Here is a 44,689-nt window from a genome sequence, read left to right as displayed (position 1 = left end):
TCGCTTATTAAGGCGATGGGGTAAAGAGAAAAAGCCAGAGTTAACAAATAGGATACAAAAACTACAAGAACAATCACAAATTCAATTATTAATTTAAGGGAAAAAGCACTCCTCAGTTTTGAGGACTGGTCTAATAACTCGAAGGTATTTTAGATTTGAAGAAATATAATTCACCTTAAAAGCATTGATCAAAAATAAATCACTGTATATAATTACATAAATGTACATAAAAACAGGGAATATAAATATGAAAAATGGTCTTTATTTTGCAAAATTCAATAGCAACATGTCTGATTGGGGTGATGGAGTTATAACTATCCAAGAAAATAAAGTAAATGGTGGGGATTTTGCTTGTTTCTATCAAGGTGAAATTAAGGGATCTAAGATAATTCTTCATGTAACTCAACATAGCACGCAAAGAACCTCAGTATTTGGTGATTTAAAAGAGTTTGATTTGGATTTAGATATTAAAGAGTTTAGCTCAAATTTGGAGGCGTCTGGTAATGTAGTTGGTCAGCCACACTTAACGATTCAAATTCAATTAAAATTTTTATCTGATCTACTTTGATATCAATTAGTTATTTTAAAGCCGCAAATTTAGCGGCTTTTTTTATTTTAGTTAACCACCACTGAGTTAAAACAGGAATTAAAATTATGGCGGCACCAAAAGGCAACAAATTCTGGGAGGTACGCAGTAGCCATGGGCGCAAACCAAAATTTGCCAATGCCGATGATTTATGGAATGCCTGCGTAGAATATTTCGAGTGGGTAGAAGAAAACCCATTATATGAACAAAAAGCATTTTGTGCGCAAGGTGTAATTACATATGCGAATATGTCAAAAATGCGAGCTATGACTATATCAGGTTTATGTATATTCCTAGATATATCAATGCAAACATGGCTTGATTATAAAAGGCGTAAAGATTTTATTGATATCACTACGCGTGTAGAAGATATTATTTATAACCAAAAATTCACTGGCGCGGCGGCTGATCTATTAAACGCTAATATTATTGCTCGCGATTTAGGTTTAAGGGATGAGTCGCGTGTTGATCATCAATCATCAGACGGTAGTATGTCACCTAAACCTATCAGGGTGGAGTTAGTTTCACCAGACGAGTAAATTATGACAACAGCACAAATACAATTACCAAAAAAATTGATATCTGTGTTTGTAGCCGAAAATGTCAGATATCGCGGCGCATACGGCGGTCGAGGTAGTGCTAAAACTCGTTCATTTGCATTAATGACAGCGATTAAAGGTTATCAATTTGCAGAGGCTGGAATAAGTGGCGTTATACTTTGTGCTCGTGAGTTTATGAACTCGCTGGCTGATTCAAGCATGGAAGAAGTGAAACAGGCCATTCGCTCGGTTGATTGGTTAGCTTATTACTACGATATCGGGCAAAACTATATCAGAACAAAAAACGGATTAGTTAGCTATGTGTTTTGTGGTTTACGTCATAACCTCGACAGCATTAAATCAAAAGCGCGTATATTACTATGTTGGGTTGATGAAGCGGAAAATGTTTCAGAAATCGCATGGCGAAAACTCACCCCAACAGTTCGTGAGACTAACTCCGAAATATGGGTGACGTGGAACCCAGAAACCGAGGGAAGTCCGACTGATGTAAGATTCAGGCAAAACCCACCAGAAAATGCGGTTATCGTTGAGATGAATTATAACGATAACCCGTTTTTCCCCGATGTACTAGAACAAGAACGATTAAATGACTTGGCTAGGCTTGATTACGCTTCATATGCTTGGGTATGGGAAGGCGCTTATCTCGAAAACTCAGATAAGCAAGTTTTAAGCGGTCGATATGTTGTTGAAGAGTTTGATGACAACCTGCACAAACAAGCAGACCGTTTATTATTTGGTGCTGACTTCGGCTTTGCTAATGACCCGAACACATTAATTCGCTCATTTATTCTTAACGATTGTCTGTATATCGAATATGAAGCATACGGCGTTAACATCGAACTCGACGAAATGGGTTCGTTTTATGATTCAGTACCTGAAGCGAGAAAATGGCCGATTAAAGGTGATTGCTCACGACCTGAAACTATCAGTCATATCAAGCGCAAAGGCTTTAATATTTCAGCTGCAAAAAAATGGCAGGGCAGTGTTGAGGACGGTATTGCATATCTGCGAGGGTTTAAGAAAATTATTATCCACCCTCGATGTAAACATACAGCAACCGAAGCGCGATTATATAGCTATAAAACTGACAGAATGACGGGCGAGGTACTACCGATCATTGTTGATGCAAATAATCATTGTTGGGATGCTGTTCGGTACTCATTAGACGGTTACATTAAAAACAAATTATCAATTTTGGATGTGTTATGACACAAGCAAATTATATTACTGATTCAGTAGAAAGCCTGTATACATCGCTTGGCAACAAAAACGATTCGGTGAAATATTCAAACAAAAAAATATCTGACAGGCAATTATTGAATATGTATAGCAGTTCGTGGTTAACTGGTAAATACATCGATAAAACAGCAGAGGACATGCTTAAACTACCGAGGGTTTTTAGTGGTGATTATAATGAAAACCTGCTAAAACTCGTTATCGAAAAAGAAAATCGATTAAAGTTAAACGAGATAAAAGAGAAGTTTTTAGCGTTTAGCTCACTACTCGGTGATGCGTTAATTGTCGCTATTACTGATGCTGGTGATTTATCTCAACCGCTATCCGATGTTGAGGATATCCAGCGTTTCATTGTATTAACTAAAGGTGAGTTCGATCCTGATAGTAATATCGATGATGATTTGAAATCGGCGAATTTTGGCAAACCGATTTACTACACAATTGGAAAAAATAATAAAGTTCATCACTCACGTTGTCACAGATTGAAACTTGGTAAATCAAAACTGACAGATAGAAACCAATTTGGCACATCTGATTTACAAAACAAATACAATGCTATCCGTTTGTTTGATACGACAATTACCTGTATTGGCGATATTATTCAAGATAGTAATGTTGATGTGTTGTTTATCCCCGACCTGATAGCAAAAGTTGCTCAGGGTAAGGAAGATGATATTAGGAAATTCATCAATCTAATTAATCATACTAAATCGTCAATGAATGCTATTGCGTTAGATGCCGGCAATAGCGAAGCTCAAGGTCGTTGGGAGCAAAAAACAGCAACATACGGCGGTTTGTCTGATGTTCTGACAAAACTTATTACTGTTACGGCAGGTGCGCTAGACAGACCAATTACGGTGTTATTTGGGCTATCTGCGAGCGGATTTTCAACTGGTGAAGAGGACTTAGAATCGTACCACGGCACAATCAACGCGCTACAAGAAAGCAGATTGCGACCAGCACAGGAGTTTATCGATAAATTCATTCTCGATAAAATGATGCCAAATCATGGATTAACGTTTGAATACCCGTCGATAAAAGTAGTTAACGAAGACAAAGAAGCGGCAAGATTTGGACAATTTGCTAGTGCTTTTTCTGCTTTGGTTACCGCCAATATCATTTCTGATAAAGTTGCTCAAACTGAGCTAATCGCGCGTAAACTCCTAATCAATACGACTGAGGAGGATTTGAAAGATGGAGATTTATTCCCTTCTACAGAATTCCCTACAGCGGCGTGACAGATTTTTACCGCCGACAACTCCGAGTAAACGCGCTGAGGTCTATTATCGTAAGGCTCTAGCTGATTTCATCCTCACAATGGTTAACCGTATCACTACAGCGCTGAGCAAAAAAAATCTAACTGATGCTGTAGCGATTAGTGATGATGATTATATTAATACACTCATTGAGGTTTTAGCGTCAATTGCTGGCGAGCGCATTGAGGAACGGGCTAAATTATTGGCCACTCGATTCGTGAGTAAAGTTCACTATCAGAACAAGACACAATTTACTCGAAATTTTAAAAATGCGTTTGATATTGACCTTTCAAGTATTGTTGAAAAAGAAATTTTGGGCGATACGTTAGCGCTAGCAATTGATAGAAATGTTGAGCTAATCACATCGATTAAAAATGACTTTATCAAAGACATCGGCTCAAATGTTTTCACTAACTATAAAAAGGGTTTTAGGCATGGTGAGCTGATCAATGAGATTAGAGAGCGTGGCAATGTTTCTTATTCACGAGCTAAACTCATAGCGAGAGACCAAACAGCAAAAATCAATGCCGATTTTGAAGAGGAGCGAAACAAAAAACTTGGTTTCGATATCTACAAATGGAAAGGCACAGGAGATGCGCGAGAGCGTGAATCGCATTTAGTTTTAAATAACATGTTATGTAAGTATTCAGACCCCACAGTCTACTCAGATGATGAGGGTAAAACATGGAAAAAGCGCAAGTCAATTGGTGGTTATATCGGTAAATGTGGTGAGGACTATCAGTGCCGATGTTTAGCCATTCCTTACATTAAATTCTAATCAAAATTGATAAATCTATGCTCTTAACTGAGTAGGATTATTTACGTCTAAAAGAGGGCTTTATGGCTTGGGAAATAACACCGCAGGGCTACTTAAAAACAACTGCAAAAATTACCAAAGGCGGAGTTTTACAGTATTACGGTCGTGAAATTGGATTAACTGACAGCAGGGCAAATAGGCTTGTTGATGTTAATAGAACAATTGAAGAACTCAGCAAGCCCGACACGCTTAAATCGATTGACGGCATGCCAATCACTATCACACATCCCGATAAAAAGTCAGTTGATGCGACTGACTGGAAAAATAAAACAGTTGGGCATGTTCAAAATCCGAGAGCCTTCGGTAATTACATTGTATGCGATGCATATATTCAAGATGCGTCAGCAATTGAGTTACTCAAAAACAAAGACATTCGCGAATTATCGGTTGGTTATGAGCCAGCGGATATTCAAGAAGTTAACGGTAAGTTTTATCACAAAAATATCAAAGTCAATCATGTTGCTATCGTTGCCGAAGGTCGCGCTGGCTCAGATTGTAGATTAAACGATAGTAAACCAAAAATAGGAGCAACTTTAATGCCTAAAAAAAATAAATTACTCGCATTGATCGATTCGTTTCGTAAACGTCTAAATGATGCTGAGGGGGAGTTGTCAAAAGAGGAAATCAATAAAATGATTGATGAACTCACAAAACAACTTGAAGAGGTTCAAGGTAAAGAAGATGAAGAATCAAAAGCCAAGGCTGATGAGCTTCAAAAACAAATCGATGAACTAAAAGCAAAGCTTGAAACTTTGAACGATGAAGAGCCAACTGCTGGCGAAGATGATAAAGACGCACGAATTACAGCTTTAACGGCAGAGCTTGAACAAGTTAAGAAAGAGCGTGACGAATACAAAGCGCGTGTTGAAGAACTTGAAGCTGAAAAAGACAAGGACAGCGTGATGAATGATGCTAAAGCACGATTCCCGAAAGTTAAGTTAAATGACGCTAAAAGTGGGCGTGGTGTTCGTATTAATGTGCTGGTCGATCATGGTATTTACAGCAAAGAGCAGGCGGCGAAATTAACTGATGCTGAAATTAGGGCGGCTTATGCAGGTCTTGTGGCTACAAGTGCGAAAAAGAACAGCACTATTTCAAGTCTGCTTAATGACAGTCAGAGTAAACCAACAAAATCAGCAAGCGCACGTTTAGGAGGTAAATAATGGGTTACAGTTTTACGAGTTGGGATGCCGATACCGGCACAATGTTAGCTGGTGCAATTTATCGTGTATCCAGTTCTGACAATAAAGTTTGGGGTGAAGAAAATCTGACAGGGAAAGAATTGTTAAGCGGTACGTTTGTAGCAGTTAACCCAGATGGCGGTATTAAACCTATCGAATCGGCTAATGATTTAATTCACGGCATTATTGTTCGTGATGTTTATGGTGATGTACATCCTGCCGATCGTCAAATCAATATTGGTCATTTCTCACACGGTGATGCTGTCGTTGCGTTAGCTGTCGATGATGCGGAGCTAAAACGAGGTGATCGTGTTTATGTTGTCGCTTCAGGTGATGATGCAGGAAAAATCACAAATGTATCTGAGGGTAACCTTGATTTAGGTTATTGGGTTGAGCGTGTTAGTAACGGCAATCACTGCGCCGCAATCACGTTAGGTTATGCTCAATCAGTAAAAATTTAAGTAAAAGGAGCTAAAGCATAATGGCTTATGAAAATGTAGATTATAGTGACATTATTACAGAACAATTGTTAGAGCGTGATAATCAGTTACAAGAAAAAGAATTACCAGAAATTAACATCGGTGAAGCCGTTCCTGTCACAGAAGGGTTAGAGTTTGGTGTTGAGGAATTTGAATACGGTGTAACAGAGGTTCGAGGCTCTCTTGAAAATGGTGTTATTGGCATTAAAACAACGTCATTAGAAACCATTGATAGTGAAATCATATACAAAAAAACTCCCGTTACTCAATGGGCTAAGGGTTTAATTTATACACAGCAAGAAGTGGAAAAGGCTTTACGCTTAGATATTAACTTGACACTAAAAAAACAAAATGACCTATATTCTAATGCGCTAGCTACCATTCAATATGCAGGTTATTTAGGGCATAAGCAATCTAAGGGGCAAGAAGGTTTATTAACAGGGAAAAAAATTGACATCCACTCTGTAAACAAATCATTTAAAGAGATGGCCTGTGAGGAATGCGTGGAAGTGATTTTGTTAGTATACAGAAAAGTTTGGGAGCGCTCTAATTTTACTGTACAGCCAACTCATATTGCGATGGATGCATCAGATTTTATGGATTTAATGCAAAAGTTTGATCCAAATTCAACAATTGTTGGTGTTGATTTATTACCGATCGCCGCAATGGATAGAATCATGGCGGCATTGCGTAAAGCTTCAAAAAATGACAATTTCAATATTGAGTTTGTAAAAATTCCTGCTGATTATGCTAAGAAAGCTAAGCAAGGTGTTTCTCGATTAGTAGTTTATACCTACGACGAAGATTATTTAGAAATGAAGGTACATATGCCTGAACTTCTAGAAACCCACAGAAAAGACTTGCTTACATATCAAAGCGGTTATCGCTCGGCATTTAGCGGGGTAATGTGGAAAGAGCCTAATTCAGCGCAATATTTAGACTATAAATCTGCCGCCTAAAAATGGGGGTATTTATGCAGTTTCGCAATGAATACCCTGAATTTAAAGATGTCGATGACAGCACAATCAATCATTTTTTAGAAAGCAGTGCGCTAGTTGTAAGTGAAAAAGTCTGGGGAAAACTTTACGAACTTGGACTTTTTGCCTATACGGCGCATAGATTGGCTGTCAAAGGCTTTTTAAATCAGGATTTAGACGGCAACACCATTTTTAATAATGGTGAAAATTTTAAATCAGTATCGAGCAAATCGGCTGGCGGTCTATCAATTGGTTACACATCTCAAAACACATCATCAGGCAATCCTAGTGACTACGATTTAACATCGACATCTTACGGGCAAGAGTACCTAAGGTTGCGCCGTTTGATTACGCCAATAGGAATTATCGGATGAGTGAGCTTGAAATATGTAAACGGCTAAAACAGGTGATGAAACGAGCCGAACAACTAAACCAATTGCAATTAGTTGTAGGTATTCCTAATGATGGAAAATCACGCAAGGATTCGAACGAAATAACCAACGCTGAGCTAGGTGTTATTCATGAATTTGGCGTACCTGAACGTGGCATCCCTGAGCGATCTTTCATGCGCTCTACTATGTCGGAAGAAAGCGAAAACTTAGGAAATCTAACTAAAATCGTGGTTTCCGAATGCTTATCTGGTCAAATTACACCTAGAAAGGCATTTTCACAAATTGGAGCATATCTAAAAGGGCAGGTTGTGGAAAAAATCACTGACGGTGAATTTCAACCTAATACAGCAGAAACAACCAAACGAAAGTTAGCACCAGTTAAAGATAAGAGAAAGAAACGTGCACCCGATGCAAATAAACCATTGATCGATACTGGTCAATTAAGAGGAGCAATAACTTACGAGGTTAGGGAAAAATGAAACGTGAACTAATATCCCAATTTTTAGGCGATCCCTTCTTTGCCACTAAAGTTAATTTTGATGGTTTGGGTGATATCACATGCATAATTCAGCCAGCTAGTAATGATGATTTGCAAATACTGCCCGAGGGAGACAGATACAATCCAACCGTTAGAGTATTTTCTCGTGAAAAGCTAACGAACGGTATGCTGTTTCATCATCACGGTATGAGATTTAAAGTTATTTCGGAAGCAATATGGAGTGATTATGGCTATTACGACTGTCTCGCGACTAGATATGATGGAAGTCAGACGCACGATAGCGGAGGTTTTGACGTTACCTGAATCTATTGTATTTGATGCAAATAATATGCAGGACGTTTCAAGGCTCGACCGATTTATCACTGTCTTGAATTCCTACCAATCCGATATCGGAACTGAAATAAAATTCAATGGTGTAAATGAGGAGGAAATAGCTTCAACAGCTAGAGAATTGACCATTTCAGTTAATGCTTATGGTAAAAATTCCTATGATTTGCTATGCAAACTAACCGAATCGATGCGATTAACGCCAGTTTGGCAACGATTAAAACATCTAGGTATGGGATATCTACGATGCTCACAAATTCGAAGCTTGCCAACAACTATCGCAGGCGGTAAAGAACAGCGTGCGCAGGTCGATCTTACATTTTCAATTAATCCAATCGTCAAGGCTCAGGTGAACCGTGGCGATACAGTAAAATTTAATTTAGAGAAGGGGTAATAATGAGTTTACCAATTAGTCAGATTGTAGACGTAACTCTACAGCAATCACCACGGGGCGCACAAAAACGTGATCTTAGTGTCGTTGCTATTTTCACTAGTGAAATGTGCGACGAATTTACCAACCCTGATACTCGCTATATTGTGGTGTCAGATACAAATCAAGTGGCGTCATTATTCGGAACTAATTCAGATGCATACAAAGCGGCATCGGCATTATTTTCTGCAAGACCAAAACCAAAAACAGCGCTAATTGCTAAATACATGAGGGATGGCATAACAACACAGGCTATCAGTTCAAAAATCAATGGTTCGGCATTAGCTGTAAGTTATATTCAATTCAAAAATATTACCGATGGTTATTTTTCGGTTTATTTTGGTAGTGAGAAAATTGACGTCACTGGGCTTGATTTTTATTCAGTGTCAAGCATGGATGATGTAGCCAACATTATAAACGCTAAGCTTGAAAATGTGGGTATTAAATTTATCTATGATGCGGTGGGTAGTCGTTTTATTTTGTCATCATCAACAGAAGGAAAAGGTGCTAATTTCGGCCATGTATTTAATGCTGAATTGGACGGTACTTATATCGGTAGTATGATTAATCTTATCGATGGTAAAGGCACGTTAATTAATGGCGAAGATGCTACAACTTATAATAAAGAAACACCAGCGGAGGCCTTGAGCAAATTACAAAATCAATATCAGAACTGGTACGGTGTTTATTTTGCTAACACGATTACAGATAGTGAATTGGTCGAGGCTCATGACTGGGTTGTCGCTCAAGGTGTCGAAAACGCTAAGGTTATAGCATTTACCGAAACACGAACGGCTAACATTGAATATACAGATGATAACGTACTGAAAACACTATCTAAGCGAAATAGCGGTCGTTTGATGGTTCAGTATAACAATAAGGGCAATACACATGCTGCCGCTGAATTAATGGGAATTGCACTAACAACAGTTTGGACAGGTGTTAATACTGCAAAAACAGTTAAATTTAAACAGCAAGCAAGCGTAACATCTGATGACAAAATCACGGTTAATGAGGCTAAAAAATGTGGGCGCTTAGGTATCAATTATTATACCGATTATGCGGGCGTTAATATGCTAGCAGAAGGTGTGATGATTGGTGGCACGTTCATTGATGAAACAACTGGATTAGATGCATTTATTAATGCTGTACAGGTTCAGGCGTTTAACACGTTACAAGGTCAGCCTACTAAAATTCCACAAACCGATCGAGGCCAAGAAATTTTAATCAGTTCAATTAAGATTGTCGGTGAACAGTTTAAAGATAACGGTTTTTTAGGTCTGGGTAAATGGACGTTAGGGGACTTGGGTGAACTATCATACGGCGATCAAATCAATGGCTATTATTTCTATTCTGATTCATTCGAAACGCAAGATACTGCAGATCGTGAAGCTCGAAAAATGATGCCTATTAATTGTGCGCTAAAACTAGCTGGGGCGGGTCATAGCGTTGATATCATTGTCCAATTCAATCGATAAGGAAGGTTAAATGTCTAAATCATTTTCAATGGAAGATGCCGTACTCACAATTGACGGCTACGAAATTACAGGATATGAGAATGCGCAGGATTCTATCAGTATTGCGCCTGTGGGTGATGACGGCGATATCACATACGGTATTAACGGAAAAGGCGTTTTTGTTCATTCGTGCAATCGAGGTGCAACGATAACCATCAAAACATTGCAACACTCAGAAACTAACGAAAAACTAAATCAATCACGTAATTCTCAAATTAATAACCCAACAACCGCAACAGGTAAATTAATCACATACAAAGATTTGCGGAATGGCGATGAGTTTTTATTAACTGGTTGTTGGTTTACTACTCCTCCTACGCACGCACGTGGAACAGCTCACAACGGTGTGACGTGGACATTTAAGGCAACTAAAGCAGAGTTTAATATTAAAGGCGGTTTATAATGCAAAATACAGATTTTATCTTAGATGATATAACCTACACATTTCGACAAGCGGATTTTTTCAAAGCCAACAAATACCTAAAAAAATTAACAGCCTTACTAAAAGGCTGTTTTTCTTTAGACGGAAATAATACAGGTTTTGATTTTGGTCAACTAGCATCGAATATCGGCACTGAACAGTTTGAGGAAATAGAAAAATTCATTCTCAATTATGTCACCGCTATTGATGAAAATGGTAAAACCGTTCTATTCCAAAAACCTCAGGAAGTTAGTGACTTTTTTAACACTCATCGAAGCCATTACTACCAAGTTATTGTTGAAGGCTTAAAATTTCATTTTTTGGGTTTTTTACCAAGTGGGATTGCGTCCAAGCTAAATACAGCCAACTTGGAGGAGATAGCACAGAGAGCGATGTAGATTGGTTTGTATGGGGTGTTATCGTAAATAAATATGCAACGCTCCACGAACTCAGGACGGTTTATTCTCTTGATGATGTTATTGATATGCATAACGTGATAGCTGAAATGAAATTAGCTGAAAAACGGCAAAACGAGGCGTGATATGTTATTGGAAGAATTTTTAATTAAAATTGGCGTTGACGCATCAAAAGCTGGCGAGATTGCTAAGGTGGTTAACACCCTGCAAACAGGCGCTAATCAGCTATCAAATGCAACAAATAAAATGCAAAGTGATGTAAACCGAGCTATCAAAGAAACCAACAAATCGACAAAAGAAGCAGGGAACGCCGCTAACAAAACAAAATCTAAATTATTTTCGTTAAAACTTATCCTTGTTTCACTAGCGGCGGCAGCGGTTCTTTATGGTAAAAAATTAATTGGTGCATTTAATAGCGCTATTGATAAAGCTAAAGAGTTAGCAGCTAAAAAAGGTACATTGTTTAAAGTCTCTCAAAAAGAACTACAACAAGCTAATCAATACAAGCGGGAAATGGATAAAACGGGTCTCGCTCTTGATAGCATTAAGACAAAAATCGCTTTAAATTTGGCTCCTGCGCTGACTAATCTAATCGGCGGATTTCGTAACTGGTTAACAATCAATAAAGAACTGGTTGCTAACGGAATCACTAAAATTATTAAAGCCGTTGGTTTGGCTATTCAGGTGGTTGTTAATTTTGTTAAATTCCTGGATAAGATTATTCGAGGGACGATAGGTTGGAAAAATGCAATTATCGCCTTTGGTGTAGCTTGGGCAATTCTCAATCGCGGCTTTTTATTTAGTCCACTAGGTAAAATCATCATGCTCTTAACTGGATTAATGTTGCTGATTGATGACCTAATGGTCTACATGAATGGCGGTAACAGTCTTTTTGGTGAGTATTGGCAACCATTCATTGACGGAGCCAAAGCAGCGTGGCAATTTGTCAAAGATGTCTGGGAGCTGATTAAGGCTTTATGGGGCGGTGATAGTGAAAAAGTTAAATCATTATCAAATCGACTGTTTACGTCATTAATAAATGGCATCAAATCTCTTTTTTCAAAAATCAAATCAGCATTAGCTAATTTGTTTAAAAATATTTTGATGTTTTTTGGAATGTCAGAAAAAGACGCAAAAAAAACGGTCAATAGAATTGGTAAAATTTTTGGTTTTATTTTTGATGTGATTACATTTCCATTCCGCATGGCTTATAAAGCAATATGCGCCATCATGGATTGGTTGGGTATTGATGCTGGTGATGTAGTTAATGGTATTGGTGCAATATTTAAAGGGATTTGGAATTTTATAACGTGGCCATTCAGAGCTGCATGGAAGTTTGTAAATGATTTATTTGATATCTGGGAGGATGATACAACATCAGTAACAGACAAAATCGGTGATACGTTATGGTCAATATGGGATTTTGTTACATCACCATTCAGAGCAGCTTGGAACTACGTTAAAAACTTATTTACTGGCTGGATCGATGATTCAACTTCGACAACAAATAGTATAGGTAAAGTTTTTAGCGGTATATGGAGTTACATAACATCACCATTCAAAACCGCATGGGATTTTGTTAAAAATCTGTTTACAGGCTGGATCGATGATGCTGGCGATACAACAAATAAAATTGGGAAAAAATTCACTGATATATATAAATCCATCACCAAACCGTTCAATGACGCAATCAAATGGATAAAAGATAAATTTTTGGGCTTTATTGATACAGTTGGCGCAAAGGTTAAAGGCGCTTTGTCGTGGACTGGTTTATTTGATGATGACGACAAAACAGTTTTAGTTAAACGCGAAAATCAAATAAAAATTAATCCTGCACTATCGGCTAGTGCTGGTGTGACAAATCCAAATAATTCAAATAAAAATATCAACAATAATAATGCTGTCACAATCAATAACACAATGAACGTGACAACACCACAAGAAGGTTTAGCTAATTTAAATGCGTTGGCTTCAGGAGAAATCCAAAAAATAGCCGACAATTCAACAACTGCACTAGGATCTAACTAATGTTCCAATCTATATTAAATAAATCAGCATCAAACACAGGTTTGATCATCTCCGAGGCTGGCACGTTTAGTCTTGATATTAACACTGTTGAGCAACATACTTCAAAATTACGAGTAACAGAAAATCCGATAGAGAACGGCGCTAATATTGCAGATCATGCAGTGTTAGATCCTAAAGAAGTTACTGTTAACGGATTAGTGGTTGGCTATGAAACTAACACATTTTCATTTGATAATGTTCTAGGTTTTAATCTGTCTGAATATCCCTTACCAATGGAGGTGAAAGTTGTTACTGCTCAAGCTGAGAACTTAATTAATCGTTATGCATCACACCTTAAAACGGCTGAAAAAATTGTTAATAATGTTGTTGCTGATTTTCTCCCCGATTATCAATCACCATTACTCAATAATCTATCATCAGACCGCATTAGTGATGCATATGAAAAACTGTTAGCAATACAACGTAGTGGTGAGCCAGTTACGTTACAGACAAATTCACGGCAATATAAAAATATGGTGATAACGTCAGTCGGGCTTACTCAAAAACAAAATACAGTAGGTGAGTTTATCATAACATTTCGTGAGATATTCATTGTTGAAACGCAAATCGCTAACGGCTTTAAAATGTCTAAGCCGAAAGTTAGAAATTTGGGAAAAACTCAACCGAAAGAGGTGGATAAATCAGTTTTGAGAACTGGAAAGGGAATATTTACTGGGAGGAGAACATAAAATGCACATTATACAAACAACATCAGATGACGTGTTAGAACAATCATTCTCACTATACGATATGAATCTAAAATTAACGTTGCGTTACAATGCAGTATTACGTGGCTATCAATTTGATTTATTTAATATTGATGAAGGCTGTTATATCACAAAAAATAAAGGACTATCTGTCGGTAGCCCATCATTAATTGAGTTTAATTTGCCGTTTGTATTAGTTTTAGATGACAAGTCAAGGCTTGGAATTAATGCTATATCTAAAGATGATCTTAATAATCGTATGCAATTATTAATAATGACTAAAGGTGAGTATCGTGAAGCAATTCGGCAGGGTATTAGAACTTAAAATCGGTAATCGCAAAGAAAGCATTGTTATTAATAATCTCAGAGTGGCTTTTTCAATTAAAAAAACGCTAACATCAGAGCCAAATACGGGCGAAATATCGGTCTATAATCTCAACGATTCAAACCGCAATCTTATTACTAGCAAACAGTATCATTTTTTAGAGTTATCGGTTTGCTATAAAGAAGATGTTTTACGGTTGATATTCTGCGGTGACATTCTGACGGTTGAAAATAAACTGACAGGGCAAGATATCATCACCACAATGCGTTGTGGTGATGGTCACCGAGCTTATACCGAAAAAACTATTATTAAAACAATGCAAAAAGGGCAAAAAGACAGCGACTTTTTAAACGAAGCGGTAAGCAGTTTTGGTGTTCAAAAAGGAGCTATTAATTTGCCAAATGATAGAGCTTTACCACGTGGTAAAGTACTCATGTGTGACACACGTGAAGCAATGCATAAAATCGCTATTAACAATAATGCGGACTGGTCTATACAAGATGATCACCTAGTTGTTATCCCCAAAAATAAAGCCCTTTCTAATAACGAGGGTTGGGTTATTTCTAGAAACACAGGAATGATAGGAAGCCCTAAAAAAACTAATGACGGGTTAGAAATTACAACACTATGCAATCCGCATTATAGAATCGGTTCGCTTGTTCGTGTTGAATCAAAACTCACCGAGTATAACGGCGATTATAAAGTTAAATCGATTGAACATAATGGCGATTTGTACGGCACTAACTGGCACAGTAAATTAGTTTGCACGGGCGGAAAGTTTGAAAAAGTATGATTAATTTGTTATTTTGTTTTTCATTTATCTGATGAAAGGGAATAACACATGAAAAAAATAATTGCTATCTCTCTGTTAACGTTGATCGGTTTTAATGCATATGCAAATGATAATGCAAAAAGGCTTATTGAACTCTTGATTAAAGATGATATATCAGTTTTTAAGAAAGGAGGCGGTGCAATATTAAGTGAATATATACCATCCGTTAATGCATCACAATTAATTAGTGAATACAGTAACAATCAGTATAAATATGAAAAAGCATACGATAAGCAACTAGTGAACATTAAAACAGTTGCTTCGGGCGTAAAAACTGATTTATCAGGCGATCCTTATATTGTAGCTAATGGTAAAAATCAATTTGAATATGTGTCTCTTGAACTAAAAAACAAAGACGATGCGATGAATATCAATAAAGGTAGTAAAATTGATATGATCTGCGTTGGCACGAAAAATAATGTTATGTTTCCAACATTAAAAAATTGTGTAACTACTGATAGTTATTTTCAAAAATTTCTTGAAAAAACGATGGAAGGTATAAATAAATTAGACAAGGATGATAAGCCTGATAGTGGTTTTGAAGCGTTTTATTTAGGGCTTTGGGAGTTCGACATTAAAAATCCTGGTACACTAGATAAATATAAAACCGCATCTGAATTATCAAAAAGCAAGTCAGATTTTGATAAAATTTTGGCTTTAGCTGAAAGCAAAGCGACAGACGAGGTAAAAAACTTTACAATGCCAAAATCATAAAAAAAGCCCGAAAGGGCTTTATTCAATCTTGATATCAGCAAGAAGACGACCTCTATAATAATCACAAGTGCAATTTTGATTAATTAATGCTACGTAATCGGTGTCTGCAGATATAGTTTTTTTATCCATAGAAATACACCAATCACAGTCTCTAGCATCACCCACGTTTAAAACTTTGATGTTCTTTATTTTTAACTCTTTTATTTTTTCTAATTCTTCATTCAAGCTAACTTTATTTCTAGCTGAATATACTAAATTTAGAATTATATTTTTTGGATTGCTTTCATTATCAAGCGCATCATCAGTTAAAACGCTAATAATTTTTTTATGAATCTTCATTCTTGAATTAAGGTTTAATGATTTCTTTTCTTCAAGAGTTAAAAACTCATCACCAAAATTTGGAGAAGATAATAAATTAAATTCTTTAATTAAAGTTGGTTTGCAATCTTCTTTTATTTGAGCGCAACGAGATATTTCGAGCGTAAGCATTTCTTCTAAGCTAGTTGATTGCGTTACTGGAACACTTGGCTTTTTGGTAGTCGTTGTTGATTTTTCCTTGTTTAATCCAAATAATTTTTTTAAAAACTTCATAAAAGTATTAATTATAATTGATCGTTTTTTGACTATAGCATAACTGACTTGACTGTAAACATATTTTAAGTTAAATTTGTATTCAGGTGCTCAAAACACTAACTCAAAGCGGAAACCGCGCCCGATAGTTTATGCGGTATTTTTATATCCAGATTTTATGATCGGGAGTGAGACTAATAAAATACTCGAAAGAGAAATACGTCCGCTGACTTTGAGCAGTTTTGAGCTCCTGATCGCCCACTCAAAATGGGTCTAACAATAAAACTCAAAGGATGTAGAAATGAACACACAATTAGAAACAATTCAGTTTCACAATCAATCTTTAATCGTACTCAATCACGAAAACAAACCATATATTGCCATGAAACCTGTGTGTGAAAATATAGGTTTAGATTGGCATGCCCAACTTAACAGAATCAATCGCCACAATGTTTTAAATAAAGGTGTCGTCATGATAGCGACACCCACTAAGGGAGGCATACAAAAGCTTGCTTGTCTTCCCATTTCAATGATTAACGGTTGGCTATTTGGAATCGATACTAATCGTGTAAAACTAGAAATCAAGCAAAAATTAGAACAATACCAGTTAGAGTGTTTTGACGTTCTCTATAATCATTTCATGCCAAAAGTTGCAAGCCAGTATCCTAATACTATTTCAATAGAACAACAACAAGCCATCAAGCAAGCGGTCAATGAGCGTTCATATAGAACAGGTGAACATCACCAAGCCATCTATACTAAATTCTATGAGCAATTCAAAATCCCTCGCTATCAAGATTTGCCAGCGTCTAAATTTGATGAAGCTATCCAGTGGCTAGGCGGTGTGCATAGTAGAGATTTCAGAGCTGTTAATTTAGATAATTTGAAACGACAATATAATTATCTAGCAACAATACAGGAATATTATTACCGAGTATTTGATTTGTATAATGATACGTTAGCCATGTTTTTAGAAAAAAACTGTCCACATCTGCATTACAATTTTTCAACAGCACTGAATAAAATTCAAATTAATGTGGGTTTATCGTTGAATTTTGTTCGTAGTGAATTGGACGTTTCTAATTCAAAACTGAGTAAAGTTAAATGGTAATAAACCACCGCCTTTTTTAAATATATTTGCCATAAAAAAGGTGGTAGAAATTTTCAACTAATTATTTCAATTATAAAACAATAGGTTATAATAAGAGTGTTCCCTGTGTATACAGGGATTAACTGTAAATTCACACAAACAGTCCTAGTGGCGGTTTTTATTTAACGCTATTTATGTAATGACAATTCGTTAATAGCCGCCTCAGCTAAAAAGTTACTGCGATCCTTATAAAACGAATTTGGCGCTTTAACTGCATTATCAATCCGATCGATCAGGATATCAGGAAGTGTGATATTTATTCGTTTTTGTTTTCCTGTAAAAGTTGATAAATCGACATCAATAATAACCCATGTGTCACAGTGTGCATATTCATCATTACTTTTATATGAAACGTGATCATTATGAATGTCTTTAATATCATAATCACCTGATTCAATCATATCTTGAATAGTTAACAGAATAGCTTCTGTTGCCATCGCTGGTATATCACTTTCTTTATCAGCGGCTGAGTAGCAATCATATTTATCATTACATAGAGCTGGCACAACAATACCATAAGCGGTATTGCCGTCAGTAGGCGTTTCAATACCGAGAGTGAAAAACATAATACCTCCAAAAGGTGGCGGGCTATAGAAGCCCCGCCGATTTTTTTATTGATCTTACTGTGCCGATCGGTAGTTCCGATTTCGGGTGAGGAACTGGAAACGTTTTGTTAGTTATTGGTGAGTAAAACATATGATGACTACCTTTAACTCGTTTCAGAACACACCCTGCATTAGTAAGTTTCTTTATCAGGTCAGTTGATTTCATGTATTACCTCCTAACCTGAATACAATTATACACACATATACACACGAGTCAACATTTTTAATTAGGTAATTTATGACAGATTCACTATATAACGCTATCGAAAGCCAAATTAAACGGGCGCAATCAAATGTTTATACCGCACTACCTGCAAAAGTGCTTAGTTTTAATGGGCACACGGTCAGTTGCCAAGTGATGATCAACCGAGTCAACGCCAACGGTCAGGAAATCACGATCCCCCCATTAGTTGATGTACCTGCACAATTCCCCCATGCTGGAGGATTTTGTATTACAGTTCCAATCAAAGCAGGCGACGAGGGATTAGTTGTTTTTTCAAGTCGATGTATCGATGGCTGGTATGCCAGCGGTAGCCAATCAAAACCTCTTGATAACAGAATTAATGATCTTAGTGACGGTTTTTTTATCGTCGGCTGTAATAGCGTGCCGAATAAAATACCTGATTTTTATAATGACGGTGCATCAATGCAAACTGATGACGGATCTACGTATATCAGATTAACGGAGGGAACAATCTATATAAAAGGCAACATTGAACAGGAAGGAAATTTTAATCAGTCAGGAGGGAATACAAATAGCACAGGAACAATTATGGCTGAGGATGTTAAAACTAACAGAGGTGTTGATTTGAATACGCATGTTCATACAGATGTACAAAGTGGAAGCAGCACAACAGGAGCACCAGAATGATTGTTAGAGAATTAGATAGTAGTCATGATTGGACGTTCGGGCGAGGTTTTGCAAATTACCTAAACGGATCTGACGCTATAGCACAGTGCGTGAAAACCAAATTATTAGCACTAAAACGAGACTGGTTTTTGAATCGTGACGATGGTATAGCGTGGTTTGATTATCTCACTAAAAACCCAAATACGAAACAATTAGAAATTGATGTTAGAACGGAGATTTTTAAGGTTGAGGGCGTTTTAAATATTGATGAATTTGATATTTTACTCGATTCAGAAAATCGCCAATTTCTAATTCAAATCACCTATACAGACAAATTTAATAATTCTAACGAGGCGTCAATCAATGTTAAAGATAAGTGAAAAGGGGATCGAGATAGATGATCTGTATACTATTCAAGATCGACTAGTGAATGCATTTAAATCTATTTACGGTGAGGATATTAACCTTGACAGTGATACGCCAGATGGACAGTTATTAGGTCTGTTTTCGCAGGAATTAGCTAATGTACATCAGGCTGTATCATTTATCGTGCAAATGTTAGATCCATATCAAGCCGCTGGACAGTGGTTAGAACAGCGAGCTATGTATGCAGGAATAACACGAATAACTGCATCATATTCATATATCGATGATGTTATTTTTACTGGTTCACCAAAAACAACCGTACCAATCAACTCTATTTATATTGATAAAAACAAAAATAAATGGGTAACGACCGAGCCGATAACGTTAAACGATCTAGGTAGTGCTCGAACTAAATTTAGATCATTAGAACTTGGTGACTACACAGTTAATGCGCTAGAAGAATTTACGCCCAGTACTGTTATTATTGGTATCGATAGAGTGATTGCAAATACTCACAGCTATGGTGGGGCTGATGAGGAAACCGACGAACAGCTATTAAAACGTTTTATGCTGTCTCATTCGATTAATAACTATGATGATCGGCAAGGTATGCAATCAGCATTACTAAATATAACTGGCGTTAGGAAATGTACTGTCTATGAAAATTTCACTAATAACACTGATGAAAAAGGTGTACCTGCCCACTCATTAAATGCTGTAATTCTAGGTGGTGATGATGAAAAAATAGCGGAAGTTATCACTAAAAAGAAAATAGGGGGATGCGGTTTATTTGGCCAAATGGAAACAACACACGCACAGGACGGATTATTACGAAAAGTCTATTTTGACAGGCCTACAAAAATTAACGTAAATGTTTCAATGATAATAGGGCGTTATAAATCTTTTGATGACATCAACACAGAGCAAATCAAGGAAAATTTAAAAAAATTGGATTTCGATATCGGCGAAAATGTTTATGCATCACGCATCATATCTAACATCAATTTAGTAGATGGCTTCTACATTAAATCACTCACTGTAAATGGCTCAAATATTGCTGAAATTGGATATCGTGAATACGCACAGGTAAACAATGTGGAGGTGTTGATTGAATAGAGAAAATTTTATTATTTGGCAGTATCGCACTAAACCTAAATCGCTCGGAACTATCAGGGCTATCTACAAAGAGACTGATTTAACATTTCAAAACACCATCCAAATTGCCGACATTTTAAATATTGATACAGCCACAGGTTATGCGCTTGATTTAGTCGGGCGTCATGTAGGTGTATCACGGGTTTTACCTACAGCAATTGCAAAAGAGTATTTTGGCTGGCTCGAAGATGACAGTGCTTTATCCTTTGGTATTGGTGAATTTTATAGGTATGGCGATGCATTATCAGCATCAGTTGTTTTAAATGATAACGACTACCGTTTTTTTATTAGAGCAAAAATAACCAAAAATTATCAAACGGGAACGATAGAAAACATTGTTAAATCAATTCAATTTGTTGTTGGTAATCATAGTAATGTTATCGATACTCAAAACATGACAATGAATATTATCGTTAACAGCGACAAACTAAATTCATTAACGCTATATGCAATAACCAAAATGGATATTTTGGTTAGACCGATTGGTGTTATGTATGAATACACAGTATTAGTAAATGATAAACCGTTTGGATTTGCTCACGATAACGGTAGTTATGGATTCAATATCGGTAGATTTGTTCGACTACAGGAAATAGGAATTAATTAATGAAAATTCAAGAAAAACCAGATTATTTAATATTTGCTGATTCAGCAAAAAATGGCGAATGCGTTAAATTTCCAGATGTTAGTAGAGGTTGGGGTGTCACAATAGATCAAACAGCATCCAAACCTCCAATGGAGTGGATGAATGGTGCATTTAATCGTGTTGATAAAAATATGCTTTATTTGTTGCAACAGGGTATACCTGAGTGGTGTGAATATGTCAAATACCCAGTTAATGCCATTATCAAATATAACGGCGTTTTATATACTGCTATAGTTGAAAATGACAATGCTAAGCCATCGACAAATACAACTAAATGGAAAAAAACACAGGCTGAAATACCTGACGCCAGTACGGAGAAAAAAGGGGTAGTTAAATTAAGCTCGGCTACAAATAGCTCATCAGAAACAGAGGCATCAACGTCATTAGCCGTCAAAAAAGCATATGATTTGGCAAACGAAGCGGTAAAAAAATCAGGCGACACAATGACTGGGCAACTAATTCTGTCAGAACTCGGAATAAAACACAGATATACTGATAGTGAAAATCTAATAGTATTGAGAACGCTCGGCGATAATTACTCTTGCATGTTCTATGATGCAGAAAAAAAACAATGGCTGAGTAAATTAGTATATAACTCGACAACAAATTCGTGGAATTTTCCAAGTATTGACGATGTTAAAATTAACAATAAATCAGTATTGAAAACTGGTGACTATGGAATAGGCTCATTAACTGGTGCACAACTAGATAATCCAGATGAGACATTGTTGGGCGGATGTTATGCAACTAGAACAACATCATTTCCAGAGCTAACAGAATATAAAAATCGGAGTGACTCTTCAAGCCTAACTGCCTACCCTGCGTGGTCAAAAAATTGGTACGTTGAAAAATTGGCGGTTGTTTATAGTAAAATCCCACGAATTTACTATCGCTGTGCAACACCAGAAGGTAAACAACAATTTTATGAGTCAATCACAACAGCAAACGTTAATAATTATATCCCTGTCGGTGTTCCCCTGCCATGGCCGACTAATAAACCACCGTCAGGATGGCTTGAGTGTAATGGATCGTGGTTCGATAAAAATCAATTTCCGAAACTAGCCGCCGCATATCCGTCAGGATCATTACCAGATTTGCGAGGCGTTTTTATTCGAGGTAAAGATAATGGTCGAGGTCTTGATCCCAATAGGTCGATTCTCAGTTATCAAGATGATGCTATTCGCAATATCTATGGTGAAATATCGCCGATTTCCGAGTCATTCGGGGCATCTCCAATAGCCACTGGCGCATTTAGATATTTTGAAAAACACGCTGATCATTCGCCTGCGCATATAGACGTTGGCAGTGTTGGTGGTGTCACATTCGACGCATCACGAGTTGTAGCAACAGCTAATGAAAACCGACCTCGTAACCTCGCATTTATGTATATCGTTAAAGCAGAATAAAGGAGAAAATAATGAAATATCAATTACAACCAGAAACGGCAGTATTAGATAATAATGGTTTAACAATTTCGGCAGGTTGGGCAGTTGTTTATAATGTTGATGCTAAAGGTGAATTTTTACAAGCAACCTATCAATATTTACCAGTAGGTGTTGGTTTGCCAGCTAATGCTTATTTAGACGCACCAAAAAGCGTTAAAGATAATCAAGCCATTATTCACAATGGCCAACAATGGACTTACCCTAAAGATTTGCGTGGTACAATGATTTACTCAACCGAAACGGGTGCAGAAACGACCATGCAAGAAGTGGGTGAAATCCCTGATGGCTATACAACATCAAAACCAACCAGTCAATTTGATAGCTGGGATGGTGAGAAATGGGTATTAGATACTGAAAAACAGCATCAACATGATATCGATGTAGCAACATCACAGAAAAAACAGTTATTAAGCGAAGCTAGTTCACAAATTGAATATCTACAAGATGCAATTGATACAGATATAGCGACAGATGAAGAAAAAGAGCTATTTACAGCGCTAAAAAAATATCGTGCATTACTAAATCGTATTGATGTTAATCAAGCACCAAATATCAATTATCCACAGCATCAGACAACATCACAAAATCAGCGATATCATACATAGTTTTATCATTTTGATAGAACACGTAGTTATGATCGTCGTGACTGTTGATTATGTAGCATTCGCCCGATAGTTCTAAATCGTAATCATCGGGCGTCATTCGTACATAAATCGGTATAGTGTATTTGATTGTTATCATGAGATTAAAATAGTTAGTTTTTATGTATCATAAACTAAAATATTTGGATGTTAATTATTGATGTGAAATTTTGAAAGATTGATCGAGGCATAAAGTAGGGTGTGTGACATATTTGTGCCGTAAAATCTGTAAAAATCTGTAAAAAATAGTGAACAAATATACAGCAATAAGGGTGGCTAACCTCTTTTAGTATTGATTTTTAATGATTTATTTTTTAGTTATTAAGCTGAGCGTGTCACTCTTAATCAATTGGTCGCGGGTTCGATCCCCTCACAACCCACCATCCCTTAATTCATCAAAATTCAATAACGTTCAAAAAACCTTTATCTAACAAGCTTTTTAGCTAATTTACTGTTTAACTAAGTTCAAGTAGATTTAGCGAAATTCAAACTTTTATGTTATATATTATGTTATACGCTCAAATATAACTTAAATTCGTATAACATGGCCAAGATTATAAAACCTCTAAATGATACTCAAATCAAGTCAGCCAAGCCAAGGGAATGAGTCTTTATTAGAGAGTAATGCTTTGAAAACCGTTAATGATAAGTTTTGCCATAATCACATATTTAATCCAGTCAATTAGACTGGTTTTTTATTACCTATTATTTAATAAACACTTTATATATATTTTAATAGCACTAACAACACTAATAACATAATATAATTGATTTATATATATTTTTTAAGTGTTATTAAAAGAAAGTAATAACATATATAACATTAAAACATGTCATTAGGTCGGATTTCAAATCCGTGCTGATTTCCCAATGAGATCCTTTCCTTTGGCAGGCTAAATCCAAAAATGTGGTTATTCGAATAATAGCTTTTTATACGGTAATGGTATAATGAAAAGATTACGCTTAGGCTGATCCCCGAATATCCGTAACGCTAACGGACTGGCGTAATCATTTCATAAGTGATTGTTTAGGGGAACAATGGCATTACCAGAAAGACAACATTATTCATTAGATAAAGCAGTTAAGAAAATTAATTCCTATATTCCAGATAAAGAACATATTGATCTAGATGACTAGCTTCATTATGCTTTAATCGGTGAAATTGGGCTTTTTTATCCTGTATCGCATCAAATTGATTTAGGTAAGCAAGAAGTAATTGGGTTGTTCTTTTGTTACTGAAGAATATGATTTTGATTCAACGAATTAAATAGCTGAATGGATAAAAGATAAACTCAATAAAGAAATAGCAATAACTTTACTAACTATAGTGAAATTGATATCTACAATATTAGATTCATTAAAATGGAAAATGAAAATTTTCAAAGAATTGACTTATTATTGGAATTTATCAGTAGTTATTTAAGAATATCTTATGGTGATATTGATAAGTTAAAAAATGGACAAACAGTAAAAACTAATATTTTTCTAATGCCTCAAACAATAGAATAGAAAATGATAGTTTTCCAAATAATTTTGAGAAGGTTTTACCTCGTGTTCTCTTACCTGTTCAATTTGAATTTTCTATAAATGATGTCGTTATAACTAAAGAAGAATTGGATATATTCACCCAACAAATACAAGATGATAGTTTTACTATTGAAAATTTTCAAAATATTCTTTTTTTATTAAAAGAACTTTTATGCTCTAAAGCTCGTCAATGGAAGCAAGAGACAATTAATCAAGAATTAGATAATACATTAAAAGGTATGAGTAAAAAGACGCCTAGAATCAATGTGGTCAATGTTAAACAAAAAATATAAATCATGATATAGCATTCTATTTTACTAAGGCTGAGTCTCAATAATGAGTGAATTATTGAAAATTGCCCCCCTTTCTTGATAACTTGTCTAGCATAATATATATTTATGTAGAGGATTTTTCCTCTTAAACTTTAAGGAGAACTATATGGCTCTTAAACCAGGTCCAAAACGAATTGTTCCATCAACAGGTAAACCAGATCAACGTCAACGAGATAACAAGGATACACCAGGAAATAGACCAGACGTAAAACCTAGTAAACCTAAAGGTAAATAAAAAGTTAGCTAACTAAATCAATAAAATTTGTTCCGCAAGCCAAACTATGATTCCGCGTGCGGAGCATTTCCGATAAAAATCTCAATAATTACCTCTTTAGTTAAACACAAACAAACTTATTGAGGTAAACAATGCAATTAAACACTCCAAAATACTATTTTCTTGACGAACTGGCGTTAATTTTAGGCTGTGCTAAAAACACATTACGCTATGATCCAAACTTCCCAAAAGGTTTAAAAGTAGGTAAACGTCGCGTCGTTTACGATATGGCTGAGGTTAAAACCTACTTAGAAAGCAACCGAGTACAGTAGGAGGCTTTCAATGTCATATTCAATCACACCTGAACAACACAAAGTCATTAGGGATAAATATGGTATCCAATATGATCGCCTTGTTCGTGAAAATGAGAGATACAAAATTACTAGTATCGCCCGTTCAACAGCATGGCAACTTGAGAAAGACGGTAAATATCCATTAAGAAAATCATTAGGTGCTAACTCATGCGGTTGGTCATTAGTGGAATTACTTCACTGGATCGATAATCCGCCAGTAGTTGAAAAAATTAATCAACCTACTAAACGCCGAGGATTTGCCAATGGAAGCTACTAAGATAATAGTTAAACAAGATGAATTAAGCATCATAAAATTTGATGGCATCAAAGTACGAATTATCACTTATTTGGGTGAACCTTGGTTTATAGCTATTGATATTGCAAAAGCATTGGAAATTACAAACTCAAGAAAAGCATTAATGTCATTAAATGAGCATGAACGGAATACTGTAACTTTAAGTTACGAAAATAGCGGTAATCCAATTTATGCCATAGTTTCAGAATCAGGATTTTATAAACTCATTTCACGAAGTAGAAAGGCGACTCAGCAAGGAACATTTGCCTATAGATTTAGTAATTGGGTATTTGGTGAAGTTATTCCAGCAATTCGTAAAACGGGTGCTTATGGTGTGCCTTGGTCTTTCTTAAATGATTATGCTAAACGTGAAAAAGAATATCTTGTTGAATCAAGCAGAAGAGGACGCAATTTAGAAGCTTGTAAAAAATGGAAAGCTAATTTGATAGCAGAAGAGCAAGCACTATGGAAAAAATATCAACCAGAATTGATTTAATAAAAAAGGCAACTTGCCACAGTTGCCCATATATTCAATCACTAAAATCAATTAATTAAGGTATATCAATGTCAACAGAACTAATCAAAAGCATTGAACTCGTGCCAAAGCGTAACGCGTTTAAAGCACGTTCTTATAATAACGCAGGGTTAAAAACATGGGTAGATTTGGAAGCGTTTGAACGAATTTTAGTTATGCTTTTGGAGTGATTCCTCTTGATTGCAATTCTTTTCTTAAAACCCTCTTTATCCAAGTTGCTAAATTTGTATCGCCATCTTTTGCAGCTTCTTCTTCTAGCTGTTGCCTGAATTCTTCAGTTAACCGCATTTGGTATTGTGGTGATCTTTTTTCTTTTGGTGTTGACATGGTACTTACCCTATATTATTATAATTACATGGTAACGACCATTATAATGGTAACGACCAAAAAATCAATCCCTCGAAGTGGTGGAACACTATCGAGGGATCTAACCACAATAACATTAAAAGAGGTAATGATTATGGCTAATAGTAATGATACCCTATGCCCTAAAAATGGGCAATATGACCTAACTAACCTTTTATCTGTCTTGAATTTATATCAGGCTGATATTCAACCACAAAACTTATTACACGCAAAAGCACACTTAGAGGAACTTAGACAATCAATTATATGGGGAATCGGTGCTATTGGTAATTTGTTGTTTTGGGCTTCTGAATGTGAAGAATATGAGGAACAACAATTTAAAGACGATACACGCGACATTGGTTACTTGTTAGCACAATTAAAAAATGTTGCTTGCTTTGCTTCCAATCAAATTAATTTACTCGACGATAAACTTAATGATTAAGGAAGTTAACGATAATGAATAATAATCAAAAAATAACCGCAATTCACCATATCATCGTTGATTCAACTATGGCGATAGTAGCAGGTTTGTTTTTAATTGAGCAGATTAACAAAAATGATAGTCAGGTATTTATTCATGAGGGTATCAAGATTGATATTAATAAAGATTTAATAGTCTTAGGTTTAAATATCAATCTTAAGCAATGTTTAATTGAGGATTTTGGTGAAAGTGAGGGATTAAATCGCACTTATGGAATGTTAAAAGACATGTACACAGAAAGCGCAGATAAACCTATTTCATTAACTCTATTCGGGCAAGAATTGCTTTCATCATTGTTTATTGATTTAGCCGAAGATATCAAAGCTGAATCTAACGCGACAGTCCATTAAGGGGACAGTAATGAAAATAAACGAAATTACAGCCGAAGCGATAGGCAAATGGGAATCAATCTTTAGTTAATTAGGTATTGAGGTGGGTAATGGTAAACATTACCCTAGCCCTATCTTTGGTGGTAAAGATAGATTCTGGTTTGATAATAAAAGTGGTTACGGTACTTATTCCTGCAATCTATGTGGTAGCGGTGACGGTTTAGAACTTATCAAAATTATTATCATTATTTTTGTTTAACTGAATTTTTGCTACAAGTCACCACTAAATTTAACTAAAGAACTGGTTATTCTAGTTTTTGAATTTATTTCGCCAATGAAGCTCTCTATTAAACAAATACCGTTTCAACCTACAAACTTAATCACAGAAAGTGTTTATAATTTAATTGTTTTACCATGTTCATTATCATCTAGCTCATCAGGTGTTTAGTACATTTTTAATTAATGATATGTTGCGTTACACCTCAACACCATCTTAATAGATGTAATATAAACAATAACTGCATGCTTAATAATCTGTTGCAGTGGCACTTGATAGTAAGTAATAGATTTTATCGTAGTGGAAATATTCTGATTATAATCCAATGATTCTGGGCAGATGATAGCCAGCGTATGTTAGCTAAAGCTTGTCGAAATGTCATCTGTCGCTATGTTTTCATCTAGGATAATATAAAGTTTTATATTCTGATTTGCATAACTGATTATTTTAATTAAAGATTACATGCCATATTAGATCTCGATTGAGATATTAACAGAACTATCGAGAAAAATATTTTTAATATATTCTTCTAATAAGGCGATATCTTGATCAGCAAATTCAGCGATCAGTTTTTGTTCGCCGACTAGATGTTGTTTATCCGCCTTTATTTCTACGGTTAGGGCATTTTTTTCGAGTAACAGATAGTTGATTGCATTTGCGACTTCCATGGTTGATTTGTTGGTTTGTATAGCTATTGAATCATCAATTTCACCATCATCAAAACGCGAAATAATTAAATAACGGTCGGGGGATGTCGGATGGTTACCGATACCAATAATCAAGACGTCATTTTCGGTATAACAGTTTATTGTTGTAGCAAAAAATCGTGCTTCTTGTTCCATCTTTTAATTCGGTAACTCCATAATTAAGGTGGAGAAATTTTTTTAAATAAAAGGCTATTGTAATAGTATTTAGTCATGTTGTATCTATATTTTTGATTAACGCCATGAATCTGTTTAGCCAGTATAAGATTGATGCAATTCGCCACTATCAAAATCAAGTTAAATTTTGCAAAAGCCTACTTTTAGGTCACTATATTTTTTAAATAGCGGAACATGCTATAGATTCCCTAATAATTTTTACAAAAAATAAGCTATTTTATAAAGCATCAATCAATATCGTTAACAATAATCTTTTATTGCCGTTTATTTTAAATAGTTGTTGTAATGGGGAATGCTGTTTAGGTTCGTTAATCACGATAGCATTGCATAAGCAGGTATCTGTTAATTTTGTTGGATGCAAATGTAGATATTCCAAGATAAGCCATTGCCTTCTCCAATTTAAGAAATATTAAAAATTAGAGCTATTCGGTCTAATAACAGCTATTTTAGCTAAATAGAAAATAGTTGAAAGATAAAATTAAGCAGCCAAATAACTAACCAAACAACCAATACAAAGCATAGAAGAAGCAGCTATAAAACCAAATTATTATCACAATATTATCTTAAAGTTTTCGACTTGCTGCTGCACTGTTATAAAATGAGAGTTTAAATGCTCATCCTGATCTTATTGAAATATCTTTGTCTAGGTTTAGAATGACTGGTCGGGCTATTTATTATAATGCAAAATATTTCAGCGAAAGAGTTGAGTTTATGGTAAGGCGGTGATTTATGTTGAATAAATATAGTAATATTTCCATTTTATAATAATATAGCGTATATAGTAAATTAATTGTATTTTTGTCAGCGGTATTTTTATGAAAACATTATCGAGCTATATTGAATCATCAAATACTATTAGCATTTATGTACTTGCTGAAGCGTTAGGTTGTGATAGAACTACTCTAGATAGCTGGATAAAAGATGAAACTCTTTTATTCCCTAAACCTATCCAACTAGGTAAAGACGAAATACTTTTTATCTGTCAAGAGATTCAGGGTTGGTTAAGTAAAAGACCAACATTCAACTGTTATTATGACGGAAAGACAGATAATTTTATCATAAACCATAATCAAATTGTTTCAGTAAATTCTAAGACAGATACATTGATTAATAAACAACAAGCCTTGAATAAAATACATGCAAAAGTTAAATCAGATGGAGAGAATATTTTTTTAATCAATACTGATACTGTTATACCATGTATTTCAATTGATGGTGTTGATTTATTTTTTTCTGATAGATTTCAACCATATTTTTCTCATAGTGAAAAAGTCTCTATTCAGCATGAAATTGGTGTTGAATTATCAAAAAAAGAAAAAAAGGATATAAATTCCAACTCGCCGAAGCTAAAGCGCATAACAACATTATAACTGTTCCAGTGAATTTTAAACTGAACTTACTACATCATTTTTAGCTACCGCAAAAAACAATTGCTATAAAATTAATCTGATCACTAAAAGTTTCTATTGGAATTGATGAGACGATATCTGTCATTATAGTTATTGTTGATAAATCATTTGTTGATTTTTTCATTGTTCTATTTTTACTATATCCAATTATTAAAGGCGTAACGTTAGTAATAAATGATCGAGTTACAATATCATCGGTGTTATAAATAACTACATCACCCTTGATAGACTTAACCTTTGAGGAGTGTTTTTCTAATTAATGAAATATTAAGATTTTTAAGAAATGTTATAAATTATAACCATAACTACACTAGCACTATATGAAAGATTTTATTACTTTTTTAGCAATTTATATTGTCTGATATTGAAATAGATGAACATTAAAATGAATAGAGTATTCAAGTTTAGTAAAATTTCTGTCTAAAAAATCAGCTAATTTGCTGACGTTAATCACTCTACATTAATAAAAGAGACTGCAAGTTCCTTATTTTTAGGTATAATAAACAGCAATAGCCGATGTTGGTTATATTTTATATATGGGCATTTAAGCTAATCATTTATTAGTAGGTACCTAAACCACCATTAACAGTTGTAATATTCCATAAATCATAATCTATTTAGCGCATTTTAATATCGCAATACTCTATAAAAATGTACCACAACGAGTCTATATCCTATTGATTAAAATTTTAACTTATTAAAGAGTAATCATATGAACGCATATCTACTACTTTTGGGGGCAATTATCTGTGAGGTCATTGCAACATCTTCATTAAAACTATCTAATGGTTTTACCAACTTGGTTTTTTCGATTATCACCATAATCGGTTATAGTGCCTCTTTCTATATTCTATCGCTAGCCTTGAAAACTATACCTGTGGGCATAGCTTATGCAATTTGGTCAGGAATAGGGATTATTATCATCAGTTTAATCGCCTGGATCTTCTTAAAGCAATCATTAGATCTTGCCGCATTAATTGGTATGGGGTTTATTATATTTGGCGTGGTAATTATCAATCTTTTCTCTAATATTTCTGGTCATTAATAAACAATTAATGATTAAACTTTTATTTAGATAAATTATTTTAGCGTTTATAGAAATAAAAAAACCGGAGATAAACTCCGGTTAAAGTCAGAAAGAAAGTAAGAATATTATTACTTAGTGTCAAAAAATGGTTAGATTTCTTTAGCATGTTGTTTTAAGTAGCTAGCAACACCATTTGGATTTGCTTGCATACCTTGTTTGCCTTTAGTCCATTGTGCAGGACATACTTCACCATGTTCCTCATGGAATTGGAAAGCATCCACAATACGTAGCATTTCATCAATGTTACGACCAATTGGTAAATCATTAATGGTTTCGTGACGCACCACACCGGTTTTATCGATAAAGAATGAAGCACGAAGCGCAACTCCAGCTTCAGGATGTTCAACACCGTAGTCTTGCATAATACTATGTTTAATGTCAGCTACGATTGGGAATTTTACTTCACCAATACCACCTTTATCTTGTGGCGTGTTTCGCCATGCATTATGAACATATTCAGAATCCATAGAGACACCAATTACTTCAACACCACGTTTTTTGAACTCTTCTAAACGATGATCAAATGCAATAATTTCAGAAGGGCATACAAAAGTAAAATCCATAGGCCAGAAAAATACAACAGCATATTTACCTTTGATATGCTCAGCTAAATTAAAATTATTCACAATCTCACCAGAACCCAGCACCGCTGCTGAAGTAAAATCTGGTGCTTTACGAGTTACTAATGTCATAAAATGTCTCCTTGTGTAACGAATATTTATATTTTCTATGCAGTGCATTATAGCAATCTATGACAATACGCCAAGTTGTTATCAGCGATTGATTTCATTAGTTTAACCTATGATAAGCAAATTATTATTCGGTTTTAATTATCATTTTATTGGGTTTTCCTTTATTTTTAGTATCTCGGTGACGTTGTTTTACTTTTTTCTTTTTCGTTTCTTCTTGTTTTTTAGCTGCGTTTTTTTGTTTAGTTTTTTGCGAAGGTTTCTTTTTAGTCACCGGTTTTGGGGCTTTGGTTTTTGGACGTAGTTCATCAATGGTTCTTAATTTGATTGGTTCACGAATATAACGTTCAATTTTCTGTAATAATTCATTATCGTGAGCTTCAACGAGCATAATGGCGGTACCTTTTTTTCCTGCTCTTGCGGTGCGCCCAATTCGGTGTAAATATACATCGGCTGTTTTAGGTGCATCGAAATTAATGACATGAGTAATATCATCAATATCAATTCCTCTAGCAGCAACATCAGTGGCGACCAGTACATTAACGCTGTTATTATTCATTCGTTTAATGGCTTCATTACGTTTGGCTTGCACCATTTCACCCTCTAAATAACAACTATGAATATCAGCTTGATGCAGTAATGATACTAATTCATGCACTCGTTCACGTTTACGCACAAAGACAATGGTTTTTTTAACTTCCTCTTGTTTCAACAAGTGTGTTAATAATGCCACTTTGTGAGTCAAATCATCGGCACGATAATAGAATTGTAAAATCTTTTTTCGTTCTTTTCGCGAAGGATCGGCATTAATTTCAACTGGTTCGTTAAGAATACGATTAGCAAAACTGTGTAAACCTTCACCCTCTAATGTTGCTGAAAACAGTAGGGTTTGTTTTCGCCAGCGAGTTTCAGCCGAAATAGTTTCCACATCCTGAGCAAATCCCATATCTAACATACGGTCTGCTTCGTCCAATATTAACATTTCAACTGCACGACAATCGAAGTTTTCTTCTTTAATATACTGTAATAATCGACCAGTAGTGGCTATGACAATATCTTGATTTTTACTAAATACTTCAGCATGGTTCATATAAGCAACACCACCGGTAATCGTAGCTATACTTAGGTGAGTTGACTCGGTAAGTAACTTGGCTTGTTCAGCTATTTGCATGGTTAATTCACGAGTAGGGGCTAAAATTAAAACTCTTGGTGGCCCTGGTTTTCGACGTGGAAAATCAAGTAAATGCTGAACGGCTGGAATGAGAAAGGCTAACGTTTTACCGGTACCTGTCGGCGCCGACCCCAAAACATCTTTACCGTCTAAAGCTACTGGAATGGTTTGTGCTTGAATTGCGGTGGGTTCGTGAATGTTTTGCACTTGAAGGTTTTCAATTAAAATATCATCTAACTGTAAATCAGTGAAAGTTTGCGTTGTCATAGTGCTCTTCCAATCTATCATTTTGCTCCACATTATAACGGCAATCGCTATAACTACAATCTTTATCGACGCGCAACTGATTTAGCTTTAAACAAGCATAAAACTGGTTTTGACGACAAACACGGTAGATAATAAAGCAGCTACTCGCCTATAACCTTATCATAGGTTGGGGATTATGATAGAATTAAACACTTTATAAGATAGCGAATACTATTCACACTTTATCTAAATTGATGATCGAATTAAAAATATGACAGAATCTTTTTCTAACGATAAATATAACCAACAACTAAACAAAAAAATAACCAATTTAAAAACTATACTCTCAGATTTTTCCTTGCCTGAATTAGTGACTTACTCTTCACCAATCAGTCATTATCGAATGCGTGCTGAATTTAGAATTTGGCATAATGGTGATGAGATTTATCATATTATGTATGATAAAAAAACTAAGAAAAGAGTAAGAATTGATAGTTTTCCTATTGCCGTAAAATTAATTAATAATGCAATGCAGACCATTTTACCGTTAATTCAATATAACGATATTTTACGTCATCAACTTTTTCAAATCGATTATCTCTCAACGCTTAGTGGACAGTTATTGATCACACTTTTGTATCATAAAAAATTAGATGCACAGTGGATAATTGCCGCGGAGAAATTGAAGCAACAAATAACTGAACGAGGTATTAAAGCCAATCTAGTTGGTCGAGCAAGCAATCAGAAAATTGCGGTCAATGTTGATTATGTTGATGAGACTTTACCAATATTCGATAAAACTTTTAGTTACCGACAAGTAGAAAATAGTTTTACTCAGCCTAATGCGGCTATCAATATAAAAATGCTGGAATGGGCTATTTCGGTGACTAAAGGGTCGGAAGGGGATTTACTTGAATTTTATTGTGGTAATGGTAATTTTTCGATTGCTTTGGCACAAAATTTTCGTAAGGTTTTAGCGACCGAAATTGCCAAAGCTTCAGTCTATTCAGCGCAACATAATATCAAAATCAATAATATTGATAACCTGAGTATTGTGCGATTATCTGCTGAAGAGTTTAGTAGTGCAATTAAAAAAGAGCGAGAATTTAATCGATTAAAAGGGATTAATTTGGATAATTATCATTGTCAAACGGTGTTAGTTGATCCACCTCGAGCGGGTTTGGATGGTAAAACGATTAATATTATTCAAAGTTATCAACGAATTGTCTACATCTCATGTAATCCTCAAACCCTAAAAGATAATTTGCAACAACTGACTAAAACGCACTATATCGAACATTTTGCGATGTTTGACCAGTTTCCTTATACAGATCATGTTGAAACAGGTATTGTTCTTCGTAAAAAATAATATCAATAATATCCAACTAAGGTTAATTTTGCTAAAATAAGACTAGCTTTATGCTTAATTAACCGTTTTATTCTAATTATTGCATATCAAGTAGTTTAAGACGCAAAAAAAAACCCTAGATAAACTAGGGCTGCATTAAATTGCAAGGAATGGATGAAAGGAAATAAAACAATGAAACAATACTGTCTAGCCTCATGAATCATTGTGGTGTTACTATAGCAAACTAAAACCGACTAATTAATGACCGTAAAATTACAAAATAGTCATTGAACTGTCATGATGTCATTTGACTTTCTAAGATATCCTATTACTACATTATGCAATTTCGATAACCTGATAAAACATTAAGGAATATTCAATATGAAATTGTTAGTTGTTGAAGATGAACAAAAAACAGGTGAATATCTTCGCCAAGGTTTAGTTGAATCAGGATTTATTGTAGATCTTACCGATAATGGTCTCGATGGTTATCATCGAGCAATGACGGAAGATTATGATTTAATTATTCTAGATGTAATGCTCCCTGATATTGTGGGTTGGAAGATTGTTCAGTCGTTACGTGAGGCAGGCAAAGATACTCAGATTATTCTGCTTACTGCAATGGGCAGTGTCGAAGATAAAGTGAAAGGGCTCAATTTAGGCGCTGATGATTATTTGGTTAAACCCTTTTCTTTCGCAGAATTGTTAGCAAGAATTAAGTCGTTATTAAGACGCAATGTTCCCCAAGTTAATAATTACCAATTAAGCATTGCTGATTTAGTCATGGATTTACCTAAACGAACAGTAACGCGTGGTGATAAAAGAATTGATTTAACCAATAAAGAGTTTTTATTACTCGAATATTTTTTACGTTATCCTGGTGAAGTGCTCCCTAGATCACTTATCGCTTCCCAAGTATGGGATATGAATTTTGACAGTGATACCAATGTTATTGATGTAGCAATTAGGCGATTGCGGAACAAGATTGATGCCGATTTTGAGCCGAAATTAATTCATACCGTGCGTGGAATGGGATATAAATTAGATGTATTGGATGAAGAGAACTAACATCATATCATTTCGTATACCACTTATTGTATGCCTACTGACATGTGGGCTACTTTATTGTTTTAGCTATCTTATTGAACATACTTTTGAAAAAATTTCTATTCAACAAAATGTCACAGAACTGAATTCTGTCATCACCTCAATCGAGCGTGAGCTTACCTATTATTCGCCCGATGAAAATCGTGATGAATTCTTTCAAAATCTTTTACTTATTTTAACCGGTCATCATCATTTATTTGTTTATATTATTGATGATTCAGGAAAAATTGTCTATCGCACCCGCGGCCCAAATCTATCCATTGCTTTATCTCAAGAAGATTTTGATCGTTTAATTACCGAAAATAGTACTACAATTTGGAATATTGGTAAGTCATCTTATCGTATCGGTGCATCTAGAGTTTTATTAGATGAAGGTCGTCAATATACTACGATTGTTGCAGTAGCGCGTGATTTGCAACTTGAATTTATTAATCGATTACGAAATGGATTAGGTTTACTTATTGCTATTTCTTGTGTGTTAGCCTTGATTGGATCGCTAATTTCCATCTATTACACACAAAAACCGATTAATCGTTTAATAAAAAAAATTGAACGAATCAATATGAAAAGCTTAAATTACCGTATTTCAACGGCCTCTGTGCCGGTTAAATATGTAAGCTTAGTTAAAGCTTTTAATAATATGCTTCATCGTATGGAAGATGTTTTTGAGAGACAACGTAATTTTACTGCCGATATTGCTCATGAAATGCGAACGCCGATAACCAATTTAACCACCCAAACCCAAATCGTGTTAAATAATGCACGTTCTACAGAAGAGTATCGAGAGATCCTCTATTCTAATTTAGAAGAGTATGAAAAAATGTCGCAGATGATATCAGATATGCTTTTTTTAGCTCAGGCAGACAATCATCAACTGGTACCAAATCTTATCGATATTGATTTGCACTCAATGATTAGTTTGATGTGTGAATATTTCGAACCTTTGACTGATGAGAAAAATATTACCTTTGAGCTTGAAGGTAATTGTTCCCATATTCAGGGAGATAAAATGATGTTAGGGCGTGCAATAAGCAATATAATCTCCAATGCGATTCGCTACACACCGGAAAATCAGACAATTAAAATTAAATTGAGTCAATTAAGCCAAAAACAAATTCAGATTATAATCGCCAATCCGGGTAAAAAGATTGAAAGTCGTCATTTACCTCATCTTTTTGATCGTTTTTATCGAGTTGATGAATCTCGTCACCGAAATAATAAAGACAGTTCAGGAACAGGAATTGGTTTGGCGATTGTAAAATCGATTATCAACACCCACAAAGGTAATATTTATGCTGAATCGGATGATATCTCAACTCGATTTATTATTAAACTTCCGACGGTTATTTAACATCATAATCACTGATTAATAGATTAGCTGCCACATAGGCAGCTTTTTCTCTTAAATCCTGTGGTACTTGTTGATTTTCAACTATTTCATTTAGAACTGTCATTACCGCGCCCAACGCATCATCAATATAACCTAAATCATTACTACCAATTTGCGCATATCGTTCACGTATGAGCTCATTATATTTATTCATTTTTCTATCCTATTTATTAAAACTTCGATGCTATTTTAAATAAAATCAGTTAATTGTTGGTAAACTTCATTGGCTGAGATTGATTGCATCGTTTTATCAGTTGAAATGATGCTATGCTGGTTTTTACCATATCCACCAATTAGTTTTGGATCAGTTTTTCCAAATAAAGTTATATTCGGTCGATCTAACGCGGCAGTTAAATGGCTCAATCCGGTATCTACAGAGACGACAGCCTTAGAACCAGCAATAATTGTGGCGATCTCGTTAAGAGAGAGTTTAGGTAATACTTCAACATGATTAAATCCTTGCGCTAAACGCAAAGCGCGGGCTTGTTCATGAGGTGCACCCCAAGGAAGTTTAATCTTGAGTCCTGTCGGTTCGATTAATTCAATTAACTCTCGCCATGCCGCTTCTGTCCAATGCTTTTCTTCTCGGGTGGTAGCATGAAGAAAAACTAAATATTGTTGATTATCAGTCGGTAATGCCGATAAAAAATGACGAGCAATAGCATAATCACCGATTGAATTTGGTTGGGTGTAGTCAAGGCTTTTGGCAAATAACAGACGAACACGTTCAATGGCATGCATCTGTTTAGGTACATGGTGTTTGACATCATAAAACCAACTAGCAATTGGCTCTTTAATACTTTGCCGATCTAATCCATGTTTAATGCCTCGAGCTTTACGAGTGATTAAAAATGCACTTTTAATTAAACCTTGGGCATCAATAATACAATCATACTGTTGATGTCTTAAATGGGCGATAAATTGCTGACGTTCTTGGCGAATAGCTTTAGCAAACCAATTTTTTCGCCAACGCCTTATGGAAACAGGAATAACCTCATCTACTGCAAAGTGCCAAGAGGGGATTTGTGAGAAGTTTTCCTCAACCACCCAATCAAAAGTAATATCAGGTATGCTGTTAGCCGCATCGGTTAAGGCCGGTAACGTGTGTAATACATCACCCATTGATGAAGTTTTAACAACTAATACACGCATAATTAATTGCTCTTTTCACAACGAACGATGAGTTTCATCAATGTTTCAAAAACCTGATCTGGTTTGATATCAATCAGACTCTGATGATAACCTTGTTCAGCATCACCTTTACGAATGCGGTGATAACCCGTAATTAGACGAATGACTTCCGCCTTATTGGATAATGGCGGAGTAAAATCAGGACTACTCGGCCCATAAAGTGCCACTAAGGGTTTATCAAGCGCTGCTGCAATATGCATTAACCCTGAATCATTTGTGACTATGGCTTTACATGCTGAAATCACATTGATTGCTTGGTCTAATTTTGTTTGACCGGCCAGATTGATACATTGATCACTATGTACCATTTTGGCAATAATTTGTTCGCCAACTGGCTTATCTTTTTCTGAACCAAAGATAATAATTTTAGCATGCTGTTTTATGATTAAATCAGCTAATGCAGCATAGTGATAATCAGGCCAACGTTTGGCAGGGCCAAATTCAGCTCCAGGGCAGAAGCCGATTAAAGGCACGTCACTGGGAATGTTAAAAGTTGCTAATGTTTGATCTACTTCATCTTTTTCAACAGTAAGTTTTGGCCACAAAATTGGTTGAGGTAGATCTTTAGCCGAATGAATATCTTGTTTAGGGTAGGCGAGAGCGACATAGCGTTCTACCATTAATGGAAAAGCTTGTTTATCAAGCTGCCGTAAATCATTTAATAAACCATAACGCATTTCACCTTTCCAACCAGTGCGTTTAGAAATTTTAGCAAAAAAGGGGATAAGCGCGGATTTAAATGAGTTGGGTAAAATGATTGCTTGATCGTATTGATTTTTACGTAACTCTTTGCCGAGCTGATAACGTTTAGCTAATGCAAGCTCTCCATGACTAATTGGCATAGCGATTGATTGATTAACTTCAGGCATTTTACTTAATAAAGCACGGCACCATGCTGGTGCCATTACATCAATTTCCATGGTTGGTTGTAAATGTTTTAAGGTGCGATATAAACTTTGTGACATCATCATGTCACCAACCCATGAAGGACCAATAATCAACGTTTTCATTGAGGTTCCTTTATTGTTGGTTTAACCATTGCATATATTCAGTTGTTCCTTGAGATACTGTTTTGAACTCAATAGGACAACCTGTTTTCCTAAATTTAGTTAGATCAGCTTGAGTAAAGCTTTGATAGCGTCCTTTTAAGTGTTCAGGAAATGGAATATAATCGATTTCGCCTTTTTTATGATAATCTAAAACTGCATCAGCAACCGATTGGAATGATTCTGCACGACCAGTTCCACAATTAAAAATGCCAGAAACTTTATTTTTCCAGAACCATAAGTTAACCTCAACCACATCGCCAACGTAAATAAAATCACGTCTAAAATTATCACTACCAGCAAATAATTTTGGCTTTTCGCCTTTGGTTATTTGTTCATTCAAGTGATATGCAACGCTAGCCATGCTACCTTTATGATTTTCACGAGGTCCATAAACATTGAAATAACGGAAACCGCAAATTTGCGAATTTGCATTTGGTAAAATTTCTCGTACGTATTGATCGAATAAAAACTTTGAATAACCATATACATTTAAAGGTTTTTCATAAACTCTATCTTCAATAAAATTGTCACTACGTCCACCATAAGTTGCGGCTGAAGAAGCGTATAAAAAAGGAATATCAAAATCTAAACAATAATGTAGCAAATCTTTTGAATAGTTGTAATTATTTTCCATCATAAATTTGCCATCCCATTCAGTAGTAGATGAACATGCTCCTTGATGAAAAATAACTTCAATGTCCAGATTTTCACCGGAGACTATTGCTGAAATAAACTCATCTTTATCCATATAATCAGCAATATCTAAATCTGCTAAATTGGCAAATTTAGTTCCATCGGTTAAATCGTCTACTACTAAAATATCTTTTCGGCCTAAATCATTCAAACCTTTAACAATATTACTTCCAATAAAACCAGCACCACCGGTAACAACGATCATAATCACAACCTTTAACTAATAAAATTAATGACACTATAATAGCTATTTATTGGCAAATTTTCGAGTGAAGTTTTTTAATTAGTTGAATAATAAATTTAAAAGTTACTTATTTATTTTAGCAGTGACCAAAATATATCTTGCTAAGTTAATGTATGGTTCGATTTTGCAGTATTTTTTTTCAATTTCTAATAATTGTTCAAAATGCGTTTCGGCTTTTGACTTATTGGTTAAATAGTCATGAAATATCCGAATTCCTATTTTATTGGTGATCTTAAAATTTTGCTGATTCAACCATTGATATACTTGATTTGGATCACGAGGATAATTAGGAGATAAGGTTTTCTTTTTACGCTTATTAAGACCGGCTTGAGTATATCCAAAATTACCTAAAGTCACTGTTTTAAATAATAGGCCGTGATAGTTATAAAACATTAATGACAAATAACCATCTTGCTTAAGATATTGCTTTAGCGACTGTATTATTTGGATTGGATCGGCTACCCATTCTAAAACGGCATGACAAATCACAATATCAAATTGTGTTTCAATAAATTGATTCAGATCTTGAATAGGGCAATGAATAAAATTTAAGCTTAGATTTTCTTGATCAGCTTGCTTTTTTGCTAATTCGAGCATTTGCTCAGAAATATCACAAACAGTAATATTATGGCCTAATCTTGCTAATCGACAAGCAATCTGACCTTGTCCACCGCCTGCATCTAAAATAGTTAATGGTTTATTTATTGGATACTTAGCTAATATATTTTCTAGCTCTTGCCAAACGATAGCTTCTCGAATCTTGCCTTTGTTTGTTCCATAAATATTTTTAGCGAATTTATGGCTGATATCATCAAAATTACGATCAATTTTAGTCATAATATAGAGTTATTATTTCAATTATTTGTTATTTAATTTAGTCACTTCTAAATTAATTTGGGCAATTTTTTCTGACATCAATTGATAGCATTGTTCCATTAATAATCTAGCATCTTCTTTACGTAGATTTTTGGTTTCGATTGGCGGAAGCATTTCAACGATCATATGGCCATTATTAAGACGGTTAAGTTTTATATTATTGGTATCTGATACGCAAATTGGCACAATAGGAACGCCAGCGGCTATAGCAGCTTTAAAGGCACCTGTTTTAAATGGTAATAATCCGCGTCCACGACTTCGAGTACCTTCGGGGAACATCCATATTGATATTCCTCGTTTTTTTATTTCGTTAACAACTAAGTTAATGGTATCTCGAGCTTTTGATTTGTTATTACGGTCAATCAAAATATTGCCAGTTAGGTAATAAAGTTGTCCAAAAAAGGGAATCAAAGCAAGGCTTTTCTTACCCACCGTAACGGTTTTGGATTGTACAATGTCAGCAGCAACCACCATATCATAGTTGTTTTGGTGATTAGCAATAAATACGCAGCTGCCTAAATTGTTAATATTTGCTTGTCTACGTGTATCAACCTTTACACCTAAAATTGGTTTGAAGAAAAAACTGAAAAGATGGGCAAATCTAGCCACATTTTTAGGGTTACGAGGATTGAATAAACAAAAAATAACGCCTAGAACACAAGTTATAATACCAATAAATAACACACTGATTAAGCGAAAAAGAAAAACCATAATTTACCTCATAAGTTAACTTAGCGTATTATATACGTAATCTATATGAATATACAGTTTGTTAAATATCGCTTTAAAGGATGTTTATGCTCGAATCAACTATCATTTGGGATGATAATCAAATTCCAATCTCTCGTTACTTTGATGATGTCTATTTTAATACTGACGGTGCAGTAGATGAAACTCGTTATGTTTTTATTGAAGGGAATTGTTTATATGAGCGATTTTTACAACACCAGCAAGAGACTTTTACTATTGGTGAAACCGGTTTTGGTTCAGGTTTAAGTTTTTTAGTTGCTTGGCAAACTTTTAAACAATTTAGACAGAAAAATCCAAATAGTAATTTGAAAAAATTAAATTTTTTTAGTGTTGAAAAATATCCTTTATCTGCCAGTGAAATATCAAAAATTCATGATAAAGTTATTAATTGTGAAGATTCTCTATCGCCATTAGCTAAGCAATTGCAAGATTTCTTAATAGAATCCGATGTTGGCCGTTTAGATGAAACGAACTTATTGATATGTTATGACGATATTAGCTGCTTTGCCGATTTTCTAGTTCAACAAAATAGTTTAATTGATGCATGGTTTTTTGATGGTTTTTCGCCAGCTAAAAATCCAGATATGTGGAATGAATCTCTTTTTAAACGTTGTTATCAATTAACAAGAGATAAAGGAACATTTGCAACTTTTACCGCAGCAGGTTTTGTCCGACGTAATTTAATTAATGCTGGATTTAATGTTCAAAAACGGAAAGGATTTGGTATAAAACGTGAAATGCTAATTGGTCAAAAAATCTAAACTAGTTCGCCAATTTGACTTTTGGCGAACTAATACGAATTAACTAATATTAATTAAATTCGAATTGATAGATAAGATCTAGTGTTTGCGCAATACCAGAAGCTGCTTCTACATATAAATTTGGCAATAAACGATAACGCAAGGTAAATGTAGCTAGTGAGTCAAATATACCTACACCATATTTTAGCTGTAGATGAGGTAATATATAACCACTTACTACCACTTTTGAATTATTTCCTGCCCCTTGAGTGTCTAAAGAGAGATTCTTAATGCCAAATGCATTACCTATATCACCGATAAATTGTCCTGTTTTGGCAGTTCCAACGCCAACTAAAAATGCTGTCATCATATCATTATCGCTTTGGTCAGAACTATCAAGACCTTGACCTCGAATTAGATAAGAGAGAGCTTCTTGTTGTGACATAGCCGGATCGGAGAAAATCTCAATTTTAGGATCTGTTGATGATCCCTTAACGCGAATACCTGCCGTAATATTACTGTTATCCATTGCTTCAGGATTACGAATGGCTTCGATATCTAACATAGCTTGGTCCGTTGGACCAGAAAAAGTGATAATGCCTTTATTAATGATTAAGTCTTGACCATAAGCATGAAATCGACCGTTAGGAATTAATATTTCACCGTGTAAGTCTAGTCCTTTATTCGTCTGTGTTGCAATGAGTTTACCTTTTAATGAGGCTTGCAAACCAAAAGCATCTACCGTGACTTTATCACCGATATTGATTTCAATATGACTATTAATTTTCATACCAAATTTTTGTACTTGAATCTGTTTGCGGTTTCGATCCAACATGACTTCATCTGGTGACACATCAATACTTGATGGTGGAAGCGAATCAACAGTGATTTTACCTTTAGGAATTGAAACTTTACCGAGAATTGTCAGTTCATCTTGTGTTGCTTCTATTTTAATATCTGGGATGACTGACATGACAATCATTGGTGGCACAGTGACATCCATGGCTGCACCATTAACATTTAAGGTTGCTTGCCATTTTTCCAAATTATTCCAACTGGCTTGACCATTAATATTAATATTACCTGATTTAGTGGCCAATACTCCTTTCATTGTTGAAGTTTTACCATTGAATTTAATATCAAGCATAGCCGATTTGATATCGATTGGTAATTGGCTAGATTTTATGTCACTATGTTTTAAATTGATACCGCCGGTTAAACTAGGATCGATTAAAGAACCAGAAAATTTAACCATACCATTTATGGCGCCATTAGCATATTCATCTTTGCTTAATAGCGGATTAATAATTGCTAGGGCTAAATTATCGATGTTGAGTTGACCACTTAAATCTTTCTTCCCAGTTGGATCATTTATTGAAAGATTACCATTTATTTTACCTAATTTATTTAAACCTAAACGCCAATCTAATTTAGCTTGTAGTTCATTAAATTCTGCATTGATATTAAACATATCAAATGGAATTGGCAGAGCTTGATTATTGATCATCTGTTTAATATAAACTCTATTACTGGTTATATTGGCTTTGATACTTGGAATTTTGCTAGCATCATTGAATTTGATATCTGCTTTGCCATTAATAAAACCATCAATTTTTGTTTCACCATCAGTAGGTATAGGTAATTTAGCAAGATCAATATCTTTTAGTGTTATAGTTGTCTGGTTATTGTTAGTTATTGATAACGATTTATCTAAACAAATACTAGAATTATTGCTACGCCAACAATGCGCACCTATAGTTGGAACGTGGTTAGTAATATCATAAGATAGAGAGATAGGTTTAGTTAATTGCCAACGATTATTATTAGCTAAAGTGAGTAAACTATGCGGTATATTTGCAGTCCATTTGTTCTGTTGTTTATCTAATTGTCCACTCAATGATGTTACCATCGATAATGGGCTACCTTCAAAATTTATGTTTAAAGCGTGGCGAGCTTCATT

At 35.0% G+C, this 44,689-nt stretch carries 53 protein-coding genes and 2 pseudogenes (1 of these 55 only partly in view); 41 read left to right on the top strand and 14 right to left on the bottom strand.

Annotation, left to right across the window (positions count from 1 at the left end; genetic code table 11):
* The 20 genes and pseudogenes from B6C99_RS13615 to B6C99_RS00990 all read left to right on the top strand — a co-directional run.
* Positions 1 to 97 (top strand): annotated as a pseudogene (locus B6C99_RS13615) (Rha family transcriptional regulator); the annotation flags it as partial.
* 150 nt (positions 98 to 247) lie between these two features.
* A complete protein-coding gene (locus B6C99_RS01085) occupies positions 248 to 568 on the top strand; it encodes a GrlR family regulatory protein (RefSeq protein WP_158092417.1) in 321 nt (106 codons plus the stop codon).
* An 86-nt stretch (positions 569 to 654) separates the two neighbouring features.
* A complete protein-coding gene (locus B6C99_RS01080; RefSeq protein WP_086358131.1) occupies positions 655 to 1,125 on the top strand; it encodes a DNA-packaging protein in 471 nt (156 codons plus the stop codon).
* Between the two features lie 3 nt (positions 1,126 to 1,128).
* Positions 1,129 to 2,355, top strand: a complete 1,227-nt coding sequence (locus tag B6C99_RS01075) for a PBSX family phage terminase large subunit (RefSeq protein WP_086358130.1) — start codon at positions 1,129 to 1,131, stop codon at positions 2,353 to 2,355.
* Positions 2,352 to 3,620: a DUF1073 domain-containing protein gene (locus tag B6C99_RS01070; RefSeq protein WP_086358129.1), complete on the top strand. Its 1,269-nt coding sequence runs from the start codon at positions 2,352 to 2,354 to the stop codon at positions 3,618 to 3,620. Before B6C99_RS01075 ends, B6C99_RS01070 begins: the two co-directional genes overlap by 4 nt.
* A 79-nt stretch (positions 3,621 to 3,699) precedes the next feature.
* The gene (locus tag B6C99_RS01065; RefSeq protein WP_216819333.1) at positions 3,700 to 4,416 is read left to right on the top strand and encodes a phage minor head protein; all 717 of its coding nucleotides are present in this window, start codon (positions 3,700 to 3,702) and stop codon (positions 4,414 to 4,416) included.
* Between the two features lie 62 nt (positions 4,417 to 4,478).
* Positions 4,479 to 5,618: a DUF2213 domain-containing protein gene (locus tag B6C99_RS01060; RefSeq protein ID WP_086358127.1), complete on the top strand. Its 1,140-nt coding sequence runs from the start codon at positions 4,479 to 4,481 to the stop codon at positions 5,616 to 5,618.
* Complete coding sequence (locus B6C99_RS01055; protein WP_086358126.1) at positions 5,618 to 6,097, top strand: hypothetical protein; 480 nt, start codon at positions 5,618 to 5,620, stop codon at positions 6,095 to 6,097. Before B6C99_RS01060 ends, B6C99_RS01055 begins: the two co-directional genes overlap by 1 nt.
* Positions 6,098 to 6,117: 20 nt before the next feature.
* Positions 6,118 to 7,074, top strand: coding sequence for a major capsid family protein (locus B6C99_RS01050; RefSeq protein WP_086358125.1), 957 nt, complete (start codon positions 6,118 to 6,120; stop codon positions 7,072 to 7,074).
* A gap of 14 nt (positions 7,075 to 7,088) precedes the next feature.
* Positions 7,089 to 7,466 (top strand): DUF4054 domain-containing protein, encoded by a 378-nt coding sequence (locus B6C99_RS01045; RefSeq protein ID WP_158092416.1) that lies wholly within the window; start codon positions 7,089 to 7,091, stop codon positions 7,464 to 7,466.
* Positions 7,463 to 7,963, top strand: a complete 501-nt coding sequence (locus B6C99_RS01040; protein ID WP_086358123.1) for a hypothetical protein — start codon at positions 7,463 to 7,465, stop codon at positions 7,961 to 7,963. Before B6C99_RS01045 ends, B6C99_RS01040 begins: the two co-directional genes overlap by 4 nt.
* A 246-nt stretch (positions 7,964 to 8,209) precedes the next feature.
* Complete coding sequence (locus B6C99_RS01030) at positions 8,210 to 8,704, top strand: hypothetical protein (protein ID WP_143413955.1); 495 nt, start codon at positions 8,210 to 8,212, stop codon at positions 8,702 to 8,704.
* 2 nt (positions 8,705 to 8,706) lie between these two features.
* Positions 8,707 to 10,218 (top strand): DUF3383 domain-containing protein, encoded by a 1,512-nt coding sequence (locus tag B6C99_RS01025; RefSeq protein WP_086358120.1) that lies wholly within the window; start codon positions 8,707 to 8,709, stop codon positions 10,216 to 10,218.
* Positions 10,219 to 10,228: 10 nt separating this feature from the next.
* On the top strand, positions 10,229 to 10,660 hold the full coding sequence (locus tag B6C99_RS01020) for a phage protein (RefSeq protein WP_086358119.1): 432 nt from the start codon (positions 10,229 to 10,231) through the stop codon (positions 10,658 to 10,660).
* Positions 10,660 to 11,076 carry a phage tail assembly chaperone gene (locus B6C99_RS01015; RefSeq protein WP_086358118.1) on the top strand — a complete coding sequence of 139 codons (417 nt, stop codon included), beginning with the start codon at positions 10,660 to 10,662 and terminating at the stop codon, positions 11,074 to 11,076. The genes B6C99_RS01020 and B6C99_RS01015 overlap by 1 nt, the downstream gene beginning before the upstream one ends.
* A 144-nt stretch (positions 11,077 to 11,220) precedes the next feature.
* Positions 11,221 to 13,122: a hypothetical protein gene (locus tag B6C99_RS01010; RefSeq protein WP_086358117.1), complete on the top strand. Its 1,902-nt coding sequence runs from the start codon at positions 11,221 to 11,223 to the stop codon at positions 13,120 to 13,122.
* The gene (locus tag B6C99_RS01005; RefSeq protein WP_086358116.1) at positions 13,122 to 13,850 is read left to right on the top strand and encodes a phage baseplate protein; all 729 of its coding nucleotides are present in this window, start codon (positions 13,122 to 13,124) and stop codon (positions 13,848 to 13,850) included. The genes B6C99_RS01010 and B6C99_RS01005 overlap by 1 nt, the downstream gene beginning before the upstream one ends.
* Before the next feature lies 1 nt (position 13,851).
* Positions 13,852 to 14,193 (top strand): hypothetical protein, encoded by a 342-nt coding sequence (locus B6C99_RS01000; RefSeq protein ID WP_086358115.1) that lies wholly within the window; start codon positions 13,852 to 13,854, stop codon positions 14,191 to 14,193.
* Positions 14,162 to 14,986: a hypothetical protein gene (locus tag B6C99_RS00995; RefSeq protein WP_086358114.1), complete on the top strand. Its 825-nt coding sequence runs from the start codon at positions 14,162 to 14,164 to the stop codon at positions 14,984 to 14,986. Before B6C99_RS01000 ends, B6C99_RS00995 begins: the two co-directional genes overlap by 32 nt.
* A gap of 48 nt (positions 14,987 to 15,034) precedes the next feature.
* Positions 15,035 to 15,739, top strand: a complete 705-nt coding sequence (locus B6C99_RS00990; protein WP_086358113.1) for a hypothetical protein — start codon at positions 15,035 to 15,037, stop codon at positions 15,737 to 15,739.
* 18 nt (positions 15,740 to 15,757) lie between these two features.
* On the opposite strand, the gene B6C99_RS00985 is transcribed toward B6C99_RS00990, so the two are convergent.
* Complete coding sequence (locus B6C99_RS00985) at positions 15,758 to 16,330, bottom strand: hypothetical protein (RefSeq protein WP_086358112.1); 573 nt, start codon at positions 16,328 to 16,330, stop codon at positions 15,758 to 15,760.
* Positions 16,331 to 16,610: 280 nt separating this feature from the next.
* Between B6C99_RS00985 and B6C99_RS00980 the strand changes: the two genes are divergently transcribed.
* Positions 16,611 to 17,420: a phage antirepressor N-terminal domain-containing protein gene (locus tag B6C99_RS00980; protein ID WP_086358111.1), complete on the top strand. Its 810-nt coding sequence runs from the start codon at positions 16,611 to 16,613 to the stop codon at positions 17,418 to 17,420.
* A 167-nt stretch (positions 17,421 to 17,587) separates the two neighbouring features.
* Here B6C99_RS00980 and B6C99_RS00975 read toward each other — a convergent pair whose 3' ends face one another.
* Both B6C99_RS00975 and B6C99_RS13610 read right to left on the bottom strand, forming a co-directional pair.
* Positions 17,588 to 18,025, bottom strand: coding sequence for a type II toxin-antitoxin system HicB family antitoxin (locus B6C99_RS00975; protein ID WP_086358110.1), 438 nt, complete (start codon positions 18,023 to 18,025; stop codon positions 17,588 to 17,590).
* Positions 18,026 to 18,047: 22 nt separating this feature from the next.
* A complete protein-coding gene (locus B6C99_RS13610) occupies positions 18,048 to 18,230 on the bottom strand; it encodes a type II toxin-antitoxin system HicA family toxin (RefSeq protein ID WP_086358109.1) in 183 nt (60 codons plus the stop codon).
* Positions 18,231 to 18,302: 72 nt separating this feature from the next.
* Between B6C99_RS13610 and B6C99_RS00965 the strand changes: the two genes are divergently transcribed.
* The 11 genes and pseudogenes from B6C99_RS00965 (at position 18,303) to B6C99_RS00920 (ending at position 26,384) form a co-directional block, all read left to right on the top strand.
* Positions 18,303 to 18,935 carry a Gp138 family membrane-puncturing spike protein gene (locus B6C99_RS00965; RefSeq protein ID WP_086358108.1) on the top strand — a complete coding sequence of 211 codons (633 nt, stop codon included), beginning with the start codon at positions 18,303 to 18,305 and terminating at the stop codon, positions 18,933 to 18,935.
* Positions 18,932 to 19,294: a hypothetical protein gene (locus B6C99_RS00960; RefSeq protein ID WP_086358107.1), complete on the top strand. Its 363-nt coding sequence runs from the start codon at positions 18,932 to 18,934 to the stop codon at positions 19,292 to 19,294. The genes B6C99_RS00965 and B6C99_RS00960 overlap by 4 nt, the downstream gene beginning before the upstream one ends.
* A complete protein-coding gene (locus B6C99_RS00955; protein ID WP_086358106.1) occupies positions 19,278 to 20,396 on the top strand; it encodes a baseplate J/gp47 family protein in 1,119 nt (372 codons plus the stop codon). Before B6C99_RS00960 ends, B6C99_RS00955 begins: the two co-directional genes overlap by 17 nt.
* Positions 20,389 to 21,042: a DUF2612 domain-containing protein gene (locus B6C99_RS00950; protein ID WP_086358105.1), complete on the top strand. Its 654-nt coding sequence runs from the start codon at positions 20,389 to 20,391 to the stop codon at positions 21,040 to 21,042. Before B6C99_RS00955 ends, B6C99_RS00950 begins: the two co-directional genes overlap by 8 nt.
* Positions 21,042 to 22,133 (top strand): annotated as a pseudogene (locus tag B6C99_RS13485) (tail fiber protein); the annotation flags it as partial. The gene B6C99_RS00950 and the pseudogene B6C99_RS13485, both read left to right, overlap by 1 nt.
* A 365-nt stretch (positions 22,134 to 22,498) precedes the next feature.
* On the top strand, positions 22,499 to 23,131 hold the full coding sequence (locus B6C99_RS00940) for a tail fiber assembly protein (protein WP_086358103.1): 633 nt from the start codon (positions 22,499 to 22,501) through the stop codon (positions 23,129 to 23,131).
* A gap of 1,649 nt (positions 23,132 to 24,780) precedes the next feature.
* Positions 24,781 to 24,987: a hypothetical protein gene (locus B6C99_RS00935; RefSeq protein WP_086358102.1), complete on the top strand. Its 207-nt coding sequence runs from the start codon at positions 24,781 to 24,783 to the stop codon at positions 24,985 to 24,987.
* A gap of 145 nt (positions 24,988 to 25,132) precedes the next feature.
* Complete coding sequence (locus tag B6C99_RS13555; RefSeq protein ID WP_256363500.1) at positions 25,133 to 25,261, top strand: hypothetical protein; 129 nt, start codon at positions 25,133 to 25,135, stop codon at positions 25,259 to 25,261.
* A 131-nt stretch (positions 25,262 to 25,392) separates the two neighbouring features.
* Positions 25,393 to 25,572, top strand: a complete 180-nt coding sequence (locus tag B6C99_RS00930) for an AlpA family transcriptional regulator (RefSeq protein ID WP_086358101.1) — start codon at positions 25,393 to 25,395, stop codon at positions 25,570 to 25,572.
* Positions 25,573 to 25,582: 10 nt separating this feature from the next.
* Positions 25,583 to 25,870, top strand: coding sequence for an AlpA family transcriptional regulator (locus B6C99_RS00925; protein WP_086358100.1), 288 nt, complete (start codon positions 25,583 to 25,585; stop codon positions 25,868 to 25,870).
* Positions 25,857 to 26,384 (top strand): BRO family protein, encoded by a 528-nt coding sequence (locus tag B6C99_RS00920; protein WP_086358099.1) that lies wholly within the window; start codon positions 25,857 to 25,859, stop codon positions 26,382 to 26,384. Before B6C99_RS00925 ends, B6C99_RS00920 begins: the two co-directional genes overlap by 14 nt.
* A gap of 192 nt (positions 26,385 to 26,576) precedes the next feature.
* On the opposite strand, the gene B6C99_RS13250 is transcribed toward B6C99_RS00920, so the two are convergent.
* Entirely contained in the window at positions 26,577 to 26,750 is a 174-nt protein-coding gene (locus B6C99_RS13250; RefSeq protein ID WP_173795322.1) for a hypothetical protein, read from the bottom strand.
* Between the two features lie 46 nt (positions 26,751 to 26,796).
* On the opposite strand from B6C99_RS13250, the gene B6C99_RS00915 reads away from it, so the two are divergent.
* The 3 genes from B6C99_RS00915 to B6C99_RS00905 all read left to right on the top strand — a co-directional run bounded on the left by B6C99_RS00915 (position 26,797) and on the right by B6C99_RS00905 (position 27,840).
* Positions 26,797 to 27,213 (top strand): hypothetical protein, encoded by a 417-nt coding sequence (locus B6C99_RS00915; protein WP_143413900.1) that lies wholly within the window; start codon positions 26,797 to 26,799, stop codon positions 27,211 to 27,213.
* Positions 27,214 to 27,227: 14 nt separating this feature from the next.
* The gene (locus B6C99_RS00910; protein WP_034884277.1) at positions 27,228 to 27,602 is read left to right on the top strand and encodes a hypothetical protein; all 375 of its coding nucleotides are present in this window, start codon (positions 27,228 to 27,230) and stop codon (positions 27,600 to 27,602) included.
* 82 nt (positions 27,603 to 27,684) lie between these two features.
* The gene (locus B6C99_RS00905) at positions 27,685 to 27,840 is read left to right on the top strand and encodes a primase-helicase zinc-binding domain-containing protein (protein ID WP_086358097.1); all 156 of its coding nucleotides are present in this window, start codon (positions 27,685 to 27,687) and stop codon (positions 27,838 to 27,840) included.
* A 488-nt stretch (positions 27,841 to 28,328) separates the two neighbouring features.
* On the opposite strand, the gene B6C99_RS00900 is transcribed toward B6C99_RS00905, so the two are convergent.
* Positions 28,329 to 28,700 (bottom strand): hypothetical protein, encoded by a 372-nt coding sequence (locus tag B6C99_RS00900; RefSeq protein ID WP_086358096.1) that lies wholly within the window; start codon positions 28,698 to 28,700, stop codon positions 28,329 to 28,331.
* 854 nt (positions 28,701 to 29,554) lie between these two features.
* On the opposite strand from B6C99_RS00900, the gene B6C99_RS00895 reads away from it, so the two are divergent.
* On the top strand, positions 29,555 to 30,109 hold the full coding sequence (locus B6C99_RS00895) for an AlpA family transcriptional regulator (protein ID WP_086358095.1): 555 nt from the start codon (positions 29,555 to 29,557) through the stop codon (positions 30,107 to 30,109).
* Between the two features lie 751 nt (positions 30,110 to 30,860).
* Positions 30,861 to 31,193: a multidrug efflux SMR transporter gene (locus B6C99_RS00890; protein ID WP_086358094.1), complete on the top strand. Its 333-nt coding sequence runs from the start codon at positions 30,861 to 30,863 to the stop codon at positions 31,191 to 31,193.
* A 131-nt stretch (positions 31,194 to 31,324) separates the two neighbouring features.
* On the opposite strand, the gene B6C99_RS00885 is transcribed toward B6C99_RS00890, so the two are convergent.
* Positions 31,325 to 31,927 (bottom strand): peroxiredoxin C, encoded by a 603-nt coding sequence (locus B6C99_RS00885; protein ID WP_086358093.1) that lies wholly within the window; start codon positions 31,925 to 31,927, stop codon positions 31,325 to 31,327.
* A gap of 124 nt (positions 31,928 to 32,051) precedes the next feature.
* Positions 32,052 to 33,362, bottom strand: coding sequence for an ATP-dependent RNA helicase SrmB (gene srmB, locus B6C99_RS00880; RefSeq protein WP_086358092.1), 1,311 nt, complete (start codon positions 33,360 to 33,362; stop codon positions 32,052 to 32,054).
* 250 nt (positions 33,363 to 33,612) lie between these two features.
* Between srmB and trmA the strand changes: the two genes are divergently transcribed.
* From trmA to B6C99_RS00865, 3 genes are all read left to right on the top strand, one after another.
* Positions 33,613 to 34,710, top strand: a complete 1,098-nt coding sequence (gene trmA / locus B6C99_RS00875; RefSeq protein WP_086358091.1) for a tRNA (uridine(54)-C5)-methyltransferase TrmA — start codon at positions 33,613 to 33,615, stop codon at positions 34,708 to 34,710.
* A gap of 360 nt (positions 34,711 to 35,070) precedes the next feature.
* Positions 35,071 to 35,757, top strand: coding sequence for a heavy metal response regulator transcription factor (locus B6C99_RS00870; protein ID WP_086358090.1), 687 nt, complete (start codon positions 35,071 to 35,073; stop codon positions 35,755 to 35,757).
* Positions 35,744 to 37,147, top strand: coding sequence for a heavy metal sensor histidine kinase (locus B6C99_RS00865; protein WP_158092415.1), 1,404 nt, complete (start codon positions 35,744 to 35,746; stop codon positions 37,145 to 37,147). Before B6C99_RS00870 ends, B6C99_RS00865 begins: the two co-directional genes overlap by 14 nt.
* Here B6C99_RS00865 and B6C99_RS00860 read toward each other — a convergent pair.
* From B6C99_RS00860 to B6C99_RS00835, 6 genes are all read right to left on the bottom strand, one after another.
* The gene (locus B6C99_RS00860; RefSeq protein ID WP_086358088.1) at positions 37,140 to 37,340 is read right to left on the bottom strand and encodes a YaeP family protein; all 201 of its coding nucleotides are present in this window, start codon (positions 37,338 to 37,340) and stop codon (positions 37,140 to 37,142) included. The two genes, B6C99_RS00865 and B6C99_RS00860, sit on opposite strands and share 8 nt — an antisense overlap.
* Positions 37,341 to 37,375: 35 nt before the next feature.
* Positions 37,376 to 38,338: a lipopolysaccharide heptosyltransferase RfaC gene (gene rfaC, locus B6C99_RS00855; RefSeq protein WP_086358087.1), complete on the bottom strand. Its 963-nt coding sequence runs from the start codon at positions 38,336 to 38,338 to the stop codon at positions 37,376 to 37,378.
* 2 nt (positions 38,339 to 38,340) lie between these two features.
* Positions 38,341 to 39,387, bottom strand: coding sequence for an ADP-heptose--LPS heptosyltransferase RfaF (rfaF, locus tag B6C99_RS00850; protein ID WP_086358086.1), 1,047 nt, complete (start codon positions 39,385 to 39,387; stop codon positions 38,341 to 38,343).
* A 10-nt stretch (positions 39,388 to 39,397) separates the two neighbouring features.
* The gene (gene rfaD, locus B6C99_RS00845; protein WP_086358085.1) at positions 39,398 to 40,324 is read right to left on the bottom strand and encodes an ADP-glyceromanno-heptose 6-epimerase; all 927 of its coding nucleotides are present in this window, start codon (positions 40,322 to 40,324) and stop codon (positions 39,398 to 39,400) included.
* Between the two features lie 102 nt (positions 40,325 to 40,426).
* Positions 40,427 to 41,200 carry a tRNA uridine 5-oxyacetic acid(34) methyltransferase CmoM gene (gene cmoM, locus B6C99_RS00840; RefSeq protein ID WP_086358084.1) on the bottom strand — a complete coding sequence of 258 codons (774 nt, stop codon included), beginning with the start codon at positions 41,198 to 41,200 and terminating at the stop codon, positions 40,427 to 40,429.
* A 21-nt stretch (positions 41,201 to 41,221) separates the two neighbouring features.
* Positions 41,222 to 41,950, bottom strand: coding sequence for a 1-acylglycerol-3-phosphate O-acyltransferase (locus B6C99_RS00835; protein ID WP_086358083.1), 729 nt, complete (start codon positions 41,948 to 41,950; stop codon positions 41,222 to 41,224).
* Between the two features lie 86 nt (positions 41,951 to 42,036).
* On the opposite strand from B6C99_RS00835, the gene mnmD reads away from it, so the two are divergent.
* The gene (mnmD, locus tag B6C99_RS00830; protein ID WP_158092414.1) at positions 42,037 to 42,750 is read left to right on the top strand and encodes a tRNA (5-methylaminomethyl-2-thiouridine)(34)-methyltransferase MnmD; all 714 of its coding nucleotides are present in this window, start codon (positions 42,037 to 42,039) and stop codon (positions 42,748 to 42,750) included.
* A gap of 49 nt (positions 42,751 to 42,799) precedes the next feature.
* On the opposite strand, the gene B6C99_RS00825 is transcribed toward mnmD, so the two are convergent.
* Positions 42,800 to 44,689, bottom strand: the final stretch of a protein-coding gene (locus B6C99_RS00825) for a translocation/assembly module TamB domain-containing protein (protein ID WP_086358081.1). The gene runs 1,911 nt beyond the window's last position; 1,890 of the gene's 3,801 nt are visible here — the last part of the coding sequence; its start codon lies off the right edge, out of view — the gene reads right to left on this strand; its stop codon occupies positions 42,800 to 42,802.

Origin of the sequence: Gilliamella sp. N-G2, from assembly GCF_002142215.1 — a bacterium.
Classification (GTDB): domain Bacteria; phylum Pseudomonadota; class Gammaproteobacteria; order Enterobacterales; family Orbaceae; genus Gilliamella.
The sequence above is the reverse complement of the archived record's forward strand: the minus strand, read 5'-3'. Positions and strand labels throughout refer to the sequence as shown.

Excerpts from the sequence above, each read along its gene's own strand:
- B6C99_RS01085 (WP_158092417.1), top strand. The coding sequence starts at position 248 with ATGAAAAATGGTCTTTATTTTGCAAAATTCAATAGCAACATGTCTGAT.
- B6C99_RS01080 (WP_086358131.1), top strand. The coding sequence starts at position 655 with ATGGCGGCACCAAAAGGCAACAAATTCTGGGAGGTACGCAGTAGCCAT.
- B6C99_RS01075 (WP_086358130.1), top strand. The coding sequence starts at position 1,129 with ATGACAACAGCACAAATACAATTACCAAAAAAATTGATATCTGTGTTT.
- B6C99_RS01070 (WP_086358129.1), top strand. The coding sequence starts at position 2,352 with ATGACACAAGCAAATTATATTACTGATTCAGTAGAAAGCCTGTATACA.
- B6C99_RS01065 (WP_216819333.1), top strand. The coding sequence starts at position 3,700 with ATGGTTAACCGTATCACTACAGCGCTGAGCAAAAAAAATCTAACTGAT.
- B6C99_RS01060 (WP_086358127.1), top strand. The coding sequence starts at position 4,479 with ATGGCTTGGGAAATAACACCGCAGGGCTACTTAAAAACAACTGCAAAA.
- B6C99_RS01055 (WP_086358126.1), top strand. The coding sequence starts at position 5,618 with ATGGGTTACAGTTTTACGAGTTGGGATGCCGATACCGGCACAATGTTA.
- B6C99_RS01050 (WP_086358125.1), top strand. The coding sequence starts at position 6,118 with ATGGCTTATGAAAATGTAGATTATAGTGACATTATTACAGAACAATTG.
- B6C99_RS01045 (WP_158092416.1), top strand. The coding sequence starts at position 7,089 with ATGCAGTTTCGCAATGAATACCCTGAATTTAAAGATGTCGATGACAGC.
- B6C99_RS01040 (WP_086358123.1), top strand. The coding sequence starts at position 7,463 with ATGAGTGAGCTTGAAATATGTAAACGGCTAAAACAGGTGATGAAACGA.
- B6C99_RS01030 (WP_143413955.1), top strand. The coding sequence starts at position 8,210 with ATGGCTATTACGACTGTCTCGCGACTAGATATGATGGAAGTCAGACGC.
- B6C99_RS01025 (WP_086358120.1), top strand. The coding sequence starts at position 8,707 with ATGAGTTTACCAATTAGTCAGATTGTAGACGTAACTCTACAGCAATCA.
- B6C99_RS01020 (WP_086358119.1), top strand. The coding sequence starts at position 10,229 with ATGTCTAAATCATTTTCAATGGAAGATGCCGTACTCACAATTGACGGC.
- B6C99_RS01015 (WP_086358118.1), top strand. The coding sequence starts at position 10,660 with ATGCAAAATACAGATTTTATCTTAGATGATATAACCTACACATTTCGA.
- B6C99_RS01010 (WP_086358117.1), top strand. The coding sequence starts at position 11,221 with ATGTTATTGGAAGAATTTTTAATTAAAATTGGCGTTGACGCATCAAAA.
- B6C99_RS01005 (WP_086358116.1), top strand. The coding sequence starts at position 13,122 with ATGTTCCAATCTATATTAAATAAATCAGCATCAAACACAGGTTTGATC.
- B6C99_RS01000 (WP_086358115.1), top strand. The coding sequence starts at position 13,852 with ATGCACATTATACAAACAACATCAGATGACGTGTTAGAACAATCATTC.
- B6C99_RS00990 (WP_086358113.1), top strand. The coding sequence starts at position 15,035 with ATGAAAAAAATAATTGCTATCTCTCTGTTAACGTTGATCGGTTTTAAT.
- B6C99_RS00985 (WP_086358112.1), bottom strand. The coding sequence starts at position 16,330 with ATGAAGTTTTTAAAAAAATTATTTGGATTAAACAAGGAAAAATCAACA.
- B6C99_RS00980 (WP_086358111.1), top strand. The coding sequence starts at position 16,611 with ATGAACACACAATTAGAAACAATTCAGTTTCACAATCAATCTTTAATC.
- B6C99_RS00975 (WP_086358110.1), bottom strand. The coding sequence starts at position 18,025 with ATGTTTTTCACTCTCGGTATTGAAACGCCTACTGACGGCAATACCGCT.
- B6C99_RS13610 (WP_086358109.1), bottom strand. The coding sequence starts at position 18,230 with ATGAAATCAACTGACCTGATAAAGAAACTTACTAATGCAGGGTGTGTT.
- B6C99_RS00965 (WP_086358108.1), top strand. The coding sequence starts at position 18,303 with ATGACAGATTCACTATATAACGCTATCGAAAGCCAAATTAAACGGGCG.
- B6C99_RS00960 (WP_086358107.1), top strand. The coding sequence starts at position 18,932 with ATGATTGTTAGAGAATTAGATAGTAGTCATGATTGGACGTTCGGGCGA.
- B6C99_RS00955 (WP_086358106.1), top strand. The coding sequence starts at position 19,278 with ATGTTAAAGATAAGTGAAAAGGGGATCGAGATAGATGATCTGTATACT.
- B6C99_RS00940 (WP_086358103.1), top strand. The coding sequence starts at position 22,499 with ATGAAATATCAATTACAACCAGAAACGGCAGTATTAGATAATAATGGT.
- B6C99_RS13555 (WP_256363500.1), top strand. The coding sequence starts at position 25,133 with ATGGCTCTTAAACCAGGTCCAAAACGAATTGTTCCATCAACAGGTAAA.
- B6C99_RS00930 (WP_086358101.1), top strand. The coding sequence starts at position 25,393 with ATGCAATTAAACACTCCAAAATACTATTTTCTTGACGAACTGGCGTTA.
- B6C99_RS00925 (WP_086358100.1), top strand. The coding sequence starts at position 25,583 with ATGTCATATTCAATCACACCTGAACAACACAAAGTCATTAGGGATAAA.
- B6C99_RS00920 (WP_086358099.1), top strand. The coding sequence starts at position 25,857 with ATGGAAGCTACTAAGATAATAGTTAAACAAGATGAATTAAGCATCATA.
- B6C99_RS13250 (WP_173795322.1), bottom strand. The coding sequence starts at position 26,750 with ATGTCAACACCAAAAGAAAAAAGATCACCACAATACCAAATGCGGTTA.
- B6C99_RS00915 (WP_143413900.1), top strand. The coding sequence starts at position 26,797 with ATGGTAACGACCAAAAAATCAATCCCTCGAAGTGGTGGAACACTATCG.
- B6C99_RS00910 (WP_034884277.1), top strand. The coding sequence starts at position 27,228 with ATGAATAATAATCAAAAAATAACCGCAATTCACCATATCATCGTTGAT.
- B6C99_RS00900 (WP_086358096.1), bottom strand. The coding sequence starts at position 28,700 with ATGGAACAAGAAGCACGATTTTTTGCTACAACAATAAACTGTTATACC.
- B6C99_RS00895 (WP_086358095.1), top strand. The coding sequence starts at position 29,555 with ATGAAAACATTATCGAGCTATATTGAATCATCAAATACTATTAGCATT.
- B6C99_RS00890 (WP_086358094.1), top strand. The coding sequence starts at position 30,861 with ATGAACGCATATCTACTACTTTTGGGGGCAATTATCTGTGAGGTCATT.
- B6C99_RS00885 (WP_086358093.1), bottom strand. The coding sequence starts at position 31,927 with ATGACATTAGTAACTCGTAAAGCACCAGATTTTACTTCAGCAGCGGTG.
- srmB (WP_086358092.1), bottom strand. The coding sequence starts at position 33,362 with ATGACAACGCAAACTTTCACTGATTTACAGTTAGATGATATTTTAATT.
- trmA (WP_086358091.1), top strand. The coding sequence starts at position 33,613 with ATGACAGAATCTTTTTCTAACGATAAATATAACCAACAACTAAACAAA.
- B6C99_RS00870 (WP_086358090.1), top strand. The coding sequence starts at position 35,071 with ATGAAATTGTTAGTTGTTGAAGATGAACAAAAAACAGGTGAATATCTT.
- B6C99_RS00865 (WP_158092415.1), top strand. The coding sequence starts at position 35,744 with ATGAAGAGAACTAACATCATATCATTTCGTATACCACTTATTGTATGC.
- B6C99_RS00860 (WP_086358088.1), bottom strand. The coding sequence starts at position 37,340 with ATGAATAAATATAATGAGCTCATACGTGAACGATATGCGCAAATTGGT.
- rfaC (WP_086358087.1), bottom strand. The coding sequence starts at position 38,338 with ATGCGTGTATTAGTTGTTAAAACTTCATCAATGGGTGATGTATTACAC.
- rfaF (WP_086358086.1), bottom strand. The coding sequence starts at position 39,387 with ATGAAAACGTTGATTATTGGTCCTTCATGGGTTGGTGACATGATGATG.
- rfaD (WP_086358085.1), bottom strand. The coding sequence starts at position 40,324 with ATGATCGTTGTTACCGGTGGTGCTGGTTTTATTGGAAGTAATATTGTT.
- cmoM (WP_086358084.1), bottom strand. The coding sequence starts at position 41,200 with ATGACTAAAATTGATCGTAATTTTGATGATATCAGCCATAAATTCGCT.
- B6C99_RS00835 (WP_086358083.1), bottom strand. The coding sequence starts at position 41,950 with ATGGTTTTTCTTTTTCGCTTAATCAGTGTGTTATTTATTGGTATTATA.
- mnmD (WP_158092414.1), top strand. The coding sequence starts at position 42,037 with ATGCTCGAATCAACTATCATTTGGGATGATAATCAAATTCCAATCTCT.